Annotated in this window: 50 protein-coding genes, 1 tRNA gene and 1 riboswitch (2 of these 52 running past the window's edge); of the genes, 25 read left to right on the forward strand and 26 right to left on the reverse strand. The window is 62.7% G+C overall.

Annotation, left to right across the window (positions count from 1 at the left end; translation table 11 throughout):
- From purD to upp, 3 genes are all read right to left on the reverse strand, one after another.
- Positions 1-413 carry the 5' portion of a phosphoribosylamine--glycine ligase gene (purD, locus tag NCR40_RS04400; protein WP_244827537.1) on the reverse strand. The gene continues 865 nt to the left of window position 1, outside the view, so 413 of the gene's 1,278 nt are visible here — the first part of the coding sequence; the start codon lies at positions 411-413; its stop codon lies beyond the left edge, outside the window.
- Between the two features lie 209 nt (positions 414-622).
- Positions 623-1,351 carry a YebC/PmpR family DNA-binding transcriptional regulator gene (locus NCR40_RS04405; RefSeq protein WP_244827538.1) on the reverse strand — a complete coding sequence of 243 codons (729 nt, stop codon included), beginning with the start codon at positions 1,349-1,351 and terminating at the stop codon, positions 623-625.
- A gap of 345 nt (positions 1,352-1,696) precedes the next feature.
- Complete coding sequence (gene upp, locus NCR40_RS04410; protein ID WP_244827539.1) at positions 1,697-2,350, reverse strand: uracil phosphoribosyltransferase; 654 nt, start codon at positions 2,348-2,350, stop codon at positions 1,697-1,699.
- Between the two features lie 284 nt (positions 2,351-2,634).
- On the opposite strand from upp, the gene NCR40_RS04415 reads away from it, so the two are divergent.
- From NCR40_RS04415 to kdpE, 3 genes are all read left to right on the forward strand, one after another.
- The gene (locus NCR40_RS04415; protein ID WP_244827540.1) at positions 2,635-3,414 is read left to right on the forward strand and encodes an SDR family oxidoreductase; all 780 of its coding nucleotides are present in this window, start codon (positions 2,635-2,637) and stop codon (positions 3,412-3,414) included.
- 87 nt (positions 3,415-3,501) lie between these two features.
- Positions 3,502-4,476, forward strand: coding sequence for a quinone oxidoreductase family protein (locus tag NCR40_RS04420; RefSeq protein ID WP_250508822.1), 975 nt, complete (start codon positions 3,502-3,504; stop codon positions 4,474-4,476).
- Positions 4,477-4,530: 54 nt separating this feature from the next.
- Complete coding sequence (gene kdpE / locus NCR40_RS04425; protein ID WP_250508823.1) at positions 4,531-5,229, forward strand: two-component system response regulator KdpE; 699 nt, start codon at positions 4,531-4,533, stop codon at positions 5,227-5,229.
- A gap of 15 nt (positions 5,230-5,244) precedes the next feature.
- Here the strand turns inward: kdpE and NCR40_RS04430 are convergent, their stop codons facing one another.
- The 6 genes from NCR40_RS04430 to NCR40_RS04455 form a co-directional block, all read right to left on the reverse strand.
- On the reverse strand, positions 5,245-5,904 hold the full coding sequence (locus tag NCR40_RS04430; RefSeq protein ID WP_250508824.1) for an NAD(P)H-binding protein: 660 nt from the start codon (positions 5,902-5,904) through the stop codon (positions 5,245-5,247).
- An 87-nt stretch (positions 5,905-5,991) separates the two neighbouring features.
- Positions 5,992-9,327: an efflux RND transporter permease subunit gene (locus NCR40_RS04435; protein ID WP_244827544.1), complete on the reverse strand. Its 3,336-nt coding sequence runs from the start codon at positions 9,325-9,327 to the stop codon at positions 5,992-5,994.
- Between the two features lie 3 nt (positions 9,328-9,330).
- Entirely contained in the window at positions 9,331-12,453 is a 3,123-nt protein-coding gene (locus tag NCR40_RS04440; protein WP_250508825.1) for an MdtB/MuxB family multidrug efflux RND transporter permease subunit, read from the reverse strand.
- A 28-nt stretch (positions 12,454-12,481) separates the two neighbouring features.
- Complete coding sequence (locus tag NCR40_RS04445) at positions 12,482-13,855, reverse strand: MdtA/MuxA family multidrug efflux RND transporter periplasmic adaptor subunit (RefSeq protein ID WP_250508826.1); 1,374 nt, start codon at positions 13,853-13,855, stop codon at positions 12,482-12,484.
- A 387-nt stretch (positions 13,856-14,242) separates the two neighbouring features.
- Complete coding sequence (locus NCR40_RS04450) at positions 14,243-15,112, reverse strand: IclR family transcriptional regulator (RefSeq protein ID WP_244827547.1); 870 nt, start codon at positions 15,110-15,112, stop codon at positions 14,243-14,245.
- Positions 15,113-15,642: 530 nt separating this feature from the next.
- Positions 15,643-16,008 carry a hypothetical protein gene (locus NCR40_RS04455; protein WP_250508827.1) on the reverse strand — a complete coding sequence of 122 codons (366 nt, stop codon included), beginning with the start codon at positions 16,006-16,008 and terminating at the stop codon, positions 15,643-15,645.
- A gap of 327 nt (positions 16,009-16,335) precedes the next feature.
- Here NCR40_RS04455 and NCR40_RS04460 point away from each other — a divergent pair, with 327 nt between their 5' ends.
- Positions 16,336-16,815: a BCAL1086 family glycoprotein gene (locus tag NCR40_RS04460; RefSeq protein ID WP_250508828.1), complete on the forward strand. Its 480-nt coding sequence runs from the start codon at positions 16,336-16,338 to the stop codon at positions 16,813-16,815.
- Positions 16,816-16,911: 96 nt separating this feature from the next.
- A complete protein-coding gene (locus NCR40_RS04465; protein ID WP_250508829.1) occupies positions 16,912-19,449 on the forward strand; it encodes a mechanosensitive ion channel family protein in 2,538 nt (845 codons plus the stop codon).
- Positions 19,450-19,462: 13 nt separating this feature from the next.
- Here NCR40_RS04465 and NCR40_RS04470 read toward each other — a convergent pair whose 3' ends face one another.
- The gene (locus NCR40_RS04470; protein ID WP_250508830.1) at positions 19,463-20,041 is read right to left on the reverse strand and encodes a cysteine dioxygenase family protein; all 579 of its coding nucleotides are present in this window, start codon (positions 20,039-20,041) and stop codon (positions 19,463-19,465) included.
- Between the two features lie 132 nt (positions 20,042-20,173).
- Here NCR40_RS04470 and NCR40_RS04475 point away from each other — a divergent pair, with 132 nt between their 5' ends.
- The gene (locus tag NCR40_RS04475) at positions 20,174-20,641 is read left to right on the forward strand and encodes an Lrp/AsnC family transcriptional regulator (RefSeq protein ID WP_244827553.1); all 468 of its coding nucleotides are present in this window, start codon (positions 20,174-20,176) and stop codon (positions 20,639-20,641) included.
- Positions 20,642-21,043: 402 nt separating this feature from the next.
- Entirely contained in the window at positions 21,044-21,277 is a 234-nt protein-coding gene (locus NCR40_RS04480; protein WP_244827554.1) for a hypothetical protein, read from the forward strand.
- 9 nt (positions 21,278-21,286) lie between these two features.
- Here NCR40_RS04480 and NCR40_RS04485 read toward each other — a convergent pair whose 3' ends face one another.
- On the reverse strand, positions 21,287-23,953 hold the full coding sequence (locus NCR40_RS04485) for an FUSC family protein (protein ID WP_250508831.1): 2,667 nt from the start codon (positions 23,951-23,953) through the stop codon (positions 21,287-21,289).
- 212 nt (positions 23,954-24,165) lie between these two features.
- Here NCR40_RS04485 and arfB point away from each other — a divergent pair, with 212 nt between their 5' ends.
- Positions 24,166-24,573: an alternative ribosome rescue aminoacyl-tRNA hydrolase ArfB gene (gene arfB, locus NCR40_RS04490; protein WP_250464280.1), complete on the forward strand. Its 408-nt coding sequence runs from the start codon at positions 24,166-24,168 to the stop codon at positions 24,571-24,573.
- A gap of 44 nt (positions 24,574-24,617) precedes the next feature.
- Here the strand turns inward: arfB and NCR40_RS04495 are convergent, their stop codons facing one another.
- The 6 genes from NCR40_RS04495 to thiC all read right to left on the reverse strand — a co-directional run bounded on the left by NCR40_RS04495 (position 24,618) and on the right by thiC (position 31,643).
- Positions 24,618-25,142 carry a hypothetical protein gene (locus NCR40_RS04495; RefSeq protein ID WP_250508832.1) on the reverse strand — a complete coding sequence of 175 codons (525 nt, stop codon included), beginning with the start codon at positions 25,140-25,142 and terminating at the stop codon, positions 24,618-24,620.
- Between the two features lie 119 nt (positions 25,143-25,261).
- Positions 25,262-26,179: a DMT family transporter gene (locus tag NCR40_RS04500; protein WP_250508833.1), complete on the reverse strand. Its 918-nt coding sequence runs from the start codon at positions 26,177-26,179 to the stop codon at positions 25,262-25,264.
- 97 nt (positions 26,180-26,276) lie between these two features.
- Entirely contained in the window at positions 26,277-27,878 is a 1,602-nt protein-coding gene (locus tag NCR40_RS04505) for an L-lactate permease (RefSeq protein ID WP_250508834.1), read from the reverse strand.
- Between the two features lie 644 nt (positions 27,879-28,522).
- Complete coding sequence (locus tag NCR40_RS04510) at positions 28,523-29,071, reverse strand: hypothetical protein (RefSeq protein WP_250508835.1); 549 nt, start codon at positions 29,069-29,071, stop codon at positions 28,523-28,525.
- Positions 29,072-29,278: 207 nt separating this feature from the next.
- On the reverse strand, positions 29,279-29,491 hold the full coding sequence (locus NCR40_RS04515; RefSeq protein ID WP_244827561.1) for a YMGG-like glycine zipper-containing protein: 213 nt from the start codon (positions 29,489-29,491) through the stop codon (positions 29,279-29,281).
- A 220-nt stretch (positions 29,492-29,711) separates the two neighbouring features.
- Complete coding sequence (thiC, locus tag NCR40_RS04520) at positions 29,712-31,643, reverse strand: phosphomethylpyrimidine synthase ThiC (protein WP_250508836.1); 1,932 nt, start codon at positions 31,641-31,643, stop codon at positions 29,712-29,714.
- 177 nt (positions 31,644-31,820) lie between these two features.
- A riboswitch (TPP riboswitch) is annotated at positions 31,821-31,960 on the reverse strand.
- 301 nt (positions 31,961-32,261) lie between these two features.
- Here thiC and NCR40_RS04525 point away from each other — a divergent pair.
- Positions 32,262-33,200 (forward strand): EamA family transporter, encoded by a 939-nt coding sequence (locus tag NCR40_RS04525; protein ID WP_250508837.1) that lies wholly within the window; start codon positions 32,262-32,264, stop codon positions 33,198-33,200.
- Between the two features lie 377 nt (positions 33,201-33,577).
- Entirely contained in the window at positions 33,578-34,357 is a 780-nt protein-coding gene (locus NCR40_RS04530; protein ID WP_250464294.1) for a DUF4397 domain-containing protein, read from the forward strand.
- A gap of 295 nt (positions 34,358-34,652) precedes the next feature.
- Here the strand turns inward: NCR40_RS04530 and NCR40_RS04535 are convergent, their stop codons facing one another.
- Positions 34,653-34,787 (reverse strand): entericidin A/B family lipoprotein, encoded by a 135-nt coding sequence (locus NCR40_RS04535; RefSeq protein ID WP_244827565.1) that lies wholly within the window; start codon positions 34,785-34,787, stop codon positions 34,653-34,655.
- Between the two features lie 150 nt (positions 34,788-34,937).
- Complete coding sequence (locus NCR40_RS04540; RefSeq protein ID WP_250508838.1) at positions 34,938-36,425, reverse strand: sensor histidine kinase; 1,488 nt, start codon at positions 36,423-36,425, stop codon at positions 34,938-34,940.
- A gap of 173 nt (positions 36,426-36,598) precedes the next feature.
- Between NCR40_RS04540 and NCR40_RS04545 the strand changes: the two genes are divergently transcribed.
- The 5 genes from NCR40_RS04545 to NCR40_RS04565 all read left to right on the forward strand — a co-directional run bounded on the left by NCR40_RS04545 (position 36,599) and on the right by NCR40_RS04565 (position 39,009).
- Entirely contained in the window at positions 36,599-36,775 is a 177-nt protein-coding gene (locus NCR40_RS04545) for a DUF1328 domain-containing protein (protein WP_132450940.1), read from the forward strand.
- A gap of 61 nt (positions 36,776-36,836) precedes the next feature.
- Positions 36,837-36,998 carry a DUF1328 domain-containing protein gene (locus NCR40_RS04550; protein WP_040048814.1) on the forward strand — a complete coding sequence of 54 codons (162 nt, stop codon included), beginning with the start codon at positions 36,837-36,839 and terminating at the stop codon, positions 36,996-36,998.
- Between the two features lie 187 nt (positions 36,999-37,185).
- Positions 37,186-37,761 (forward strand): ferritin-like domain-containing protein, encoded by a 576-nt coding sequence (locus NCR40_RS04555; RefSeq protein ID WP_244827567.1) that lies wholly within the window; start codon positions 37,186-37,188, stop codon positions 37,759-37,761.
- Positions 37,762-37,875: 114 nt separating this feature from the next.
- Entirely contained in the window at positions 37,876-38,508 is a 633-nt protein-coding gene (locus NCR40_RS04560) for a response regulator (RefSeq protein WP_244827568.1), read from the forward strand.
- A 45-nt stretch (positions 38,509-38,553) separates the two neighbouring features.
- On the forward strand, positions 38,554-39,009 hold the full coding sequence (locus tag NCR40_RS04565) for a response regulator (protein ID WP_250508839.1): 456 nt from the start codon (positions 38,554-38,556) through the stop codon (positions 39,007-39,009).
- Here the strand turns inward: NCR40_RS04565 and NCR40_RS04570 are convergent.
- Positions 39,006-40,229, reverse strand: coding sequence for an MFS transporter (locus NCR40_RS04570; protein ID WP_244827570.1), 1,224 nt, complete (start codon positions 40,227-40,229; stop codon positions 39,006-39,008). The genes NCR40_RS04565 and NCR40_RS04570 overlap by 4 nt on opposite strands.
- A gap of 69 nt (positions 40,230-40,298) precedes the next feature.
- On the reverse strand, positions 40,299-40,652 hold the full coding sequence (locus NCR40_RS04575; RefSeq protein ID WP_244827571.1) for a hypothetical protein: 354 nt from the start codon (positions 40,650-40,652) through the stop codon (positions 40,299-40,301).
- 197 nt (positions 40,653-40,849) lie between these two features.
- Here NCR40_RS04575 and NCR40_RS04580 point away from each other — a divergent pair, with 197 nt between their 5' ends.
- Both NCR40_RS04580 and NCR40_RS04585 read left to right on the forward strand, forming a co-directional pair.
- On the forward strand, positions 40,850-41,110 hold the full coding sequence (locus NCR40_RS04580; RefSeq protein WP_250492129.1) for a hypothetical protein: 261 nt from the start codon (positions 40,850-40,852) through the stop codon (positions 41,108-41,110).
- Between the two features lie 132 nt (positions 41,111-41,242).
- Positions 41,243-41,455, forward strand: a complete 213-nt coding sequence (locus NCR40_RS04585; protein WP_250464302.1) for a hypothetical protein — start codon at positions 41,243-41,245, stop codon at positions 41,453-41,455.
- A gap of 206 nt (positions 41,456-41,661) precedes the next feature.
- Here the strand turns inward: NCR40_RS04585 and NCR40_RS04590 are convergent.
- Positions 41,662-41,746: transfer RNA gene (locus tag NCR40_RS04590), tRNA-Leu, on the reverse strand.
- Between the two features lie 102 nt (positions 41,747-41,848).
- On the opposite strand from NCR40_RS04590, the gene NCR40_RS04595 reads away from it, so the two are divergent.
- A complete protein-coding gene (locus tag NCR40_RS04595; protein WP_250508840.1) occupies positions 41,849-42,322 on the forward strand; it encodes a metallophosphoesterase family protein in 474 nt (157 codons plus the stop codon).
- A gap of 56 nt (positions 42,323-42,378) precedes the next feature.
- On the opposite strand, the gene proP is transcribed toward NCR40_RS04595, so the two are convergent.
- The 3 genes from proP to argA form a co-directional block, all read right to left on the reverse strand.
- Positions 42,379-43,854, reverse strand: coding sequence for a glycine betaine/L-proline transporter ProP (proP, locus tag NCR40_RS04600; RefSeq protein ID WP_250508841.1), 1,476 nt, complete (start codon positions 43,852-43,854; stop codon positions 42,379-42,381).
- Positions 43,855-44,523: 669 nt separating this feature from the next.
- The gene (locus tag NCR40_RS04605; protein WP_244827576.1) at positions 44,524-44,796 is read right to left on the reverse strand and encodes an oxidative damage protection protein; all 273 of its coding nucleotides are present in this window, start codon (positions 44,794-44,796) and stop codon (positions 44,524-44,526) included.
- A 65-nt stretch (positions 44,797-44,861) separates the two neighbouring features.
- A complete protein-coding gene (argA, locus tag NCR40_RS04610; protein WP_244827577.1) occupies positions 44,862-46,232 on the reverse strand; it encodes an amino-acid N-acetyltransferase in 1,371 nt (456 codons plus the stop codon).
- Between the two features lie 22 nt (positions 46,233-46,254).
- Between argA and hrpA the strand changes: the two genes are divergently transcribed.
- The 6 genes from hrpA to NCR40_RS04640 all read left to right on the forward strand — a co-directional run bounded on the left by hrpA (position 46,255) and on the right by NCR40_RS04640 (position 55,719).
- Positions 46,255-51,021, forward strand: coding sequence for an ATP-dependent RNA helicase HrpA (gene hrpA, locus NCR40_RS04615; RefSeq protein WP_250508842.1), 4,767 nt, complete (start codon positions 46,255-46,257; stop codon positions 51,019-51,021).
- Positions 51,022-51,172: 151 nt separating this feature from the next.
- On the forward strand, positions 51,173-52,186 hold the full coding sequence (locus tag NCR40_RS04620; protein ID WP_244827579.1) for a YVTN family beta-propeller repeat protein: 1,014 nt from the start codon (positions 51,173-51,175) through the stop codon (positions 52,184-52,186).
- Positions 52,187-52,274: 88 nt separating this feature from the next.
- On the forward strand, positions 52,275-53,294 hold the full coding sequence (locus NCR40_RS04625; RefSeq protein WP_244827580.1) for a sterol desaturase family protein: 1,020 nt from the start codon (positions 52,275-52,277) through the stop codon (positions 53,292-53,294).
- Positions 53,295-53,365: 71 nt separating this feature from the next.
- A complete protein-coding gene (locus NCR40_RS04630) occupies positions 53,366-54,205 on the forward strand; it encodes an EI24 domain-containing protein (protein WP_250508843.1) in 840 nt (279 codons plus the stop codon).
- 12 nt (positions 54,206-54,217) lie between these two features.
- Positions 54,218-55,030 (forward strand): competence/damage-inducible protein A, encoded by an 813-nt coding sequence (locus NCR40_RS04635; RefSeq protein WP_244827582.1) that lies wholly within the window; start codon positions 54,218-54,220, stop codon positions 55,028-55,030.
- Positions 55,027-55,719 (forward strand): copper homeostasis protein CutC, encoded by a 693-nt coding sequence (locus tag NCR40_RS04640; RefSeq protein ID WP_250508844.1) that lies wholly within the window; start codon positions 55,027-55,029, stop codon positions 55,717-55,719. The genes NCR40_RS04635 and NCR40_RS04640 overlap by 4 nt, the downstream gene beginning before the upstream one ends.
- Before the next feature lie 14 nt (positions 55,720-55,733).
- Here NCR40_RS04640 and NCR40_RS04645 read toward each other — a convergent pair whose 3' ends face one another.
- Positions 55,734-56,198, reverse strand: coding sequence for a rhodanese-like domain-containing protein (locus NCR40_RS04645; protein WP_250508845.1), 465 nt, complete (start codon positions 56,196-56,198; stop codon positions 55,734-55,736).
- A gap of 377 nt (positions 56,199-56,575) precedes the next feature.
- Between NCR40_RS04645 and glnA the strand changes: the two genes are divergently transcribed.
- Positions 56,576-56,961: the start of a type I glutamate--ammonia ligase gene (gene glnA / locus NCR40_RS04650; RefSeq protein WP_244827585.1), read on the forward strand. 1,030 nt of this gene lie beyond the right edge of the window; only the first 386 of its 1,416 coding nucleotides appear in the window; its start codon is at positions 56,576-56,578; its stop codon lies beyond the right edge, outside the window.

Below are 56,961 nucleotides of genomic sequence, written 5' to 3' on the forward strand. Positions count from 1 at the left end.
GCGCCTTTCGTGTCGATGTAGGCATGCGCGGCGGCGGCGTCGGTGAAGGTTTCGTAGTCGGCCGTCGGAATGTTGTGGCGCTTCATGAACGCCTTCGCGAAGTCCTTCGAGCTTTCGAGTTGCGCGGCTTCCTTTGTCGGCCCGAAAATCTTGAGCCCGCGCGAACGAAACAGATTGACGATGCCCGCGGCGAGCGGCGTTTCCGGTCCGACGACGGTCATCGCGACATGCTCGCGTTCGACGAAATCGGCGAGCGCCGAAGGCTCGGTGATGTCGATATTGCGCAGGCGCTCGTCCTGCGCGGTGCCGCCGTTGCCGGGCGCCACATAGACGATCTGCACGCGCGGCGACTGGGCGAGCTTCCAGGCCAGCGCATGTTCGCGACCGCCGGAACCAACGACGAGTAACTTCATTTGAATCCCCGAAAAGCTTGAGTGAAAGCAGTAGCCGCGCGCTGACGCCGGGCGGGCCAGGCCAATGCCGGAGCCCACGCCGTCACCGGCATGACAGGTCGAAGGCGGCTCGCGCGGACTTCAGGCTGCGTCACCTGCCTTCTCATCAAGCGAAAGCCGTTCCAGCATCGCGGCCCGCCGAGCGCGGCGGACGGGCGCAACGGCGGCGCTTATTCGTCGTTGATGGCGGCGTTTGTATAGACTTCCTGCACGTCGTCGAGATTTTCGAGAGCGTCCAGCAGTTTTTGCATTTTCAGGGCGTCGTCGCCGCTGAATTCCACTTCGCTTTGCGGCTTCATGGTTACTTCGGCGAGTTCCGCCTTGAAGCCGGCGGCTTCGAGCGCGTCCTTCACCTTCTGGAAGTCGTTGGCGGGGCTGATTACTTCGATGCTGCCGTCGTCGTTCGTCACCACGTCGTCCGCGCCTGCTTCGAGCGCGGCGTCCATCAGCTTGTCCTCGGGCGTGCCCGGCGCGAACAGGAACTGGCCGACATGGTCGAACATGAACGATACCGAGCCGTCCGTGCCCATGTTGCCGCCGAACTTCGAGAACGCGTGGCGCACTTCCGCGACCGTGCGGGTGCGGTTGTCGGTCATGGTGTCGACGATGATCGCCGCGCCGCCGATGCCGTAGCCTTCGTAGCGGATTTCCTCGTAGCTCGCGCCATCGACGCCGCCGACACCGCGCTGGATCGCGCGGTTGATGTTGTCCTTCGGCATGTTGGCGTCGTAGGCCTTGTCGACCGCGAGCCGCAGCCGCGGGTTCGAGTCGACTTCGCCGCCGCCCATGCGGGCCGCGACCTGGATTTCCTTGATGAGGCGCGTCCAGACCTTGCCGCGCTTTGCATCGGCTGCGGCCTTTTTATGCTTGATGTTGGCCCATTTCGAGTGACCCGCCATTACCTTTCTCCATCGCGCGCGGACGTCGTGCCGCGCCTTGGTTTGCTGTGATGCTGTAGATGTCTGTTCGATGCGCTGCTGCATTTTTTAAACGGCAGCCGGGTTCGTGCGTCGGGCGCGGCCCGAAGGCAAGCTAGTCAGGCTCGCGGCAAGATCCGATTAGGAACAGACCGAAATTTTATCATGCTGGGATGGCTTGGCAGGCGGCTTGCGTCGATTGGGAAAAACGAGCGGGCGAAGGCGGATTCGGGGAAAGTGCGCCGCGCAAAAGCCATCGCACAATAAAAAACCGCCGCGTATGTCGCGCGGCGGTCTCGAGACTTGATCTGCGAAAACGGGTTGCGATCAGTTCTTCGTGCCGAACAGCCGGTCGCCTGCATCGCCGAGACCGGGAACGATATACGCATGATCGTTCAGATGCGAATCCAGCGAGGCGACGTAGAGCTTCACGTCCGGATGCGCGTCCTGGAACACCTTCACGCCTTCGGGCGCCGCCACCAGCGCCACGAACACGATATTCTCGGACAGCACGTTGCGGCGCTTCATTACGTCGACGGCGTGGACGGCCGAGTAGCCGGTCGCGACCATCGGATCGCACAGAATGAAGACGCGCTCTTCCAGGTCGGGCGGCAGGCGCACGAGATACTCGACCGGCCGGTGATCTTCCGCGCGATAGACGCCGATATGACCGACGCGCGCCGAGGGGATCAGGTCGAGCAGCCCGTCCGACATGCCGATGCCCGCGCGCAGCACCGGCACGATGGCGAGCTTTTTGCCCGCGATCACGGGCGCGTCGATCTCGACGAGCGGCGTTTCCACGCGCTTGGTCGTGAGCGGCAAATTGCGGGTGATCTCGTAGCCCATCAGCAAGGTGATTTCCCGCAGCAGTTCGCGAAACGTGCGCGTGGACGTGTCCTTGTCGCGCATGTGGGTGAGCTTGTGCTGGATCAGCGGGTGATCGGTGATGAAGAGATTGGGAAAACGGCTGTCCTGTTTCATGGGTCTCGCGCGTTCGCGCGTCCTGCTGGTGTGCTGCTCGTGTGATGGGGTGCCGTCATGGGCGATGCGTGAGCGCCGGCGCTCATGCCGCGCGCCGGGCGGACAGTGGCGACAGTTTACCGAAAACCCCGCCGTTGCCTAAGAACATTTGCCGCGTTTATCGGCAAGCCGCATGGCCCGCCCGGCGTTGCCGCCCCGATTCTCTTAGAATTGCGCGGAAGGCGTGACGGTCATCTCACGCGCTCCGAACCGAAACAGTCGAGACAACCTCTGGAGGATGGACGATGGACATGGGAATCGCAGGGCGCACCGCGCTCGTCTGCGCGGCAAGCAAGGGACTCGGGCGCGGTTGCGCCGAGGCGCTCGCAGCCGAGGGCGTCAATCTCGTCATCACCGCGCGCACGGCGGAAACGCTCGAAGCGACGGCCGCCGCCATCCGCGCGGCTTATGGCGTGGACGTGAAGACCGTGGCCGGCGACATCGCCACGCCCGAGGGCCAGGCCGCCGCGCTCGCCGCGTGTCCGCAGCCGGACATCCTAGTCAACAACGCGGGCGGGCCGCCGCCGGGCGACTTCCGCAATTTCACGCACGACATGTGGATCAAGGCGCTCGAAGCCAACATGCTCACGCCGATCGAACTCATCAGGCAGACCATCGACGGGATGATCGGGCGCGGTTTCGGACGCATCGTCAATATCACGAGCTCGTCGGTGAAGGCGCCGATCGATGTGCTCGGGCTCTCCAACGGCGCGCGCTCCGGGCTCACGGGCTTCGTCGCGGGCGTGGCGCGCAAGGTGGCGTCCACGGGCGTGACCATCAACAATCTGCTGCCCGGCACCTTCGACACCGACCGCGTCGCCGTGACGTTCGAAGCGCAGGCAAAGGCGCAGAACATCAGCATCGACGAGGCGCGCAAGCGTCGCGCGGACGCGCTGCCCGCTGGACGCTTCGGCGAGCCGGACGAGTTCGGCCGGGCCTGCGCGTTCCTGTGCAGCGCGCATGCGGGCTACATCACCGGGCAGAATCTGCTGATCGATGGCGGCGCTTATCCGGGCACGTACTGAACGCAGCCGCGCCGCGCGCGCATCAGCGCGAAAGGCGCACTTGATTCTCGACACATGGCGAACTGAACCGACGGAGACATTCAAGCGATGACCAAGGCAATCCGATTCGACAAGACAGGCGGCCCCGAAGTCATGAAGTGGGTCGACGTGAACGTGGGCGAGCCGGGCAAGGGTGAAATCCGCGTGAAGCATCACGCGGTCGGGCTCAATTTCATCGATGTGTATTTCCGCACCGGGCTTTATCCGATGCCGCTGCCCAACGGGCTCGGCATGGAAGGCGCGGGCGAAGTCACGGCGGTGGGCGAGGGCATCACGCAATTCAAACCGGGCGATCGCGTGGCGTATGCGTCGCGTCCGCCGGGCGCTTATGCCGAGGAACGCGTGATGGCGGCGGATTTCGTCGTCAAGCTGCCGGATGCGATCAGCTACGAAGATGCCGCGTCGATCATGCTGCAAGGACTGACCACGCAATATCTGCTGCGCCGGACCTATCGCGTGAAGGCGGGCGAAACGGTGTTGATCCACGCGGCGGCGGGCGGCGTCGGCCTGCTCGCGGTGCAGTGGGCGAAGGCGCTCGGCGCGACGGTGATCGGCACGGTCGGTTCGGACGAGAAAGCGGAGATCGCGAAGGCGCATGGCTGCGATCACGCGATCGTCTACACGCGCGACAACTTCACGCAGCGTGTGCGCGAGATCACCAACGGCGCGGGCGTGCCGGTGGTCTACGATTCCATCGGCAAGGACACGTATATCGCGTCGCTCGACAGCCTCTCGCCGCTTGGATACTTCGTGAGCTTCGGCAATTCGTCGGGTCCGGTGCCGCCTGTCGATTCATCCGAACTCGCCGGGCGCGGTTCGCTTTACTTCACGCGTCCGACGCTTTTCAGCTATATCGCCAAGCGCGCCGATCTGGATGCCATGGCGGCGGAACTGTTCGAAGTCGTGTCGTCGGGGAAGGTCAGGACGAACGTGCGGCAACGTTATTCGCTGGCCGACGCGCCCCGCGCGCATGAAGACCTCGAAGCGCGCAAGACGACGGGCTCGACCATTCTTTTGCCTTGAGCCTTTCCCGCGTGACGGATTCTCACTGAAACTAAGAAATAGAACAGCATCGATATGAGCGAGCCGTCCGTCACCGTCGTCCTGATCGAGGACGAAAAGCAGATTCGCCGCTTCGTGCGCGTGTCCCTGGAAGCCGAGGGCATGACCGTGCACGAAGCGGAAACCGGCCAGCAAGGTCTGATCGAAGCGGCGACGCGCAAGCCCGATCTCGTGATCGTCGATCTGGGTCTGCCGGATACCGATGGCCTCGACGTCATTCGCGAACTGCGCGGCTGGACCGAATTGCCGGTGATCGTGCTCTCGGCCCGCACGCAGGAAGCGGAAAAGGTCGCCGCGCTCGATGCCGGCGCCGACGACTATCTCACCAAGCCGTTCGGCGTTTCCGAGTTGATGGCGCGTATTCGCGCGCATTTGCGGCGGCGCAATCAGGCGGCGGGCAACGAGACGCCGGCCGTGCGTTTCGGCGATGTCACCGTCGATCTCGCGTTGCGGCGCGTCACGAAAAACGGCGAGAGCGTGCATCTGACGCCGATCGAATATCGCCTGCTTGCCACGCTCGTGCGGCATGCGGGGCGCGTCTTGACGCATCGGCAATTGCTGAAGGAAGTGTGGGGACCGTCGCATGTGGAGAGTCCGCATTATCTGCGCATCTACATGGCGCATCTGCGGCAGAAGCTCGAGCGCGATACGGCGCAGCCCGAGCATATCGTCACGGAAACGGGCGTGGGATATCGGCTCGTGGGAGTCGTGTGACGTGCGTCGTTCGAATTACGCGGTGACCGCGGCGTAGGTATCGAGCACGGCGTCGAGCGGTTCGTTTCCGCCGACGAAGCCGATGACCCGATCCCGCACGCCAAGCGCCACGCAACGCAGCGCAATGCGCGCGACATCCTCGCGCGACACGTCGGGCATATCGACCGTGGTCTCGTCCGCGAGCGCAATCGTGCCGCGCGCGGGTTCGTCGGATAGCGGGCCAGGACGCAGGATCGCGTAAGGCACGCCGCGCCGCATGACGTAGGCATCGGCTTCGCGTTTCATGCGCGAGTAATGACGCAGGGAAAGCGGATTGCGCTCCGGATGAAACGCGGTCAGCGCGCTTACGACGACGAGTTGCCGCACGCGCCGGCGCTTCGCGTAATCGGCGGTGCGCATGACGGCGTCGCGATCGATCGCACGTTCCTCGTGCACGCCTTCGCTCTCGGACGACCCCGCCGCGTAGATCACGTGCGTGATGTCGTCGAAGACATGCGAGAAGTCCTGGTCGAGATCGCCGAGCACGATTTCCGCGCCCAGCGCCGCGAACTCGCTCTTGTGCGCGGATTTGCGAAGCAGCGCCCGAAAAGGCGCGGCGTGGTCATGAAGACCTTGCGCGATAAGCCGGCCCGTGCGGCCGTGCGCGCCGATCAGCAGAACTTTCATCGTCTTCATTGAGTTCGCTCCCTTGCGGTGGCCGGCTCGACAATCAAAGTAGGCGATTTCGGCGCCTTGTGCTATCCGTGCTTGCGCGGCCTCGCGTCACTCCACCGCGCTTGCCGGCCGCGCATTGCCACGCCGCCGCGCGCGCCGTTCCTCTGCGCGCACGCGGAAGCGGTCCATATACAGATAAACCACCGGCGTCGTATAGAGCGTCAGCATTTGACTCACGATCAGCCCGCCGACGATTGCAATGCCAAGCGGCGCGCGCATCTCCGATCCTTCGCCAGTTCCGAACGCGAGTGGCAGCGCGCCGAGCAGCGCGGCGGCGGTCGTCATCATGATCGGGCGAAAGCGCAAGAGACACGCTTCCTCGATGGCATCGCGCGAAGTCTTGGCGCCGTGCCGCGTGGCCTCGATAGCGAAGTCCACCATCATGATCGCGTTCTTCTTCACGATGCCGATCAGCAAGATGACCGCGATCAACGCGATGATGCTGAACTCCGTCTTGAACAGCAGCAGCGCAAGCAGCGCGCCGACGCCCGCCGACGGCAGCGTGGAGAGAATCGTGATCGGATGGATATAACTTTCATACAGAATGCCGAGCACGATATACACAGCCGCGAGCGCCGCGAGAATCAGGATAGGCTGGTCGTTCATCGACTGCTGGAACGCCTGCGCCGTGCCCTGAAAACTGCCGTGGATGGTCTGCGGCACGCCGATTTCGGCCATCGTTTCGTAGATCGCGGCGGTGGCCTCCGAGAGCGACTTGCCCGGCGGCAGATTGAACGAGATGGTGGAAGCCACGAACTGGCTCTGGTGATTGACGGAAAGCGGCGTATTGCCCGGCCCGAATTTCGCGATGGCCGAAAGCGGCACCATCGTTTCCTGCGATGTGGAAACCGCCGCGCCTGACGACGAACTCGACTTGCCGCTCGCCGCGATGGCGTTGGTCGCCGAATTCTTGACCGAAGCGAGCGCCAGCGCGGCGGCTGTGTCGGAACTGCTGGTGGACGAGCCGCCCGCGCCGGTCGAACCGGTCGCCGAGGTGGACGCCGTCGAGTTGGCGCCGGAAGTGGTGGTCGAATTAGTCGATGACGTGCCGCTCGCCGTGCCGCCCGACGTGCTGATGTAGATCTGCTTAAGCATCTCCGGGTCCTGCCAGTATTTCGGCGCGACTTCCATCACCACGTGGTATTGCGACAGCGGGTTGTAGATGGTCGAGACCTGGCGCTGGCCGAAGGCGTCGTAGAGCGTGTTGTCGATCTGCGCGGGCTTGATGTTCAGACGCGCGGCCGTGGCGCGGTCGAAGGTCACCATCGCTTCGAGACCGCCTTGTTGCTGGTCGGAATTCACGTCGGTGAGTTCGGGGCGCTTGAGCAGCGCTTCTGTGAGCTTGGGCGCCCACGTGTAAAGGTCGCTCGTGGTGTCGGACAGCAGCGTGAATTGATACTGCGCATTCGACTGCCGCCCGCCCACGCGAATATCCTGAACGGCCTGCAGGAAGGTGCGCGCGCCCGCGACATCGGCAAGCGGCTTGCGCAGACGGTTGATGACCTGATCCGCCGACACCTTGCGTTCGCTCTTCGGCTTGAGCGAGATGAACATGAAGCCGGAATTGGTCGTGCGCCCGCCCGTGAAACCGGCGACGCTGTCCACGGCCGGGTCCGATTCGACGATTCGCATCATCTCCGAGAACTTGCCTTTCATCGCCTGAAACGAGGTGCTCTGGTCCGCCTGAATGCCGCCGACGATACGCCCCGTGTCCTGCTGCGGGAAAAAGCCCTTCGGCACGATGATGTACAAATAGACGTTCAGCCCGATGGTCGCGAGCAAAATGAGCAGGATGAGCCGCGGGTGCCCGAGCGCCCAGCCAAGCGTTCGCGCATAGCCGCGCTGCATGCGCTCGAATTGGCGCTCCAGCCAGAGCGCGAGCCGGCCTTCTTTCTTCTTCTGATGCGGCTCTTGAAGCAGACGCGAGCACATCATGGGCGTGACGGTGAGCGACACCACGAGCGATACGGCGATCGCCAGCGACAAGGTCAGCGCGAACTCGCGGAACAGGCGCCCAACGATACCGCCCATCAGCAGGATGGGCAGGAACACGGCAACGAGCGAAATGCTGATGGACAGCACCGTGAAGCCGACCTCGCGCGCGCCGAGTATCGCGGCCTGCATGCGCGGCACGCCGTTCTCGACATGCCGCGAGATGTTCTCCAGCACGACGATGGCGTCGTCCACCACGAAGCCCGTCGCGATGGTCAGCGCCATCAGCGAGAGATTGTCGAGCGAGAAGCCGAGCAAATACATCGCCGCGAAGGTGCCGATGATCGATATCGGCACGGCGACGCTTGGAATCAGCGTTGCGCGCCAGTTGCGCAGGAACAGGAACACGACCATCACGACGAGCGCCACCGCGATCACGAGCGTAAGTTCGGTGTCGTGCAGCGAGGCGCGGATGGTGGTCGAGCGGTCCGCTGTCGGGGTGATCAGGACATCGGCGGGAAGGGCGGCTTGCAGTTGCGGCAGCATGCCCTTCACGCGGTCGATCGTCTCGATGATATTCGCGCCCGGCTGACGGTACAGAATGACGAGCACCGCGTGCTTGTTGTTGATGAGGCCGAGATTGCGCAGGTCTTCCACGGAATCGACCACTTCGCCGACGTCCGAAAGATGCACCGCCGAGCCGTTGCGATAGGCGACGACCAGATCCTTGTATTGCGACGCCTTGCTCGCCTGATCGTTGGTGTAGAGCTGGACGTGGTTGTCCTTGAATTCGATTGCACCCTTCGGACTATTCGCATTCGCCGATGCCAGCGCCGCGCGCACGTCTTCCAGCCCGATGCCGTAGTGAAACAGCGCGCCCGGTTCGAGTTCCACGCGCACGGCCGGGTTTGCCGAGCCGCTCACGTCCACTTCGCCGACGCCCGGCACGGTAGAAAGCGTCTGCTGCAGCACGGTCGCCGCGGAGTCGTAAAGCGCGCCCGCGGTTCGGGTAGGCGAGGAGAGCGCGAGCACCAGAATGGGCGCGTCGGCCGGGTTCACCTTGTGGTAGGTCGGATTGCTGCGCAGCGCGGTTGGCAAGTCGGCGCGCGCGGCGTTGATGGCGGCCTGCACGTCGCGCGCGGCGCCGTCGATGTCGCGGTTCAGGCCGAACTGCAGCGTGATGCGCGTGGTGCCGACCGCGCTTTGCGAAGTCATTTCGCTGACATCGGCGATGGAGCCGAGATGCCGTTCGAGCGGACTCGCCACGCTCGTCGCCACGGTTTCGGGACTTGCGCCCGGCAACTGCGCCTGCACGGAGATGGTCGGAAAATCCACTTGAGGCAGCGGCGCGACCGGCAGCTTCACGAACGCGAACATGCCGGCGAGCGCGATGCCCACCGCGAGCAGCGTCGTCGCAACGGGCCGGTCGATGAAAATGCGCGACATGTTCATGGCTTACTCCGCGTCGGCGGCGGGCCGCGGCTCGTGCATGCCGCCGCCGAAGCGCGCGCGCAACCGGCGGCCGAGCGAATCGAAGGCCAGATAGATCACGGGCGTGGTGAAGAGCGTGAGCAACTGCGAGACGATCAGACCGCCGACAATCGCGATACCGAGCGGATGCCGCAGCTCCGAACCCGCGCCCCAGCCGATCATGAGCGGCAGCGCGCCGAGAAGCGCGGCCATCGTCGTCATGAGAATCGGGCGAAAGCGCAGCAGACACGCCTGGAAGATCGCGTCGCGCGGCGACTTGCCTTGATCGCGCTCGGCTTCGAGCGCGAAGTCGATCATCATGATGGCGTTCTTCTTCACGATACCGATCAAGAGCACGATGCCGATGATGCCGATGATGTCCAGATCGTGCCCGGTGACCATCAGCGAAAGCAGCGCGCCGACGCCTGCGGACGGCAGCGTCGAGAGAATGGTGATCGGGTGGATGAAGCTCTCGTACAGCACGCCGAGCACGATATACATCGTGACGATGGCCGCGAGGATCAGGAACAGTTCGTTCGAAAGCGAAGCCTGGAACGCGAGCGCCGCGCCCTGAAAGCGAATCTGGAACGACGCGGGCAGACCGATGTCGTTCTTCGCCTGCTCGATGGCCTTGATCGCCGCCCCAAGCGATTCGCCCTTGGCCAGGTTGAAGGAAACGGTCGTCGCCGGGAATTGGCCCAGATGCGTGACGAGCAACGGCGCCGCGCGCTCGTGGAACTTGGCGATGGTGTTGAGCGGCACCTGCCCCGTCGTCGAAGTGGACGACGGCAGATAGATGCCGTTCAGGATCTCGCTGTAGTGCGCGTCCGAAGGCTCCGATTCGAGGATCACGCGATACTGGTTCGACTGCGTGAAGATGGTCGAAATGATGCGCTGGCCGAAGGCGTCGTAAAGCGCGTTGTCCACCGTCGCGGGCGTGATGCCGAAGCGCGCCGCCGTCGGCCGGTCGATTTCGATATACACCGACTGGCCGTTTTGCTGCAGGTCGGTCGCCACATCCGTGAGAATGGACGTATGTTGCAGCCGCTCGACGAGCTTCGGCACCCATTCCGCGAACTCGGACGGGTTCGGGTCGGTCAGCATGAACTGATATTGCGTCGGACTGACGGTGGAATCGATCGTCAAGTCCTGCACCGGCTGCATATACAGCTTGATGCCGGGAATGTCCGCGACGTCGCTCTGAATGGAACGGATCACGTCGCTCGACGTGTTGCTGCGGTCGTCGCGCGGCTTCAGGTTGATGAGCATGCGCCCGCTGTTCAGCGTGATGTTGGTGCCGTCCACGCCGATGAACGAAGTCAGGCTTTCGACATCCGGGTTCTGCAGAATCTTTTGCGCGAGCGCCTGCTGCTGCTCGGCCACGGCCTGATACGACGCGGCCTGCGGCGCTTGCGTGATCGCCTGGATCACGCCGGTGTCCTGCGTGGGAAAGAAGCCCTTCGGAATGAAGATGTACAGCACGGCGGTCAAAACGAGCGTCAGCAGGGCGACGACGAGCGTCGCGGCTTGCCGCTCCAGCACCCATTCGAGCGCGACGGCGTAGCGGCCGATCACGTAGTCGATGAACTTGTGGGCGCGCGCCTCGAAGCGCTTGCTGTCTTTGGGCGGCGTGTGGCGCAGGAGTTTTGCGCACATCATCGGCACGAGCGTGAGCGAGACGATAGCCGAGATAACGATGGTCACGGCAAGCGTGATCGCGAACTCGTGGAACAGACGGCCAACCACATCGCCCATGAAGAGCAGCGGGATAAGCACCGCGATTAGTGAAACCGTCAGCGAAATGATGGTAAAGCCGATCTGCTTCGAGCCTTTCAACGCTGCCTGGAGCGGCGGGTCGCCTTCCTCGACATAGCGCGCGATGTTTTCGATCATGACGATGGCGTCGTCGACGACGAAGCCTGTCGCGATGGTCAGCGCCATCAGCGAAAGATTGTCGAGTGAAAAGCCGCACAGGTACATGATCGCGAGCGTGCCGACCAACGACAGCGGCACGGAAAGACTCGGGATGATGGTGGCGTAGACGTTGGCGAGAAACAGATAAATTACCAGCACGACCAGCACGACGGAGAGCGCGAGTTCGAACTGCACGTCGCGCACCGACGCGCGGATGGTCGTGGTGCGGTCCGTGACGATGCGCACGTCCAGCGCCGCCGGCAGCGATTGCTGCAAGCCTGGCAGCAGCTTCTTGATGCCGTCCACCACTTGAATGACGTTCGCGCCCGGCTGACGCTGCACGTTGAGGATGATGGCGGGCGTCGCGTCGACCCACGCGCCGAGCTTGGTATTCTCCGGACCTTCGACGACCGTGGCGACATCGGTGAGCATGACCGGCCGGCCGTTCTTGTATGCGACCACCGCGCTTTGGTACGCACTTGCATCGGTCAACTGGTCGTTCGCATTGATGGTGTAGTTGCGCGACGGGCCGTCGAAATTGCCCTTCGGCGTATTGACGTTGAGGTTGGCGATAGTCGTGCGCAAGTCGTCGATATTCAGCCCGTACGAGGCCAGCGCTCGTGTGTTCGCCTGAATGCGCACGGCGGGGCGGTTGCCGCCGCTGATCGACACGAGACCCACGCCCGCGACTTGCGAAATCTTCTGCGCGAGGCGCGTGTCGGCGAGATCCTGGACCTTGGTGAGCGGCAGTGTCTTGGAACTGATCGCGAGCGTGATGATCGGCGCGTCGGCGGGGTTCACTTTCGCGTAGATCGGCGGGGCGGGCAGGTCGGACGGCAGCAGATTACCCGCCGCGTTGATGGCGGCCTGAACTTCCTGCTCGGCGATATCGAGCGGCAAATCCAGACTGAACTGCAAGGTAATGACCGACGCGCCCGCCGAACTCTGCGACGACATCTGGTTCAGGCTCGCCATCTGCCCGAACTGCTTTTCGAGCGGCGCGGTGACGCTGGAGGTCATCACATCCGGCGACGCGCCGGGGTAAAACGTCTGCACCTGGATGGTCGGATAGTCGACCGCGGGCAGCGCCGACAGCGGCAGAAAACGTAGCGCGACGAGGCCGACCAGCATGATCGCCGCCATCAGAAGCGCCGTGCCGACCGGACGCAGGATAAAAAGGCGAGATGGATTCATGCGGCTCTGGTTGCTCTTGGCTTAACTGTCACTGCTGCGGTTGCTGACGACGATGCCCGCCATGCCGCGCACCCGAAGCTGCCGACGCGGCAGCCGCCGCCGATGCACCTGAAGCGCCGGATGCGCCCGAAGCACCCTTGGCCTTGTCCGCCGGAATCGTGATCTTCGCGCCTTCCTTGAGCCGGTCGGAGCCGTCGATCACCACGCGCTCGCCGGCCTGCAGACCGGTTTTGATGCTGGTGCGCTCGCCATCGACGGGACCGGTTTTCACGTTGCGCACCGTCACCGTATTGTCCGGCTTGACGACATACACGAACGATCCCGATGAGCCGTTCAGCACCGCCGAAGTCGGAACGATAAGCGCGTCCTTGATGACATCGACGAGCAGCTTCGTGTTCACGAACTGGTTCGGAAAGAGCCCGAGTCCTTTGTTGTCGAAGGTCGCGCGCAGCTTGACGGTGCCGGTGGTGGTGTCGATCTGGTTGTCGAGGGTTTCCAGATAGCCCGATTCGAGCGCAACCGTATTGGCGCGGTCATATGCCGTCACCGACATCTTCGTGCCCGCGTGCAGCGGCTTCAGGATGGCGGCAAGGTTGTCTTCCGAGGTGGTGAAGATCACGCTGATCGGCTGCAATTGCGTGATGACCACGACGCCGTTGGTGTCGCCCGTCGTCACGTAATTGCCGGGATCGACCTGACGCAGGCCGACGCGTCCCGACACGGGCGCCGTGATGCGCGCGTAGGTGAGATCGAGCTTGTAGGTATCGACGTTGGCCATGTCCGACTTGACCGCGCCTTCATACTGCTTGACGAGCGAGCCTTGAGTGTCGACCTGTTGCTTGGCGATGGAGTCTTGCGAGAGCAGCGTCTGATAACGCTGCAAGTCGAGCCTCGCGGTCTGCAACAGCGCCTGATCCCGCGCCAGCGTGCCTTCGGCGTTACGCAGCGAAATCTCATAAGGACGCGGGTCGATCTGCGCGAGCACGTCGCCCTTTTTGACCATCTGGCCTTCCTTGAAGGCCACGTCCATCAGCGTGCCATTGAGCTGCGTCTTGACCGTGACGTTGGCAAGCGGCGTGACCGTGCCGAGCGAATTGATGACCACCGGCATCTCGCCTTGCACGACGGTCGCGACGTGCACGGGCTGCGGCTGATTCATCGCGTTCGCGCTGCCGCCACGACGGCCGCCGCCCTGACGTGCATCCTGTGGTTGACCCGAGGCACTGTTGCGGCTCCAAGGATGCCACCAGGCGACGGCTCCCGCGACAATCAGCAAAGCGATCACGAGCGGGACGAGCTTGCGCCGCCTTGGCGGGCGTTCCCCGAGCGTGGTCGTGGCAGGTCGATCAGGCGAGTTGGACGGTTTCTGCGGTTGTCCGGGAGAATTCTTTTGGTCGTCCATCGGTTCTGTGGCTGGTATTTCAAGTGATTCGTTGGAGCGCCCAAGGCGGCGCGCGAACGCCAGGCAGGACAGCGCAATCTGCAAGTCGCATCGAGGCGAGGACCTGAAAGCGGGCGATGAGCACATGAAGCTTTTTCGCGACGCGTTCGAAGCGCTGCCGCGCATGACGAAACCGCAACGAAGAGACACGACGCATACAAGCCGCACCAACGCCGCGCGGTCGTGCGAAGCATGATGCTACGTCCCGCATCGAGGCCCGTCCACCTACCTTTCTTTCGGCTGATTACGAGTGTTACACGCGGCCTGACATGGCTTTCGCACGATGCGAGCGCAGGCCGGCCGAACCCGTCGATGGGTCGGCCGGCCAATACGTCAGGGGTGTCAAGTCTACTCGGTGGCGCGCAAGTCCGTAGAGGCAGCCATCGCGATGGCCGCCGATGCGGCGCCGGACGTGCCGCCGATCTCGTGCGCGATCTGGCTCACGCAGCGCAACAGCGCGGGCGCGACTGTTTCGATGAGCGTCTCTTCGGGACACTGATGTGCCGCGCCGCCGCAGTTCACGGAGTAACGCTCTTCCGACGGACCGATGAAGCCCGCCGCGACCGCGTTGAGCCCCAGATGCCATTCGCCGATCGAAACCGCGAAGCCATTGCGATGCGTGTCTTCGATACCGTGCCGAAGTCCCATCGCGATGAGCGGCCAGTCGTCGCCGGATGCGATCTGCAGACTACCGATGAGCGTTTCGCGATCCGCCTGCGACAGCACGGACAAGTACGCGCGCCCCACGGCGGTACGGGTCAGGTCCATCCTTCCGCCCACTTCGAGACGTGAGACGAGCACGGCCGAACGCGGACGGATGGCATCGATAACGACCATTTCCAACCGGTCCCGCACCGCCAGATGCACCGACAGGCTGGTTTCCTCGGCGAGCGCGATGAGGTAGGGGCGCGCACGAGCACGAATATCGAAATTGCGTAAGAATCCGTTGCTGAATTCCAGAACAGAGGCGGTCAGCACGAAACGCTCGCTGTCGGGCAGCCGCAGCAGCAGGCCTGCGCCGACGAGCGTTGCTGTGATACGCGACACGGTAGGTTTGGGAATGCCGGTCCATTCGGTCAGCTCTCGGTTGCTGACAGGGGCATCGGCGGCAGCGATACGGCGTAGAACGTCCAGACCGCGCGCAAGCGCCGTGACTTCTTCGCCCTCTCTTTCTCTCGGTTTTTCCCGGTCTGGTAGCCGGCTTTTTAATGTGTGCATTCTTATTTTCTGAAACGTAGTTTCGGATGCGGACTGACGCTAAATAACCCGGATGCCACTTAAACTTGCAAGCGGTGCAAGCCTCTCATCGATAAGCAGCAGACGGAATGAAACATTTCTCTTGATAGGGGTTTGCAAAGATTACCTTGGGCAGAAGTTCTGCGCCGGAGATTTTGCTTGACTTGGGCAGCAATCCCATAAAAAATGGAACCGAATTTCGAAACTGGTGGGGCGACGTGCACAGTTGCTTTCCGCTCCCCGCTTGAATGACCGGCTCTCAGGTTCTAGCACGGCCCTCGGAATGGCTAGAACTTTTAAGGCGCTATGGAAACATAGCGCCTTTTTTTTCGCCCTATGTTTGCGGTAACAAACGCACTGAATATACGCTGAAAGCAGAAATGGCGTCGGACTGGAAGCAAGTTTGCTTCGGCGCGAAGGGTTGCGGAGACGCTGGAAGAGGGCGAGGCGCGCTCTCGAAGGCCGGGCGCGTGGACCGATAGCGGCGCGCGATGCGCCGCCGGTGAGTCGATTCAATCGAATTCGTTGAACACACGGCGCTGCCGAAGCAGGCGCTTGCCGCGCATGATCCAGTACACGCTCGCAAGTAACAAAAGCAACGCGACGCTCAAAACGAATACCGGCGAAATGCGTTCGGGCGCTGGCTGACTGGTGGCGATCAAAAGCGCCGCGAAAAATGCCGCCGCCGCTTGATAGTAGGCGCGCTTGGCCAGACTGCGGCGCATCTGGTGCGTGGTGAAGCGGGAAACAGGAGGACGGGTGAAAGGCTCGAAAATCAGGACCCCGGCGAAGAGGGCCACGACGAAATTCATATAAAGCATGGGGGCAACGTTGGCGCGAAGAGATGTGGACTGGCGGTGAATATATGCGAGTCCCATGCCTCTCAAAACCAGAAGTGTCCTAAATGTAGAGGGAAAACTCTATTACATTCGCAGGGAGTTAGAGGGTGTTCAAAAGTTAGGCAAAGCCGAGAAGAGCTGGTAAGGGTTTCCCAAGGTTCCCTCGTGATGCAAGCTTTACAAAACGCTTCTTTTCCAAGTGCCAATTCGAGCTTTCGCGCTTAGGCAAAATGCGCTCAAAACGTTGCCATCCAGGGTCAGCGTATGATGAGCGCCATTTCCAAGAGGAACAAATCGCGCTCAGGCGTGCGGACTTCGCATCGAGATTCATGCAGCACTCAGGCACCACATCTGGAAGGAACGACCATGCAGACTTCGCCCATGACCCGAATCGGGATCGCGCTCGCCGCGCTCGGTGTACTTGCCGCGTGCGAAAAGCACGATGCATCGGCAGGACAGGCGGCGGGCGCGCTCAACAACCTCGCGAGCCAGACCCAGCAAAAGTTCGATCAGGCGGCGAGTTACGTCGGCCAGAAGGTCGATTCCGCCAAACAGACAGCTCAGCAGAACATCGACAACGCCGGCTCGATGCCCGACATCTCCGCGAGCAGCGTCGCGGCGACGGCGCGTGCGAATCTGCAGAACGCGGCGAGCGCGACCAACGCCGCCATCACCGACGCGGCCAGCGCGACGGGCGCCGGTTTGCAGAACGCGGGCCGCAAGTTGCAGGACTGGTCGAAGGACGGAAGCGCATCGGGCACGGCGGGTAACGCGGGTACGTCGGACACTTCGGGCGCGAGCCCGACCACCGACACGAGCGGCGCCCGCACGGAAATGGACAAGTAAGCAGCCGGCGTCGACTTAACATTCCGTTACGTCCGATTCGGCCGATGCCTTCACCGCAGCCGCTAAACTGGCGGTCTTTCGGAAATCGAGACAGTTATGAAGTCACGCAAGCTCGCGCATGACGGCGCGCTGGCGATCGTCGCGATATTTTGGATGGCCGCGCTTGCGCTTTTTACGCCCGCCGCGTTCGCGGCTCCGGCGCTCACGCTGCCTTCGTTCGAGGAACTGATCAAGCCCGCCGCACCCGCATCCGCTCCCGATGCGGCTTCCGGCGTGACGGACCCGGCCGTATCGGATGCCGACATGGTGCGCTCGCTCGATACGGTCATCTCGACGCTCGACAGCGATCGACAGCGCGGCGCGCTCGTCGCGCAACTGAAGAAACTGCGCGAAGCCAAGCGCGCGGCCGAGACGGCTGGCGCGGCATCGGGCGCGGTCGATTCAGCCGCTGCGTCAGGCGCAAGCGCGCCCGCGGCCACGCCGTCGACGGCATCGTCGGTCGTGGCGAGCATGGCGCAGAACGCGGGCTTGCTGGGCGCGATAGCATCGGCGCTCACGAACATCGAAGCCGACGTGAAGCGCGGCAAAACGCCGATCGCGTACTGGGGCGGGCGCTTCAACGCGGCCGGCAACGAACTCTTCACCATCGTCACGAGCCAGAGCCGCGAGCCGTTCGGCCGCACGCTCTTCAATTACTTCGCGATGCTCGTCGGCTGGGGCGCGTGCGCGTTCGTCCTCGTCTATGTGCAGCGGCAGGTCCACGCGCGTTACGGCATCCAGGCCGGACTGCATTCCAACCCGACCACGCGCGAATTGCTGCTCTTCGCGCTGCGTCGCGTCGCGCCTTATTTGTTCGCGTTCCTCGTCGCGCTGGCCTTCGTGCGCATGATGCCGCTTTCGCTCGGCCGCACGCTCGCGATGGTCACGGCCTACGCCATCGTGGCGGGCGCGGTGTTCTCGGCGATCTGCCTCATCATGTTTTCGCTGTTCGGCTCGGCGCACCGGCGCGTGGCGGTGAACGTGCTGATCATCCGCGCGCGGCGGCTCCTGTTCCTGATCGGCACGTTCGGTGCGCTCGGCGACGCGGCCGCCAACTACGACGTCGCGCAGCAACTCGGCACCAATCTGTCCGCCCTGATCTCGACCTTCGCGAACATGGGCGCGGCGGCGCTTACCGCGTATTTCGCGCTGGCGTTCCAGCGGCCGGTCGCGCATCTGATCCGCAGCCGCACCTACGAGCAGCGCAACACGCGCAAGGCCGCGACCGAGACCTTCGAAGTGGTCGCTTCGTTGTGGCAGGTGCCGTTGCTGCTGCTGGCGTCGGCGTCGGTGGTCGCGACGCTCGCGGGCATCGGTACATCAGAGAACGTGTTGCAGATGGCGATTGCGACCGCCGGACTGCTCGTCGTCGCGTTCTTCCTGTCGGCGATCGTGATCCGCATCACGCGGCCGAAGTCGCAGAAGCCACGCCGCCAGTCGGCTTACGTGCGGCGGCTCGTAAAGTTCGTCGGCACGATGATCGTGACCGGCGTGTGGCTCGTATTCCTCGAACTGTCGTCGCGCTTCTGGGGTTTTTCGCTCGCACACATGGCCGAGGAGAGCGTCGCGGCGCGCGGCATCACGCGCGCGTTCGCCATGATCGTGCTGACGTTTTTCATAGTCTGGCTGGTGTGGATCCTGATCGATACCGCCATCCAGGAGACGTTGCGGCCCGATTCCACGCGGCGCGGCACGCGCGGCCCGAGCATGCGCGCGCGCACCATGCTGCCGCTCGTGCGCAACGTCGTGTTCGTCGTGCTGCTGATGATCGCGGGCATCGTCACCGCGGCCAATCTCGGCCTGAACGTCACGCCCTTGCTGGCGGGCGCGGGCGTGATCGGGCTCGCGGTCGGCTTCGGCGCGCAATCGCTGGTCGCGGATCTGATCACGGGGCTTTTCATCATCATCGAGGACACCATTTCCGTCGGCGATTCGATCGAGGTGGAAGGCGGCCACGCGGGTATCGTCGAAAGTCTGACGATCCGCACCGTGCGCCTGCGCGACGGCCAGGGCGCAATCCACGCGATTCCCTTCTCGCAGATCAAGACGGTGAAGAACCTGTCGCGCGACTTCGCCTACGCCGTGTTCGAAGTGCGCATGCCGTTTTCGGCGGATGTCGACGAAATCACGCAAATGATTCGCGAAGTCGGAGTCGAGCTGATGGACGATCTGCGCTATCGGCGCGAGATGCTGGGTCCGGTGGAGGTCTGGGGACTGGACCGTTTCGATCCGAACTGGATGGTCGTAAAAGGGCAGATCAAGACGCGGCCGCTGCAGCAATGGAGTGTGGCGCGGGCGTTCAATCTGCGCATCAAGCGGCGGATGGACGAGGCGGGCATCGAGATTCCCGTGCCGCGGATGCATGTGCAGATGAGCCGCACCGACCTGCATGCCGCGTTCGAGCCGCACGCCGATGGCCGCGCGCAGCGCATCTGGACGGGCGAGGAGCGGCTGCTCGAAGACGAGGAATTGGTGGATGCCGATCCCTCGAAGGCCCGCGATGTCTCGCACGAACCGCGTCCCGCGCCGCCGCCGACGGACCAGTCGGTGCAAATTCCGCCGCAGATTCCCACGGCGGAGCCAGGCAAGGGTTGAGACGAACTCGTCGTCAGGCCGCAAGCAAGTCGTTCACGTGCGTGGCAATCTCGTCGCCCGCGACGCCGTAGATATGCAGCGAGATCGCGCGCGCGGTGGCATCGGCGGGATTTCCCAGGCGGTGAATCGCGCCTCGGCCCGCCTGCACGAAGGAGACGTCGCCGGCCTCGCGCGCATGATGCCGCGTTTCGATGGCTGATGCCGAAGGCGCGTCCCAGCGATAAAGCGTCTCTTCAAGCGTCCCGTCGATCACCGCATAGCCGCACCACGTTCGATGACCGTGCACCGGACTCGCCTGTCCCGGCTCCCAGACGAGCGCGGCGATGGCGTAGCGGGCAAGCGGATCGGCCGCCAGCAGATGACGGCGATAGCCGCGCGCGCCGCTCTCACGCTGATCGAGACGCAGCAGGCTCGTATCGGACGAAGCGCGCCGCAGAGCCGCACGCACGCGCCATCCGAACGACAAGGCATCGGCGGAATGGAAGGCGGCATCGATTTCATCGCAGAGCCGGTTTAGCGCCGAACCGCCGCGTAGCGACGCCGGCGCTTGATCCCGAGGCCGCGAAAGGCGGCTGAACGCTTCGAATTTCATGATGACGGCACCGGTTTTCGTTGTGTTTCGCGAACAACATTTATACCGGCTTGCGCCCAGAATTAGTTTCCATATAATTCTGCTCGAAGAACCAAAAATAGAATAATTTCCTATCGGGGGTGCGCTGTGGGAATGGACCTTATCGATCGCAAGCTGCTGGAATTGCTGCAGACCGACGTGACGATGCCTATCGCCGAGCTTGCGCAGCGCGTGAATCTTTCGCAAACACCGTGCTGGAAGCGCGTGCAGCGCTTGAAGGAAACCGGCGTGATCCGCGCACAGGTGGCGCTATGCGATCCGAAGAAGCTGGGTGTCGGCACCACGGTGTTTGTCGCGGTACGCACGAATCAGCATACGCAGATCTGGGCCGAGGACTTCACGCGCGCCGTGCGCGACATTCCGGAAGTCGTGGAGGTGTATCGGATGAGTGGCGAGACGGACTATCTGCTGCGCGTGGTGGTATCCGATATCGACGATTACGACCGCGTCTATAAGCAGCTCATTCGCGCCGTGCCGCTCTACGATGTCAGTTCGAGCTTCGCGATGGAGCAGATCAAGTATTCGACCGCATTGCCGGTGCGTCCCACGCTCGAATCCTGAGGCGTGACTCGTTTTCAGATGGCGGTTGGCGCTTGCCCGCGCCATGCCACTTCAGTCCGCACCAAGCGCCTGCCTGTAGAAGGCGCGGCATGATCGATTCGCCAAAAAAAAGCCGCCCGTGGAGGGCGGCGTAACGCGTCCAGTCACTAGGTATTCCGGTCTAGCCCTTACTGCCCCGGCCGGAATCAGACGCGCATGGAATCGAAGGAAGTATGGCCGGTGACGCGGTGCCCCTCAAGCGGGACCGTGCAGCAAAGAATTTCGCGGTGCTTGGCCGTCTTCCGAAACGGCGCGCGCGGACATGCGGCAGATCGAGGAACGGTCGGCGCAACGCAACTGAAAACCAGTGCGGGTACTATCACGGGTTGATGACGAAACGCGCCAGGAGACGCAACATCCGCCATGACCGATGACCGCAACGACCGCCGCCCGGACAGTACCCGCAACGGCGCGCCCAAGAAGAAGAATCCGACATTCGGCGTCGGCGCGTTCATCGTCGTCGTGGTGTTGCTCGTGATCGGCACGCTCGCGTATAACGCGATTCGCGAGAAGCGCGACTTCGATCAACAGAACGCGACGCCTTCGCCAGCGAGCGATGCGCGGCCGGCCGTGCCGGCGATCGGAGCGTCGCAGTAGCCGAGCCCCTCAAACCGGCAAGCGAATCTGCGCCGCATCCTTGCTGATCAGCGCGGACGCCGTAAGCATCTGCTTGCATTGATGCGCAAGCAGTTTGAGATCGTGAAGCGCATCGGCGGGCAACGCCTGCGTGCGTTCGGCGTTCGTGACCATGGCGTCGAGTTCACGGCGCAGTTCCTTGATGTCGTCCGCATTCGCCGATGTCGCTTCTTCGCGCGCGGGCTCCGGCAGCGCGCCCTGTGCATCGGACAGATTGTCGCGCACGATTCCGAAAGTCCGTTGCAACGGCTCGAACGCCTGACCTTCGGCTTCGTTGATCGTTTGCAGAAGCGGCGCCGCTGCCGTGATCTGCGACGCGAGCACGTGACTTTGCACGAGCAGATCGTTGAGTTCGGCGACGTATTTTTGCTGCGCCTTGGGCTCCAGCATCATTCGCTGGAACGCTTGCGCGAGATTGGCGAACGCAATGTGCACGTTCTTGCGCGCGAGCCGGTAGCGGAAGTCGCGGTCCAGCGCGGTGGCGGCGACGGTCGCGGCAGCCGATGCGCCCTTGCTGGTGGTCGCCGCCGTGCTCTCGCCGATGCTCACCGACGACAGCTTTTCCGCCGTTGCGCTCGCGGCACGTACCGCCGATGCCGTCACGAGATTCGGATCGAGCGCGGGAGTGTCGACGGTGGATTCGTTGGCGGCTTCTTTCGCGATCACGATGCTCGATACGGCGGCGTCGTCTAGCGTCTGTGTCGCGGTGGCCGTGGCGACGGCGGCCGGTGCAATCGAATCTTGCGTGCGCGTGTTTGCACCCGCACCCGCACCCGCACCCGCACCCGCACCCGCACCCGCACCCGCACCCGCACCCGCACCCGCACCCGCACCCGCACCCGCACCCGCACCCGCACCCGCACCCGCACCCGCACCCGCACCGCCACGCGCTTTACTCTCCGCTTGCCCCGCGCTCGCGCTCTTGGCCTTCCACCACCAACTCGCCTCGAGATAATTGCGCGTCGCGCCAAGCAGATCCTTCACGAGCTTGCCCATCAGCCGATATTCCCAATACGGGAACAGATGGCTCGCCGCGATTGCAATCGCGCAACCAACCACCGTATCGATAGCCCGTTCGCCGATCAGCCGCATGCTTCCCGGCGCGAGCAGATGAAACATCAAGAGCACATACGACGACGTGAACACCACGCTCGCCGCATAGTTGAAGAGCAGCAGGCTGTAGCTCATCACCATCGACGCGAACATCACGATGAGCAGAATGTGCGGCTCCTTCACGAGCAGAATCAGCGCGATGGTCAGCGCGCAGCCTATCGCCGTGCCGATGATCCGCTGCGTGTTGCGCTGCTTCGTGAGCGAATAGCCAGGCTTCAGAATGATGACCGTGGTCATCACGATCCAGTACGCGTTCGTGAGCGGCAAGAGCCGTCCCAGCCAAAAGCCGATGCCCACCGCGATCGTGACCCGAAGCGCGTGCCGGAAGCTCGGCGAGGCCATCGTGAGATTCGAGAAAATCTGCATGAACGGCACGCGCCGGCTCGATATGAAACGCGACAACGCATGGTCGATCTGCACTTCGGTTTCGATCAGGCTCGCGTCATCGCGCGTGCGGCGGCGCATCTTGTCGATCAGGCGCGTGGCGCTCCACAAACGGCGGAACACCGCCGCCGCGGCCGCGTAGGCTTCGGCGTTCTTCTCGGGCATGCCGTGCTTGCGCATGAGTTCGAGTTCGTACTCGATAGCGCGCAGCTCCGCCTTCATGCTGATCTGCCTGGGCGCGGAACTGTTCTGCAATACGGCCAAGCCGATTTCCTCGAGATCCGCGCTCGCCTTGCGCATCAGGTCGCGATAAAAGATCAGCACGTCCGAGCCCGCGAACGTCTTGCGCACGAGCGGATAGTCCGTATGCGCGCCGACGAAGAACTCGTGCAAATCCACCACGTTGATGAACAGATTGAAAAGCCGCGCGCGCCGCGCGTCGAGCTTGCGGCTTTTTACTTTCGGCAGATTGCGCAGCACGATGTCGCGCGCGGCTTCCTGTTGCTCCACCGCCGCAATCTGCTTTTCGATGAGCTTTCGGTAGCATTCGTCGAGATCGGCGTCGTTGTCGTAAAACTCGGCGCGCGCCTGCAAATACTCCGCGCAACTGAAGATGCTCTGCGCCAGCGCCTGCTGTTCGATGCGATACACGAGCAGCCGGCTCACGAGCGTGGCCCAGTACGTGTACCAGAGGCCGCCCAGCAAGATCCACGACGCGTTGACGAGCGCCTGCATCGGCGTGAAGTGCTCTTCGAGCGTGACGACCATCATGAAGAGCGTGGCGAAGCTGATCTGCGGCCAGCGGTTGCCATAGACGACGATCAGCGAGAGCACGAAGGTGAGCGGCACGACCGTGAGCCATAGCGTCAACGGATGCGCCGTCGCAATGCCCGTGGCGAGCGCCGAGAAGAAGCCGATCACCGTGCACGCGAGCATCTCGTTGTGCTTGTATTTGAGCGGACCCGGCATGTCGACGACACACGCGCCAAGCGCGCCCGTCGCGATGGTGAAGCCCAGCTCGCGATTGTGAAACACAATGAGCATGAGCACGGCGGGCAGGGACACGCCCAGAGCGATCCGCAAGCCGCCGAAGAAATACTGGCTGTAAATGAACTTCCTGATTTCGAACGAATAGCGCATCGACTTCCTGGTTTGACGCTCGTTATGACCACGGGCGAAGCACGCTCCGGACCCAGGCGGTCAGGCGGGTTGAGTCTATCGCACTTGTCATGCACTTATAACTCACTTGCGCTACGTTCGGAACTCGTCCGAATGGCCAGCTTTTCGGCGCCTCGCGGCCTTTGTTATGCTCACGTGAAAAGCGCCGAACACATCTTCAAGGGAGCCCACCGATGAGCGACAGCATCGCCGTGCCGCCGCACGAGATCGAGCTGACGGCCGTGCGCGCGCAGGGTGCGGGCGGGCAGAACGTCAATAAGGTATCGAGCGCCATTCATCTGCGCTTCGACATCCGCGCATCGTCGTTGCCGGAGCACATCAAGGCGCGGCTGCTCGCGCTGTCGGATAGCCGCGTGACGCGCGATGGCGTGGTCGTCATCAAGGCGCAGGAATATCGGACGCAGGACATGAATCGCGCGGCGGCGCTCGCGCGGCTCGACGAGCTGATTCGCAGCGTGAGCATCGTGCGCCGCAAGCGCATCGCGACCAAGCCAACGCGCGGTTCGCAAGTGCGGCGCGTCGAAGGCAAGGTCAGGCGCGGGGCGATCAAGGCCGGGCGCGGGCCGGTGCACGGCGACTGAAGCGGGAGTTCAAGCGGGATTCGAGCGAGAGTTGAAGCGGCGCGTCAGCCGTGCTGCTCCGCGGTAGATACATCGAGCGGCCCGAGCATGATCGTCTTAAGCCTGCCGCGTCCGAGCACGCGCGCGAGTTCCGCGAAGACGCAATAGTTGAAGACGAGCGTGACGAGCAGAATCTGCACGGCCCAGAATTGCGGCCAGTTCAGATGGTCCAGCAAGTCCTGGTGCGCGGCCGCAAGACTATGCGTCTCTTTCCAGAACTCGAACAAGCGCTCCAGGTAATGGAGCACCAGCGCGACGAGCGTGTAAATGACGGTTTTCCATCCCGCATTCCAGATGAGCGGGCGCTCGGGATAGCGATTGATGAACGGCAGCATGTCGGCGAGTAGAACCGCCTTGCCGAGAATGAGCGAGGCGACGAGCACGGATGCCGACGCGGGAATCGACAGGCCGGCGCCTTTCACCATGAGCGCGTGCACGACCATCACCACGTGCAGCACGACGAAGAAGAACAAGGTGGGCGGCAGCATCTTCATCAATTCGTGCCTGGCCTTCGCGAAAAAGTCGTGCATGGTCTGCTCCAGGAAACGCATGGATGCGCATGCCGGCGCGTTGCACGAAATGCAACGCGCATCCGAACAATTCGATGAATCTCGCACTGCGGCAGCGGCTGCGCTGTTTGCAGTCTAGTTCAGCCTACGAGCTTGCGGCGTCCTGAAAACGGCAGGCGCTTGATCGCGCCGGTGGCGAGCGCGGTGCCCGCAAGGACGACGGCACAGCCTTCGAGCATGACGAGCGACACCCGCTCATGCAGAAACAACGCGCCCCACAGAATGCCGAAGAGCGGAATGACGAAAGTGACGGTCATCGCGCGCGCGGGACCGACGACCGCGACCAGATGGTAGTAGATGAAGTACGCGATACCCGTGCAACCCACGCCCAGCGCGAGCACCGCCGCCCATGCAGGCGCGGAGACCGGCGCGGCGGGCCACGTGACGAAGGCGATAGGCGCGAGCACGAGCGTCGCGCCGATCATGCTGCCCGCGGCGTTGGTCATGGCATCGACGTCCATCAGATACTTTTTCGCGAAGTTGCCCGCAACACCATATAGCGCCGATGCCGCGAGCGCCGCGGCCGCCGCCAACACGCCCGCCGCGCCCGATCCCGCCGAGCCCTCTATCTGATTCCACACGAGCAGCAGCACCCCCGCGAAACCGATCGCCGTACCGATAGTGCGCAAGGTCGTGAGCCGGTCCTTCAGCCAGAGATAGGCGACGAGCGCGCCCCACAGCGGCGTCGTCGCATTGATGACGGATGTGGCGCCAGCCGAAAGCGTCAGCTCCGCATAAGCGAAGAGGCAGAACGGCGCGGCCGAATTGAGAATGCCGACGATGAGTAGCGGTAGCGCACGCTTGCGCATGATCGCGAGACTGCTCGAAAACTGGCGGCGGCCGAGCAGCATGGCGACGAGAAACACGGCGCCGATGCCGACGCGCAAGGCCATGAGCGGCGCGACGCCGAACTCGGCGACGCCCACGCGGATAAAGAGAAACGACGCGCCCCAGAGCGCGGCGAGACAGACGAGTTGCAACAAATTGACGGGTGACATGACGATGCGGACTTCAGTGTTCCAAGGAAAAGTCCGCGCATGTTAGCACCGCGCCGCGCGCCGCTGGTCATCGCGCCGATGAGACCGCAAGGAACAATCAATGTGGCGGAATCATCCACGTCAACACGTTCTGCTGCAGCCACACGAGAATGCCGAGAATGATGGTGAGCAGAATCGAATGCTTGAAGGTGCGCGCGAAGACGAGTCCTTCCTTGCCCTTGAGTTCGGTCGTGGCGACGCCCGTCGAAATGTTTTGCGGCGAGATCATCTTGCCCATCACGCCGCCGGACGAATTGGTCGCGGCCATCAGCACAGGATTGAGATTGAGTTGATGAGCGGCGACCACCTGAAGGTTGCCGAAGAGCGCGTTGCCAGAGGTATCGCTGCCTGAGAGAAACACCGCCACCCAGCCGAGAAAGGCCGACACGAGCGGGAAGAACGGCCCGACCGAGGCCACCCCGAGTCCGAGCGTGTAGTTCATGCCCGAGTAGTTCATGAGATACGCGAGCCCGACGATGGTCGCCACCGTGAAGATGGCAATGCGCGTTTGCACCCAGGTATCGACGATAGCGTGGCCGAACTCGCTTGCCGGCAGCTTTACCAGGAGCGCGGTGATGATGGCCGCCACGAGAATCGCCGTGCCGGTGGCGAGCGGCTGGAAGTCCCAGATCGCGCCGTAGGGCTGATTGTAGAGCGTGATGTAGACCGCCTTGTCGAGCCCCGGCCACGGGACCTTCACGTCGCCGATGAGGAAGATCTTGGCTACCGTCCAGACGATCACCACGACCGAGACGACGATCCACGGCATCCATCCCTGAGCGGCCGAGACGTTGCCGCGCGCGTTGGCAAGGCGATCGACGTTCACCGCGAAGCGTTCGTCGGGCGCGGGCTTCCAGACGCGCAGGAACGCTATGGTGAGGATCAGCGAGACGAGCGAGGAGAGGACATCGGTGAGCGAATAGCTGATGTAGTTCGACGTGACATACTGCGTCAACGCGAACGCGCCGCCCGAGACGAGCAGCACGGGCCACACGCGCAGCATGTTGCGAAAGCCCGCGTAGATACCGATAACATAGAACGGCAGGAAGAACGCGAAGAACGGCAACTGGCGGCCGACCATCTTGGCGAGCGCATCGGTGGGCAAGTGCGTGACCGCGCCGAGCACGGTGATCGGTACGCCGAGCGCGCCGAACGCGACTGGCGCCGTGTTGAAGATCAGCGTGAACGTGAGCGCTTCGAGCGTCGGAAAGCCGAGCAGGATCAAGAGCGAACTCGTGATGGCGATCGGCGTGCCGAAGCCCGAGATGCCTTCGAGCAATGCGCCGAACGAAAAGCCGATGACCACGAGCACGATGCGCCGGTCGTTCGGCAGGTTGTCGATCATCCACACGCGAAACGCTTCGAAGCGTCCCGAGCGTTGCGCGACGTTGTAGAGCAGGATCGCGGAGAACACGATCCACATCACCGGCCAGAGCGCGAACACGGCGCCGGCCGCGATGGAGTCGAGCGCGAGTCCAACCGGGAAGTGCCAGCCTACCATCGCGATGATCAACGCGACGATCAGTCCCGCAAGCGAAGCCTGCCACGCGGGACGGCGCGCCCAGCCGAGCATGACGAGTACGACGATGATAGGCAACGCGGCAACGATGAAGGAGAGCGCGAGCGAACCCGCGATAGGCGTGAGGATCTGATGGAACATCGGGTCTCCTGTGTCTCTATTCTTGGATGGATGCCGCGGTCTTCGCTGCTGGTTCGAGTGGTATCGAAGACTTTAAGCAACCGCATAACGCGCTCACTAAGAATAGGGCGAGGATGGCCCCCGTCAAGGCTTGAATATTGGCGTAAGGATGCCGGATGGAAGCGGAAAGGGACGTGACGCATCTGCTCCGTTCGGACGCTTGGTCACGCGTTTCGCGGGATGCGGCGATCAGCTCTCGACGGTCGCCGGAGTAGCCGTTGTTCGTTGTGCCGCGCTGGAATCAAGACGCGATGCCGGCACTTGGCGAAACACCCAGAGCGCGAGCAGCCCAAGGGATGCGACCATCCACAGCAGGAAAAAAGCGAAGGCCATCATGTCCAATCCCCGAGAACGATAGGTAACGCTTGGGCTCACACCCGCGCGGTCCGATAAGTAGGGATACGATTTAGCGATAATCGTGCCAAAGCACCGGCGTAATCCGCCAGGGCCTTGTCGGATAAGGAAAGTGATCGATCGTACAGAGTGGCAAGGCAAGCGAATTGCGTCTGCATTGCCGGAAAATGTTTCAGAGTTGTTACTTTTGTCGGTAATAGCGGCGCAGAGTGCGACGTCGACGCCGCATTCGAGCGTGGGGTTTCATTTATTCAATGGCCGTGGCCGCCACCGCCATGTCCACCGCCGCCTTGCCAACTGCCACCGCCGCCGTGCCATCCGCCGCCACCGCCGTGCCATCCACCACCGCCGCCATGCCATCCGCCGCCGCCATAGCCGCGTCCCCAGCAACATCCGCCGCCGCCCCAGTAGCCGAAGCCGATCGACACCGACGGATAACCGTAGCCGTAATAACCGGGGTAAGCAGCATATGCGGGATAAGCGGCGTAAGCGGGATAAGGTGCGTACGCGTAAGGATAGGGATAGGCCGGCGCATACGGCGTGCTCGTATAGATCGTCGAGTAGTCGACTGTCGGCGCGGCCACTGCGTACTGAGCTTGCGACGGCGCGTTCGCGGCACTGACGCCCGAAGCACCTTGCGCCGGTAACGCGAACTCACGTTGCGTATAGGCAGCGGGAACCGGCGGATAGTAATAAGCGGGGTAGTCGGGATACGGCAGGTAGCATCCGCCGAGAAGCAATCCGGCAGCAAGCGAAACGGCCGCTGCCCTGTAACCAAAGATGATGCGCGGGGAAATCATGATGCTGCTCCTTGCTTGCGACTTGCCGGACTCTACCTATGCGATTGCGAGGAAGGGTCCGTTAAGAAGGAGCTTACTCGATCGTTGCGGCGTGCGCGTCACGCGTCCGCTAACAAGCCTCGGCGTGTATCAATCCTGAAACAGCCCTCGATCGAAGCGGCGGCAAGCATCGCTGCTTGCCGCATGAGATGACTGTGGATCGCCCGCTTACTTCCCGACTTGATTGCCGATAACCCCGCCTACTGCCGCGCCCCCCAACGTCGATAACGCGCTTCCGCCGATCACGGCCCCACCCGCGGCGCCAACACCAGCGCCAACGGCCGTATCGCGTTGACGCGTCGTCATGTTGTCGCAGGCCGTGAGTCCGGCGAGAAGGGAAACGACCACTGCTGCGGCGCCGATTTGTTTGATGATTTTCATGTCGACTCTCCAGAACGATTGATCAATGAAACGGCCGCGGCTTTGCCCACGCGTCCTGCCGTTCGATCACGATCTGGCTTTCATCGACGGACGCCGCAACGTTTTTTTCGCCGGTTCGTTCGTTTATCAGCAGGAAAGATGCCCGAAACGGTGCACGCGCGCGCCATGCAAAAACGGCCTGCAAGGAAGCACAGGCCGTTGCGTACAGTCAGCGTTTGCTTCAGGTCGGCTGATAAATCTCCGCGCCCTTCTTCACGAACTCGATGGCCTTGGTCTGCATGCCCTTGGCGAGCGCATCGCTTTCGGAGACGCCTTGCTTGGCCGCGAAGTCGCGCACGTCCTGCGTGATCTTCATCGAGCAGAAGTGCGGGCCGCACATCGAGCAGAAATGCGCGACCTTGGCGGAATCCTTCGGCAAGGTTTCGTCGTGAAACTCGCGCGCCTTGTCGGGATCGAGGCCGAGATTGAACTGGTCTTCCCAGCGAAACTCGAAGCGTGCCTTGGATAGCGCGTTGTCGCGCACCTGCGCGCCCGGATGACCCTTCGCCAGATCGGCCGCGTGCGCCGCGAGCTTGTACGTGATGATGCCGGTCTTGACGTCGTCCTTGTTCGGAAGTCCGAGATGCTCCTTCGGCGTGACGTAGCAAAGCATGGCGGTGCCAAACCAGCCGATCATCGCCGCGCCGATGCCCGAGGTGATGTGATCGTATCCCGGCGCGATGTCGGTGGTGAGCGGCCCGAGCGTGTAGAAGGGCGCCTCGTCGCACCATTCCAGCTGCAGGTCCATGTTCTCCTTGATGAGCTGCATCGGCACATGGCCGGGGCCTTCGATCATCACTTGCACGTCGTGCTTCCACGCGATCTGCGTGAGTTCGCCGAGCGTCTTCAGTTCACCGAGCTGGGCTTCGTCGTTCGCGTCGTAGATGGAGCCGGGACGTAGGCCGTCGCCGAGCGAGAACGAGACGTCGTACTGCTTCATGATCTCGCAGATGTCTTCGAAGTGCTCGTAGATGAAGCTTTCCCGATGATGCGCGAGACACCATTTCGCCATGATCGAGCCGCCGCGCGAGACGATACCCGTCATGCGGTTGGCCGTCAGCGGCACGTATTGCAGGCGCACGCCCGCGTGAATGGTGAAGTAATCGACGCCTTGCTCGGCTTGCTCGACGAGCGTGTCGCGAAAGATTTCCCAGGTCAGGTCTTCCGCCTTGCCGTTGACCTTTTCGAGCGCCTGATAGATCGGCACCGTGCCGATCGGCACCGGCGAATTGCGGATGATCCACTCGCGCGTCTCGTGAATATGCTTGCCCGTGGACAAGTCCATCACCGTGTCGCCGCCCCAGCGGATCGCCCAGGTCATCTTGTCGACTTCCTCGCCGATCGACGAACTCACCGCCGAATTGCCGATGTTCGCGTTGATCTTCACGAGGAAGTTGCGCCCGATGATCATCGGCTCGCTTTCCGGGTGATTGATGTTCGCGGGGATGATCGCGCGGCCGCGCGCCACTTCATCGCGTACGAACTCGGGCGTGATGGCCTTCAGGGCGTCCTTGTCGAACGGCACCGCGCCGAACGACTGGCCGGGATGCTGACGGCCCATCATCGCGGCGAGCTTTTCGCCGTTCGGACCGCTCGTCTTGAGGCTTTCGAGGTATTCGGCGCGGCGCTGATTCTCGCGAATGGCGATGTATTCCATCTCCGGCGTGACGATGCCCTGCCGCGCGTAATGCATCTGCGACACGTTCTTGCCGGGCGTCGCGCGTCGCGGATGACGATGCAGATCCGGGAAGCGCAGCTCGGCCGTTTTCGGATCGGCGGCGCGCTCGCGGCCGAATTCGCTCGAAAGACCCGCGAGTTCCTCGGTGTCGCCGCGCGCTTCGATCCAGCCGGCGCGCAACGCGGGCAAACCGGAGCGGATGTCGATCTTCGCGTCCGGATCGGAGTAGGGGCCGGACGTGTCGTACACGTACACCGGCGGATTCTTTTCGCCGCCGAAACTGTCGGGCGTGTCGGACTGCGTGATCTCGCGCATCGGCACGCGGATGTCGGGCGTCGAACCCGTCACGTAGACCTTGCGCGAGTTGGGCAGCGGCGCGATGGCGGCTGCATCGACGACGGCGTTTTCGGACAGGAACTTGGGATTCGCATTCATGTGCTGTTTCTCCTTTTCAGTCGCAGGGACGGTAATTGACAGCGAGCACGCGGGCGATCGAATGAACGACGAACAAACGAACGCCGGCGAGCTCGGCTGATTCAGGAGCTAGACAGGGAGGAACGAGATGGAAAGGTGCGGGCCCGAGAAGACGTGGCGCGTGAGAGAGATACCGTGCGCCGAGGCCCGAACGCTTCCCTGCGCTGGCATTATCCAGATCAGGTTCAAAGGGTATTTCTCACCCACATTGCACGGGCCATTCAGTCGACGCAGCCGGACGAATCGCGATGTGCAACGCAGGACCCCCGCGTTAGCAGGCGTCACCATACATCGTGGCGTGGCATCTTGGCAACCGTTCGCGAAGTTTGCGCTGAAGCGCAGGCGCTTACTGCATAATGGCGAGCGCGCGATTTTCGGTACTTACCCGGATGTCGTCAGCAGTCGCCCCGCCTGTCGCTTCCGCACTTCTTTCGCTCCGTCATGCCGTCCATCGTCAGTCCCGCCTCGTTCGTCACCTGGCGCGCGCGTTCTTCAAGCTCATGCCACGTTCGGTCGATTGGCGGCAGTCCCCATTGCAAGTCTCTTGCCCCGATCCGGGCGCGCTTCGCGGAGTAATGCATGTCTGCCGTACCTCCGCGTCTGCCGCTCGGTTTTCCCGACCGCTTTCCGTTTCGCGCTCCTCGCAGCCTCAAGGGACGCGTCGCGCTCGCGTTGGCCGTCGTTTATATCGTGTGGGGATCGACGTATCTCGGCATTCACCTGGCGCTCGAATCGTTTCCGCCGCTCATGCTCGGCGGCCTGCGTAACCTGTGCGCTGGCGTCGGTCTCTTCGTGATCGCCGTGCATCGCAAGGCGGTGTGGCCGACGGCGCGTGAAGTACGTAATGCAGCGATCGTCGGGACTTTGCTCGAAGGTTTGTCGAGCGGGATGATGGCTTACGGCATGCGCACGGTGGGAACCGGCACGGCTGCCGTGATGGTGGCTACCGTGCCGCTCTTCGCGACGATCTTCACCGCGCTTGCCGGGCGCAGTGTGGCGAAGGGCGAATGGTTTGCGGTGGCGCTGGGTCTCATGGGTATCGTGTTGCTCAATCATGGCGATCCCTCGCCGAGCTCGACCGTCGGCACGCTTGCCATCTTGTGCGCGGCAATTTTTTGGGCGGGCGGGGCGCATTTGGCAAGCCGTCTCTCGCAGCCTTCCGATCTGCTGATGTCGACTGCGTTGCAGATCGGGCTTGGCGGGCTTATCGCGACTGTCATCGCGTTTGTGTCAGGCGAGCGCCTTGGCCAAGTGAGCATGGGCGCGGGGTTTTCATTCTTGTATCTCGTCGTGATTGGTTCGATGGCCGCGTATGTCGCTTATAACTTTCTCATTCGGAACACGAGCACGATTGTCGCGACGAGTTGTCTTTACGTGAATCCGGTCGTCGCGGTTTTATTGGGCGCTTTGTTGCTTGGGGAAATCATCACGCAGTGGACGGTTGTTGCCACGGTCGTGATTTTGATGAGCGTTGCGTTGTCATTTTGGTTTGATTATCGGCGGCGGGGGTTGGTTTGAGCAGCGCGCCTTCCGCCTTTCCTTTTGTAAAAACCTCCTCCGCGCGCTGCATTCGCTCCTATCCGGCGCTGCTTTAGTCGGCCTTCCAGCTCGGCCCGAGCAATTCCTCTAACGAATATCAAAGCCTTGCGGCGCAAGGCTCGCCGTCATATCGGCCGCCTCTGCGCACCGATGCAGGGCATGCGCATTGCTCAATGCCGTCACCCTCGAACGACAGTTTCATCGGCATGACACGAAAGCCTGTCGTTCAAGGGAATAGAAGCAAAAGAAAAAAGGGGTCTTCCGAGGCGCGCCGGGCAATACGCATGATCACTTAAGCGTGGTGCTCGCAGCGCGGACCGGACAACAAAATCAATGATTAAAGCTAAGGTGGAAACATGAAGCTCATCCGCACAGTCACCGCGCTTGCCGCTGTCGCCTCGCTCCTGTCCGCTTGTGGCGGCTCCGACGACGTAGGCAAGGAACTCGGACTCACGAATCCAGAAGTCCACTTCATCCACGCGATCCCGAGTGCCCCCAACGTCGACTTCTACGACAACGGCAAGGTGCTGCAAGCGAATCTCGGCTACCAGACAGTGACGAACTTCGCAAACATCGATACGGGCCAGCAGAACTTCTCCTACGCCGCCGTCAACACGACGACGCAACTCGCGACCGACACGAGCATCTCGAATGCCGCCAAGGGTCACGAGTACACGGTGATCGCGCTGCCTGACGCGGGTTTCCTGCCGTCCATCGCCGTGATCGACGATCCGTTCGACAAGGGCCTGCTCTCGAACAGCGCGCGGGTGCGCGGCTTCAATGCGTCGGCGAATGCGCAGACTCTCGATCTGTATCTGGTCGCACCGGGGACGAACATCGCGACCGTCAATCCGACGATGGCGGGCGTCGGCTTCAAGAACGCCGTGCCGGCAACGACGCAAGACTCGCTCTACGTCAACGGCGGGACGTATCAGCTGGTCGCGACGCTGCCGGGTTCGAAGACGCCGGTGTATGCGTCGGCATCGTTCAATCTGAGCAACAACGCCGATTGGCTCGTGACGACGCTGCCTTCAGGCAACGCGTTGTCGCAAGTGATCCCGAACAAGATTCGCGTGCTCGTTGCGCAGGGCGGCAATACCACGACGCCTGCAATCGAGTTGCCGGACACGCTGTAAGTTGAAGCGCCCGGGTAACAGGGCGCAGTTGTTGACGAGCCCCACGCTGCCGCACGCGTGGGGTTTTTTCATTCGAAGAGGAGCGGGTTTATGACCCTCGCAGACATCCGGCCGCCTATCTACGTGCGAACGTCGCCGATCACGCGAGGCAAGCAAGCCTCAGGCGCCACGCATCCACGCTCTCACGTACTAAAGACAAACGAAAAAAATCCCGCCAAAAAACATGACGGGACGACAGAAAATCAGCACGAAACATCAACGCGATGAGCGCCTGGCTCACCGCGCCGCGGCCAATTTACTTATGCTCTTCGGCCGAATTCGAAATAGCCTGACCGCCCTTCGAGATATCCTGGCCCGCGCCCGACATGGTATTGCAGCCCGCGAGCGCGGCGGTGCCGGCGATCAGCAGCAAAGCGATGATTCGAGTCATGTGTGTTCCCCTTGAATTAGAAATTCGGGTAGCCCTTCGAGGCTTCCGTTGTGATCAATCATAAAAAAGCGGCGTAGTCGCCGCTGTAGGCGCACACGGGTTTTTGGTGTCGGCCGTCTCTGCTATTGGCGTAAGTATCGTCCTACGTAATCAGGCAAGCGGAACGGCCGCCGGCGCGCTTGCATCGATGAACGTGCCCGCGCTGCGCTCGCGTGGCATCGACACGCTGATGCGCGTGCCATGCGGCGCCACGCGTTCGATCTCGAAGCGCCCGCCGCGCGCCGACACGCGCTGACGCATGCCGACCAGGCCGTGCGTCTGCGTGCGCTTCAAATCCTGCGGACGTATGCCGATGCCGTCATCCGCGATAGCGAGCGCAACGTCGTCACCATCGAGCGCGAGCGCGATTTCGATGCGGTTCGCGCGCGCGTATTTCGCCGCGTTCGTGAGCGTCTCCTGCGCCACCCGAAAGAGCGCGATCTCGATAGCCTCGCCGAGCTTTACATCGTCGCCGGGAAGATCGAATTCGACGCTCCAGCCGTTGCGTTGCGCGGCTTCATCGGCGAGCGAGCGCAGCGCGGTCACGAGACCGAAGTTGGCAAGCACGGTCGGCCGCATGTCTTCGATAATTCGCCGCTTGAGCGCAATTCCCTGGTCCAGATTGCCGATGGCGCGCGCGAGCTTGTCGGACATGGCGGGTTCGCTCGTCCTGAGCTTGCCGCGCACCCACGCGACATCCATCTTGCTCGCGGTAAGAATGGAGCCGAGTTCGTCGTGCAGTTCGCGCGCAAGTTCGGTTTTTTCGTTTTCGCTCACGGATTGCAAATGCCACGCGAGCGCTTCGAGCTGACGCGTGCGTTCGAACACGAGCCGGTCGAGTTCCTCCTGCTGCGTAATGAGCTTCTTCTGCACGCGGTCCTGCTTGTCCAACTGGATACCGAGATTGCGGAACAGCAGCAGGAACAGGACGATGTTGAGCGCGCACAACGCGCCGACGCACAGCGTGGAAATGCGCTGATCGGCGCGGCTTGCATCGAGCGCGTGCTGCGCGCGTTGCTCTTCGTTCAGCCGCAAGAGGGCGAGCGCGGCATCGAGCGTGGCGCTGCTATCGGGCGACGGCGTCGCTACGACGCGTGCGCGCATTTCCGCATCCGCGGGCGTCTTCGACAGATCGGCGAGATGCGCCTCGCCTTGCGCGATGTTCTCGTCGGCGGCCCCGCGAATCTGCGCGAAGCTCGCAAGCGCGGCGTCATCGCCGATGCGGCGGTAATAGCTATCGAGCGATGTCAACGCGCGGCGCACGCGCCCGGCCGTTTGCGCGAAGTGGCTCTTGTAGGTGTCGTCGGCGGCGAGCGCGAAACCGCGTTCCTCGGCGCTGAGCGTGGCGATATCGGCCGCCAGCGACGATAACTGCGCGGTGGCGCTTTTTGCATCGAGCGCGGTTTCATACTCGGCCGCGATGCGCATGCGCCCCGATTCCAGAATCACGAGCCCGCCGACGGTAATGACGATAGCCACCGTCATCGCGACCGCCCAGCTATAGCGATGCATCCATTCGTTGATACGCGTTGCGCGCCGGGCAAGTCCCTTTGGAGTTTCAGATGCTGCCGGCGCGGCGTCTTTTAGAACGTGGCTCATGGTGTGTTTCTGCGGTTCCGGCGGGCGTCGTGAGCCACGCCGGCAAAGCCGTTTGAAAGCGGATGTCGGTGGATTCCCACAGCAAAAAAGGAGCCAGCCCGGATGCGCGCGCCCGAAGGCCCGGCTAGCATGGGTTCGTCATCATTTTTCAATCATTCCAACGGGGAACGATCATGCTGAAGTGGGCATTGTTTTTCGCGATCGTGGCCGTGATCGCCGGTCTTCTCGGGTTCACGGGTGTGGCGGCGGGCGCTGCGACCATCGCCAAATTCTTGTTCGTGCTGTTCCTGATTTTGTGCGTCGTGTTCCTGGTGCTCGGCTTCGTCGTCACCAAGAAAATAGTCGATTAGCGACCAACTCACTCGCGCCCGAACCTGAATCAGACCATCAAAAGCAAGTCAGGGGGATTCCATGCTTCATTACGCTGCCGTTTTCTTCGTCATCGCGATAATCGCGGCCGTGTTCGGCTTTACCGGCATTGCCGCGGGCGCCGCGGAAATCGCCAAGATCCTTTTCTACATTTTCCTGGTGGTGTTCGTCGTCACGTTGCTGCTGGGCGTGTTCCGAACCTGACGTACGCCTGAAAGCCTTGCTGCACCGGGCCGCTCGCGCGGCCCGCGCCTTTTGCGAGGCATTGGTGGGAGCAGGCATGGCGCGTGCATCGGAGCTTTTGATTGGATAGCAGGGCCCTATGAACGAAGCGGCACGCGTAGGCCTGCTCCAGCGAACGTCTTTCATCAAATTTCAAGGAGCGAACCAAATGTCCAAATCGTCTGCTGTACAAGCCGCGCCGACTCAATCGCGGGACGCATTTGTCCTCGACGTGGAAAAGATCCGCGCCGATGCGCGCACGCACATGGACGAGGGCCCGGTCACGCCGAGCTACGGCGCGGACCGCGAAGTCGTGCTCAAGCTACTGAACGACTCGCTCGCGACGGAAATCGTCTGCACGCTGCGCTACAAGCGTCACTATTTCATGGCCAAGGGCATCCATTCGGAAGCCGTCGCAGCCGAATTTCTCGAACACGCCAACGAGGAACAGGAACACGCCGATACGCTCGCGGAGCGCATCGTCCAACTGGGCGGCGCGCCGAACTTTGCACCCGACAGCCTGAAGTCGCGCTCGCATTCCGAGTACAAGGAAGGCTCGGACCTGATCGACATGATCCGCGAGAATCTGATCGCCGAGCGGATTGCTATCGATACGTATCGGGAGATCATTCGCTATCTCGGCGACAAGGATGTCACCACGCGCCGTATCTTCGAAGACATCCTGGCGGTGGAAGAAGAGCACGCCGACGACATGGCCGATCTGCTGGAAGGCCGTAACGGCTAAATAGCAGGGCATGCCGGCATGACGTCACGCGATGCGCGGAACTCGTCCGAGACCGCGCATCTTTTGCGTGTGCGCATGCGTACAATGGCGGCTCATCCCTGATTTCAAGCGCGAATGATCCGAGTCCTGATAGCCGACGACCATGCGATCGTACGCAGCGGTTTCAAGCAGTTTGTCGCGGACGAACCCGATATGGAAGTGGCGGCGGAAGCCTCCACTGGCGACGAAACCATCGCGCACGTGCGCGTTCAGGCGTTCGACGTGGTGTTGCTCGACATCGCGATGCCAGACAAGAACGGCGTCGATACCTTGCGTGTCATCAAGCAGATTCGTCCGGAGCAGGGCGTGCTGATGCTGTCGGGCTATCCCGAGAGTCAGTACGCGATCAACTTGTTGAAGGCGGGCGCGAACGGTTATCTGAACAAGGACGCGGCGCCGGAAGAAATCGTCCGGGCGATTCGCACGGTGGCGCGCGGGCATCGGTATCTGTCGGAATTCATCGCCGACGCGCTCGCCGACAAGCTCGACAAGCCGGCCGCCGAACGCCCGCACGAGGCGTTGTCCGAGCGCGAGTTTCAGGTCTTCTGCAAGCTCGCGGCGGGGCGTATTCCGACTGAGATCGCGGAAGAACTGCATCTGTCGGTGAAGACGGTGAGCACGTACCGCGCGCGCGTGCTCGAAAAAATGAGACTGGCGAACAACGCGGATCTCACGTATTACGCAATCAAGAACGGCCTGATCGAATAGCGCGACGCGCAGTCGGACGGCAAGCTGAACCGGAGGGCGCCCGAAGTGGGCAAGCACATCATCACCGACGACCGTGCGCAGCAACGCGAAGCGCGCGACACGCCGCTCGCGGTGCTGCTTATCGAGGATTCCCCGCTGATCCGGCGCAGCCTGACCGAAGCCATCGACGCGCTCGGTCCGTGGCGCGTGACCGCGTTCGCCGAGGCTCCGGACGAAGCCATCGCGCTCTTGTCGTCGCAGCGGTTCCATGCGGTGATCATCGACTTGCAACTCAGGCACGGCTCGGGCATCGAGGTGCTGGCGTGGTTGCAGGAGGGCGGCAAGGCATCGATACACGACGAGGCCTTTGTCGCGGTGCTCACCAATCACGCGTTGCCGACTTATCGCGAGCGCTGCCAGCAATATGGCGTGCGCCATTTCTTCGATAAATCGCTGGAGTTCGATCGGGTGCTGGATGCGCTTTGCCGGCACGCGCGGGAAAGACAAGGTGAGCGCGGTTAGCGATCCCCGCCGCCGGAACCCGCCAACGAATCCGCCGCTTCCCGCCCGCGCCAGTGACTGAAGGCCGCCAGCGCCGTCGCAGCCAGCCCGACGACGCAAACGCCTGTCCATCCCATTGCGTGCCAGGCGAGCGAAGCCAGCGCCGATCCCAACGCCCCGCCAATAAAGTAAGCCACCATATAAACCGTATTCACGCGGCTGCGCGCCTCCGGCTTCAATGCGTAGATGCGCGACTGGTTGGATATCTGCGCGGCCTGCACGCCGATATCGAGCACGATCACGCCGATGACCAGCCCCGCGATGCTGCGCGCCGAGAATGCGAACACCACGAACGACAGCGCAACGAGCCCGATGGACAGCGTGATCACCGCGCGCGGCCCACGCCGGTCCGCCGACTTGCCCGCAAGCGGCGCCGCGAGCGCGCCCGCCGCGCCGACGATACCGAATAGTCCCGCGGCCTGCGGTCCCATGTGAAACGGCTCGCCCGCGAGCAGGAGTGTGAGCAGCGACCAGAACGCGCTGAATGCTGCAAAGAGCGCGCCGCCCGTGAGCGACGCTTCGCGAAGCCCGGGATTCTCGACAGCGAGATGCCACATCGACACGAGCAGCTTGCCGTAGGGCAGAGTAGACGTCGGACGGCTCTTTGGCAGCCGCGCAACGACGACGACCGCCAGCACGATCGTCGCGATCACGGAAGCGCCGAATACCGCGCGCCAGCCGAAGTATTCGGCGACGAAACCCGACACCGTCCGCGCGAGCAGGATGCCGAGCAATAGACCGCTCATCACCGTGCCGACGGCATGACCGCGCTCGGCGGCTGGCGCAAGTTCAGCGGCGAACGGCACGGCTTGTTGCGCGATGGTCGCGACGACGCCAATTGCAAGACTCGCGGCGATCAGCACGGCGAGCGTCGGCGCGACGCACGCCACCACGAGCGCCACGCCGAGCGCGGCCAGTTGGAGCAGGATCAGAAGCCGCCGGTCGAAGCGATCGCCGAGCGGCGCTAGCACGAGCATGCCGAGCGCGTAGCCGAGTTGCGTCGCGGCGGGCACCGCGCCGATCAGATACGCGCTGCCGGGAAACGAACCACGGAAATCGCCCAGCAGCGGCTGATTGAAGTAGATGTTGGCGACCGATACGCCCGCGATGGTCGCAAGCAGCCAGAGCGTGGCGCGCGAATAGTGCTGATGATGACTCGAGGAATCGGACGAAGCGGTCATGGTTGCCTTGAGTTGAGCGCGAGAACGGCGGCGAGCCGCCGTGGAGATGCGCGCTTCCGGTCGCCCGCCTTACTGCGCGGCATCGTCCGTGGGCTGCGGCTTCTTCACGAGCCTAGCGGGCGCGAGCCATTGAAAGCCGGTCAGCGTGTTCTCGGCGAACGTGCATTCGGCGGCGGCGGGCGTCTGGACGATTTTTGTTGCGGGCGGCTTGGGCTGCGTCGGGAATTCGCCGCGCACGACGACACGCGAACCGTGGTAGCTCGCGCCCGATCCGGTGAGCTTCAGTGGCGCGCTTGCGGCGTCGGGATACTCGGCGCGCACGCGGTCCTTGCACGTTTCGACGTTGCGGTAATACGAAGTGCAGCCGGACAAAAGCACGAGCGGAAGGCAGACCAGCAAGAAGAGGCGGGAACGGGTAATCATTGGTGAACAGGGTGAATGCTCGGCCGCGCGAGGGCGCATCGGAGCGAAATCAGGGGATGGCGAGCTTTATAACATGCGGGCGCGGCTTGCGTGACCGCATCGGCGTCGTGCTCGTTGGCGTGCTCGCCTGTCGTGCATGCGGCGTGCGGCGGTAGCACAATCGGCGAATAGCGTTTCGTTTTGTGGAGGCCATCGTCATGCGCAAAGATATCGAAGCCGGCGAATATCTGCTGGCGCTCAACGCGGAAGAAAGCGAGAACGAGTCCGGCGCGGGCTATGCGGTTCGTGTGCGGGTGGCGCGCATCGACGGAAAAGCGGTGCACGGCTCGCGGTTGGTCGATGATTCCGGCGAGATGATCGGCCCGCACGGTCCGTTCGAGACGATCGCGGGAGCCCTCGCGCATGGCGAGGCGTGGGGGCGCCACTACATCGCGCGCGTATTGGCGCACGGGTTATAACGGCGGGTGGCGGCGCAGGGAGGGATGTCATCCCCGCGAGGCGAGGGTGCGCGCGCGAATTGTCGGCCGCTAGACTTGGCCTTACCGCTCGGTCCTGCGCCGATCGGCTCAAGCCAGTTTGCGGAGATTGCCATGACGCCCGTTGCGCTTTACGTCACGCCGAACTATATCGCCTCGGTTCGCCGGGGAAGAGGACGTGAATGTTTTGGAGGCACCGTGAGGTTTATCGGTGTGGATGCATTGCCGTTCGATATCGAGCATCTCTGCCTGCTCGACCGCGAAACGCCGATCGAAGCCTTGTTCGATGCAGTGAGGGATGCAGAACGCTTGTTGAATGCGGTGTGATCCGCGATATCGATGCAGCAGGCAGGCGAAGGAAAGCGCAACGGGGTAGATCCCGCAGCGGGGCGCGGTCTCGGCCCGCAGCGCTATCACCCGCGTGATGGTTTCAATTGTGTTCGTGGTCGTTCAAGTCTGAACGGAAACAGCGCGCGCCGCGATAAAAGACGACTGGCTTTATGCTGTCGATTCAGCGTGAAACCATGGGCGAGTGGTACCGGGGACCGGACTTGAACCGGCAAGCCGTTAGGCGGCGGATTTTAAGTCCGCTATGTTTACCAATTTCATCACCCCGGCAGAGGGCGGACGCGAATTCTACCACTGCCATGCAGCGCGCCAAAACAGCGCGACGACAGCAAGTGAATGGCCCGCGCTCCGAGCGCATATCGACGAGAAAACATGACCCTCATCGGCCTCATCTCCGACACGCACAATCTCGTTCGCCCCGAAGCGCTCGAGGCCCTGCGCGGCTCTGCACACATCATCCACGCCGGCGACATCTGCAAGCGCGAAGTGCTCGATACGCTGGCGCAACTGGCTGCGCTGACCGTCGTGCGCGGCAATAACGATATCGGCGACGATGTCGCGATGTTGCCCGAGCACGCGCGCATCGACTTGGCGGGCGCGACGATTCACGTCGTGCACGATATCGCCGATGTGCCGAAAGCACTCGATGGCGTCCATGTCGTCGTGACCGGGCATTCGCACAAGCCGCTCGTCGAGAAGCGCAATGGCGTGCTGTTCGTGAATCCGGGTAGCGCGGGGCCGCGCAGGTTCAAGTTGCCGATCACGGTCGGTCTGCTCGAAATCGGCGAGACGGGTGACTCTGAGGACACGGACATAAAGGCGCGCATCGTTACGCTCATCGAATAAAAAAACCGGCGCTTCTGCACGCGCCGGCTTTTGTTCTAACGACTCAACCTCGATGCTCAAGCCCGAACGGTATTCTCGGGAAACGAGCCATCCATCTCTGCTGCCTCGCGATGACCGCGCAGAATCGCATGCGCTTCCGAATGCGATGCCACCGCGGGCGGCGAGCCCTTCAGCGGCTTTTTGGCCGTCTCGCGCAGCGCGAGCACCGAAACGATGCCGATGATCGACGCGCCCATCAAATAGTACGCGGGCATCATCAGATTGCCGGTCTTGTCGACGAGCCACGCCGTCACGAGCGGCGTCGTGCCGCCGAACAGCGACACCGACACGTTGAAGCCGATGGCGAGCGCGCCATAACGAATCTTCGTCGGGAACAGCGCCGGCAGCGACGACGGCATCACGCCCGTGAAACACGACAGAAGCGCACCGAGAATCATCATGCCCGCGAAGATCGAAGGCACGGTGCCGAGGCGGATCAGCGAGAGCGCCGGGATCGACAGCAGCAACAAGCCGACGCAACCCGCGAGCATCACCGGTTTGCGGCCGATCGTATCCGACAGACGGCCCGCGAACAGCGTGAGCGGCATCATCAGCACCATCACGACGAGCACGATGAAAAGGCCATGCGTCTCGTTGAACTTGAGCGTCGCCGAGAGATAGCTCGGCAAATACGACAGCGCCATGTAGTCGGTCACGTTGAAAATGAGCACGAGGCCCACGCACTGCAAGAGCGGCTTCCATTGCTGCACGAGCGTTTCGCGAAACTGCTGCTTGGTCGTTTCGTGCGACACGGCTTCGGCCTTTTCCGCCTCGCGCTGGAACGCGGGCGTCTCTTCGAGCTTCATCCGGATATACAAGCCGATCAGCCCGAGCGGACCCGCGATCATGAACGGAATGCGCCAGCCCCAGCTGAGGAGCGCCTGTTCGGACAGCGCGGCAGTCAACACCGCGACCACGCCTGCGCCGAGCACATAGCCCACGAGCGTGCCGAGTTCCAGGAAGCTCGACATGAAGCCGCGCTTCTTGTCCGGCGAGAATTCGGCGATGAACGTCGCCGCGCCGCCGTATTCCCCGCCCGTCGAAAAGCCTTGCAACAAACGCGCGGCGAGCAGCAGCACCGGCGCCATCACGCCGATGGTCGCGTAGCTCGGAATGAGACCGATACAAAAGGTGCCGACGGCCATCATGATCATGGTCATCGCGAGCACGCGCTTGCGGCCGATGCGGTCGCCGAGCGGACCGAACACCATGCCGCCGATCGGGCGCACGAGAAACGCGGCCGCGAACGTGCCGAAGGTGGCCAGCAACTGCGCGGCCGGGCTGCTCGACGGAAAGAAGACCTTGCCGAGCGTCACGGCGATGTAGCTGTACACGCCGAAGTCGAACCATTCCATCGCGTTACCGATAGCCATGGCGCCGACCGCGCGCTTGAGAAGCGATTGATCGACGATGGTGATGTCGTCGAGCGTCATATCGGACGCCTGGTCCGATGCGCCTCGTTTGCGCCAGAGGCCGTCATGTGAAGCATTCATAGTGCGAGAGACTCCGTGTTCAACCCCGCGCGCGCGATGCCAGCGCCGGGTGCGCCGCTCCGAGGGCGGCGACTACTGCCGATATCGGCCGGAATAGTGCAGTTTCGCGACGGCGCCGCATGCGTACTTTCAGCCAATGGCCGAAAGCGATAGCTCCGCGCAGCCCTGAATGAAGTCAGCGCTGAAAAATGCGTAGCAAATGCGGTGCCGGTGCCTCGCGGAAGAAGTCGCGAAATTGCACTCGGGAAATAGCAAACGAATTTGACGTGCGGACGACGAACTCAGTGAGTTGCCGCGGGTGGGCCGCGACGTCGGCGAAAACCAAGGCTTGAAACGAAAAAGGCCGGCGCGACGTTTTGATGTCGCTCGAAAACCGACAAGCCTCTTTGTATGAAACTGTCACTGCCGCGTTCGGATTCAGGCTTTAAGCTCGAACTGACCGCGCGAATGATGGTGAATTGCTGTTGATAACGAGCAAGATGATAACACGATGACAGACGAAGCGCAAACCAGCCTGTCCAGGCGCTCTCTCGAAAACGCGCAATCCCTTGCTGGGCTTAGGATTACGCTTAGTCGAATTTGTCCTTAAGCGCTTGTTGAAAAGGACGAGCGCGCAACAAAAAACCGGCCACTCGGACCGGTTTTTTTGAGAGCCAATTAGGCTTAAGTTCAGCTTTGCGGCGGCACATATCCCGTCGCGGTGTCGGCGCCTTCGCCGAAGAAGTACTTCTCCGTTTGCTTGAGCAAGTACTGGCGCGCGCGCGGGTCGGCCATATTGAGCCGGTTTTCGTTGATCAGCATGGTTTGCTGCTTGAGCCAGCCCTGCCACGCTTCCTTCGACACGGTTTCATAGATGCGCTTGCCGAGTTCGCCCGGCAGCGGCGGAAAGTCGAGTCCTTCGGCTTCCTTGCCGAGCTTCGCACATTGGATCATTCGGGCCATCGTCTGTTTCTCCTATTGAGTAGCGGAGCGCGTGCGTTCGTGCGCACGGCGCGTGCAATGTCGGTTCAAAGCTGTTTCATCAGGACGAGCGATTTGCGCTGCCAGTTGTAGAGTCGCCGGCGGTCTTCCGGCAGGTCGTCCACCGTGACCTTCACGAAACCGCGCTTGAGGAACCAGTGTTCGGTGCGCGTCGTCAGCACGAAAATGCGCGTGAGACCGCGAGCGCGCGCGCGTTGTTCGATGCGCTTGAGCAGGCGCTCGCCATCGCCGGAACCTTGCGCCTCGGGCGCGACGGTCAGACACGCCATCTCGCCGATGCGCTCCTGCGTGTACGGATAAAGCGCCGCGCAGCCGAAGAGCACGCCATCGTGCTCGATGACCGAGAAGTGGTCGATGTCGCGTTCGATCTGATGCCGTCCGCGCCGCACGAGCGTGCCGTCGGATTCGAGCGGCTCGATCAGCGTGAGAATGCCGCCGACGTCGTCCGGCGTCGCTTCGCGCAGACTTTCGAGATTCTCGTAGGAGATCATCGTGCCGACGCCGTCGTGCAGGAAGAGTTCGAGCAGCACGCTGCCGTCGAGCTTGTACGGAATGATGTGCGCGCGCGCCACGCCGCCGCGGCAGGCGCGAATGGCGTGCTTGAGATAAAACGCGGTATCGCCCTGAAGCTCGCCGCTTTCGTGGAGCCGGTAAGCGTCGTCGAGCGACATTTCCCGCACCAGTTCGTTTTCCTGATCTTCGAGGCCGGGAATCTCGGTCACGAAGATAATCTTGTCGGCGCGCAAGGCGATGGCCGCGGCGGACGCGACGTCTTCCATCGACAGATTGAACGCTTCGCCAGTTGGCGAAAAACCGAGCGACGACAACAGCACGAGCTTGTTGCTCGCAAGCGACTGGCGGATGGAATCGCCGTCGATCTTGCGCACGACGCCCGTGTGCTGGAAGTCGACGCCATCCAGAATGCCGACCGGCCGCGCCGTCACGAAGTTGCCCGACACCACGCTGATGTGCGCGTGAGCCATCGGCGTGTTCGGCAAGCCCTGGCTGATGGCGGCTTCGATGTCGAGGCGCACTTCGCCAGCGGCTTCCTTCGCGGATTCGAGCGCGCGCGCGTCGGTAATGCGCAGCCCGTGCGAGAACGACGATTCGACGCCGTGCAGACTCAGTTGCTCGTCGAGTTGCGGACGCGAGCCGTGCACCAATACGACGTGGATGCCCATGGCGTGCAACAGTCCGACGTCCTGGACGAGTGCATTCAGGCGGCCTTCCTGCACCAGTTCCCCGCCAAACGCGACCACGAAGGTTTTGTTTCGGAACGCGTGAATATAGGGCGCAACGGAACGCATCCAGTCGACGAACTGGGCGTGGGGATTCGGCGCTTCGGCTTCGACTGCGGCCGGCTGCGACGGGATGGCGAGGTCGGTAGGGGAATTCATGCCGGGATTATAATGCGATGCTATGCCGAATGTTTCCAGACGCCCCACCCAAGGCGGCAAGCCGCCATCCGCCGACAAGTCGCTCGATACCCAGGAGCAGTTGAAGAAACTGCGCGAAAGCTTGCTGCGCGACGCGCAGACAGGCGAGGACGAGGCTGCCGGTCTCAGCAAGAAGGAACTGGCCGCGCGGCGATTTGCGGGCGGCGGTGCGGTTGAGGGCGCGGTTAAGAATTCGGGTTCGCAGGGGCAGAATGCGAAGTCGCCGACGCCGGTGGCTTCGCAGCCTCGGCGCGGCGCGCAGCAAGCGGCCGGAGGGGCTGCCGCCAAGTCGCAAAAGCCGAAGCCGCAGTCTCCGGTCACGCAAGAGTCGCGAGGAGTCGCACCGCAAAGTCGCGTGGAGCGCAAAGCGCTGCAGGAACCGTCGTCGCGAAAGCTGGATGCACCGGCTGATCGGAACACGTCGCTCGCGCGCCCGGCAAGCGCACGCGATATCGCCAAACCTTCCTCTTCGCGCGATGCAAGTAGTTCGCACGATGCTCGCGGCGAACAGCGCAGCACGCAGGCGCGCCAAACGACTTCTGCGTCAACCGCGCGGCCGGTCGAGGCACAAGGCACCCGACCTTCAAAAAACGATTCTCGCGCGGAGACTACGCGTGCCGAACACAGCGCGCGCGACGAACGGCACAAGGCCGAGGCGCGGCAAGTCGATCGAAGCGCACCACCGGACGACCGATCCCATCGAGAGCAGGCCGCAGCGCAAACGCACTCGAGCGCGCGCAACGCGCAAGCCGGGCAGGTTCGCCACGTAAGCGACGAGCGTTCACCACGTGAAGCGCGCGCGGCGCGAGCCAGCGAACCACGCGCCAAGCAACAAGGAGAAGTCTCCGCAGTTCAGCCCGCGAGGCAACACAACGTACGCCCACCGCGCCGCGAGGGGCGCGCCGTCACCCCCAACCCCATCCCGCCGATCACCTTTCCCGAGGCGCTTCCCGTCTCCGCCCGTCGCGAGGAGATCGCGCGCGCGATCGAAGGGAATCAGGTCGTGATCGTGAGCGGCGAAACCGGCTCCGGCAAAACCACGCAGCTCCCCAAGATCTGCCTCGCGCTCGGACGCGGTCTCGGCGCGGGAGGCAGCGGTCTCATCGGTCATACGCAACCGCGCCGGATCGCGGCATCGGCGACGGGGCGGCGTATCGCCGAGGAACTCGCAACGCCTTTCGGCGAAGTGGTCGGCTACAAGGTGCGCTTCACCGACAACCTCGCGCCGGGCGCATCGGTCAAGCTCATGACCGACGGCATCCTGCTCGCGGAAACGCAAACCGACCCGCTGCTGAGCGCGTACGACACGATCATCATCGACGAGGCGCACGAACGCAGCCTGAACATCGACTTCCTGCTCGGCTATCTCAAGGAAATCCTGCCGAAGCGCCCGGACCTCAAGCTGATTGTCACGTCCGCGACCATCGACGCGCAACGCTTCGCGCGCCACTTCGGCAGCGACGAAAAGCCCGCGCCCGTGATCGAGGTCAGCGGGCGGCTGTATCCGGTCGAGGTGCGCTACCGGCCGGTGGAGGAAGACAGCGCCGCCGTTAAATCGGCGCAAGGCACGCTGCAAAAGCGCAACGACCGCAAGGCGGACCGCGATTTGATGGAAGCCATCGTCGATGCCGTCGATGAACTCTGCCGCGTCGGTCCTGGCGACGTGCTCGTGTTCCTGCCCGGCGAGCGCGAAATTCGCGACGCCGCCGAGGCGCTGCGTAAGCACCATCCGCCGCATACGGAAATCCTGCCGCTGTTCGCGCGCCTTTCCGCTGCCGAACAGGAGCGCGTGTTCAAGGCGTCGAACGCGCGGCGTATCGTGCTCGCGACCAACGTCGCGGAAACGTCGCTGACGGTGCCGGGCATTCGCTATGTCGTCGATACCGGCATGGCGCGCGTGAAGCGCTATTCGTATCGCAACAAGGTCGAGCAGTTGCAGATCGAGTCGATCTCGCAGGCCGCCGCCAATCAGCGCGCGGGCCGGTGCGGGCGCGTTGCGGACGGCGTCTGCATTCGTCTCTACGACGAAGCCGACTTTCAGTCGCGCGTGCGCTTCACCGATCCCGAGATCCTGCGCTCGTCGCTCGCGGCGGTGATCCTGCGCATGAAGTCGCTGCATCTGACGGCGATCGAAACCTTTCCGTTCATCGAGCCGCCGCCGGGCCGCGCGATCGCCGACGGTTACCAGTTGCTGAACGAACTCGGCGCCGTCGACGACGACAACGCGCTCACGCCGCTCGGCCGCGAACTCGCGCGGCTGCCGCTCGATCCGCGCGTGGGCCGCATGATTCTCGCCGCCCGCGATCATCACGCGTTGACGGAAGTGCTGATCATCGCGTCGGCGTTGTCGGTGCAGGACCCGCGCGATCGTCCGATCGAAGCGCAGGAGCAGGCGGATCAGGCGCATCGGCAGTTCGTCGACGAGCGCTCCGAGTTCCTGCAATGGACGCGCATCTGGAAGTGGTTCGACGAAGCCATTGCGCACAAGAAGTCGAATCGACAGTTGACCGATGCGTGCCGCGCCAACTTTCTCTCGCATCTGAGATTGCGCGAATGGCGCGACGTGCATTCGCAACTTCTCACGGTCGTGCGCGAACATGGCTGGCGTCTGAACGAATCCGACGCGACGTTCGAGCAAGTGCATCTTTCGCTTCTCACGGGGCTGCTCGGCAACATCGGCATGAAGGCCGACGACGAGCCGCATTATCTCGGCGCACGCGGCATCAAGTTCCATTTGTGGCCGGGTTCCGCGCTGCTGAAGAAAGCGGGCCGCTGGGTGATGGCGGGCGAACTCGTCGAGACGAGCCGGCTGTACGCGCGGACCATCGCGAAGATCGAGCCGGAATGGCTGGAAACGGTCGGGCCGCATCTGTTGCGCAAGTCGCTTTCCGAGGCGCATTGGGAGAAGAAGGCCGCGCAAGTGGTCGCGTATGAACGCGCGACGCTCTACGGTCTCACGGTCTACGGGCGGCGGCGCGTGAGTTACGGCCAGCAGGACCCGAAGTACGCGCGCGAGTTGTTCATTCGCGGCGCGCTGGTGGAAGGCGAGTTCGACACGCGTCTGCCGTTCTTCGCGCACAACCGCAAGCTGGTCGCGGACATCGAGCAACTCGAACACAAGTCGCGCCGTCAGGACGTGCTCGTGGACGACGAACTCATCCACGGCTTCTACGATTCGCTCGTGCCCGAAGGCATCTGGACCGGCGCGGCGTTCGAACGCTGGTATCGCGACGAGCAGCGCAAGGAGGGCGGCAAACAACTGCTGTTCCTTTCGCGCGACGACCTGATGCGTCACGAGGCCGCCGGCGTCACCACCGACCTGTTCCCGAAGCGCATGACGATGTCGGGCATCGAAATGACGCTCGCGTATCACTTCGAGCCGGGCGCGCCGCGCGACGGCGTGACGCTCACGGTGCCGCTTTATGGCCTGAATCAGATCGATGCGCGCCGCGTCGAATGGCTCGTGCCCGGCATGCTCAAGGAAAAGACGCAACTGCTCCTGAAGTCGCTGCCGCAAAAGCTGCGCCGGCATGTCGTGCCCCTGCCGGATTACGCGGCGGGCTTTGCCGAGCGCAACGCGGGGCTGGGGTTCGGCGCGGGCGCCTTGGTCGATGCGCTCATCGCCGATATTCGGGAGCAGACGCAAGTCGCCGTGAAGAGCGCGGATTTCAAGCTCGAAACGCTGCCTGCGCATCTCTTCATGAACTTCAAGGTGATCGACGAGCACGGCCGCCAGCTCGCGATGGGCCGCAATCTCGCGCAATTGCGAGCGGAACTCGGCGGTCAGGCGCAGCAGCATTTCCAGAAGCTGACGGCAAGCGCGGCTTTCGATGCACTTTCCGCCGATTCGCCAAACGCGCCGCAGACGCAGGCCGCGAGCGCGTCCACCGGCACCGCGCTCTATGAAAACCTCACGACGTGGAATTTCGGCAAGCTACCAGAGCTGCTGGAAATTCGACGTCGCGGGCAGACGCTGTTCGGCTATCCGGCGCTCGTCGATCGCGGTGCGCATTGCGACGTCGAAGTGTTCGATTCGCCGGAGGAGGCGGCGCGGATTCATCGCGCGGGCTTGCGGCGGCTCTTCTGGCTGCAATTGCGCGAGCCGATCCGCTATCTGGAAAAGAATCTGCCGGGGCTGCGCGAAATGTCGATGCAGTTCATGGCGCTCGGCACCGCCGACGAGTTGCGCGATCAGATCGTCGATACGGCGCTGGATCGCGCATGTTTGCAAGACCCGCTACCCGACGACGACGTGAGCTTCCACGCTCGCCGCGATGCCGCGAAAGGCCGGCTCACGCTGCTCGCGCAGGAGATCGCGCGGCTGGTCGGCGCGATCCTCGGCGAATACACGGCGCTTCTAAGGAAGCTCGCGCAGGCGAAGCCGTTCGCCCAGGCTTACGCCGATATCCAGTCGCAGTTGAACGCGCTCATCGGCAAGCGCTTCGTGATCGACACGCCTTACGCGCAACTCGCGCATTTCCCGCGTTATCTGAAGGGCATCGGGCTGCGAATCGACAAGCTGAAGGCCGATCCGGCTCGCGATGCGCGTATTTCCACGGATCTGCATCCGCTCGTGCAGCAATATCAGCGCGCGCTCGCGCAACGCGGCGGCGTGGCGGACGCGCGGCTCTCGGAATATCGCTGGCTGCTGGAGGAACTGCGCGTGTCCCTGTTCGCGCAGGAACTGCGCACACCCATGCCCATTTCCGTGAAGCGCCTGCATAAAGTCTGGGAATCGATGCAGCGCTAAAAGACGAAGCAGCGCAATGCCGATTTTTTCGCCAAAAAAACGGCATTTCTTGCGCCGTTAAACGAAATTGCGCAAAAACAGGCGTTCCGTCAACGCGACGACAAGCGCAAACGTTCTACAATGACGCCTGCCTTCGGACGTCTACTTTTTCATGCGCTCATCTTTTCTGTCTGGCCGCTTTCGGGCGGTTGCCTCACGCGCCGCGCTCGCTATCGGCGCGGCCTTCATCGCCACCGCGGCATTTGCCAATAACGTCATCGTCCTGAACTCGGCTGAAGCCACGCTGAGTCTTATCGACGAAAACACGCGCCAGGTCGTCGGCACCGTGCCCACGGGCAAGGAACCGCATCACTTGATGCCCACGCCGGACGCGTCATCGCTGATCGTTGCGAACTCGGTATCGAACAATCTCATGTTCGTCGATCCGAAAACCGGCGCCGTGCAGCGCTGGGTGCAGGATATCGAAGACCCGTATCAGATCGGCTTTTCGCCGGATCGCAAGTGGTTCGTGTCGACGGGTCTGCGGCTCGACCGCCTCGATATCTATCATTTCGACGGCAAGAATCTGACCGTGGCCAAGCGCTTGCCGCTCGCCACCATGCCGAGCCATATCGCGTTTTCGAACGACAGCACGACCGCGTTCATCTCGCTGCAGGTGTCGAACGAAATCGCCGCGATCGACCTGGCGACGCAGACGGTCAAGTGGAAGATGAAAGTCGGCCCGACGCCCGCGGGCGTATGGTTCACGCCGGGCGACAAGTATTTGCTCGTTGGTATGACGGGCGCGGATTACGTCGCCGTGGTGGACTGGCGCAATCAGAAGATCGTCAAGACCATCACGACCGGCAAGGGTGCGCATAACTTCCGCTCGCTCGTGGACGGCAAGCATGTGGCCGTGTCGAACCGGGTGGCGAACACCATCAGCATCATCGACGAAGACACGCTCACGAACGTCGGCGACATCACGGGCCTCTTGCCGGGGCCGGATGACATGGAACTTTCCGCCGACAAGAAGTATCTCTGGGTAACGTTCCGTTTCGCGAAGCATGTCGGCGTGATCGACCTTGCGGATCGTAAGCTGATCCAAACCATCAAGGTTGGCCGTTCGCCGCACGGAATCTACTTCTTCAATCGCGCGCCGGTGACCTCGCCTAACGGCGCCTGAGGCTGCCCGCGAAAGCAGAGGGAAAAGGGCGCTTGCGGGCGCCCTGTATTACGATTGAGTCAGGCCGTATTGAGTCACACGGAGCATCATGTTTCATTCCATTCTTTCGTCGCTCGACAGCTTCGTCTCCGCCCTGCAGACCATGCTCTACGTGGACGTGGTCCAGCCGTTCCTGTTCAAGGTCGGCCTCATGGACTATGACGAAGACACCTACGACGCTCTTTACTGGGTGATCGTCGGCGTGCTGGAAGTGCTCGCGATGTACGCCGTGCTGCGCCCGCTCGAAGCGCTGCGACCGGCCGAGGAATGGCAGGATCGCAAGGGCGTGCGTATCGACGTGCTTTATACGTGGATTGTCAAGCTCGGCATTCTGAACCTCTTTTTCTTCTTCACGTTCCAGCCGGTTTTCGATTCGCTGCAAAGCTGGCTGCGCCTGCATGACATCCCGAATCTGGAAATCGACAATCTCTGGCCGGGCGTGACCACGCAACCCATGGTCACGTTCGTGATCTATCTGGTGCTGCTGGATTTCGCCGGTTATTGGTATCACCGGCTGGAGCATCGCATCGGCATCTGGTGGGAACTGCACGCGGTGCATCACAGCCAGCAGCAAATGTCGCTTTGGTCGGACGACCGTAACCATCTGCTCGACGACATCCTGCAGGCGGGGTTCTTCGCCACTGTCGCGCTCGTGATCGGCGTGGAGCCGTCGCAGTTCGTCGTGCTGGTCGCCATTACGAACCTCATGCAAAGCGTGCAGCACGCCAACATTCGCTTGCATTACGGCTGGCTGGGCGACCGGCTCTTCGTGAGCCCGGCGTTTCATCGTCGTCATCATGCAATCGGCTTCGGCCACGAAGGCACGGCGTACGGCTGCAACTTCGGCGTGCTGTTCGCGTTCTGGGACATTCTCTTTCGCTCGGCTTCGTTCGACCGCACCGTGGAGCCGACCGGTATTCGCGATCAACTCGGCGCGCCGGGCGTCGCGCCCGTGCGTTACGGCGACGGCTTCGTCGAACAGCACTGGCTCGCGTTCAAGCGGATCGGCGCGCGTTTGTCTTCGCGTCGCGCGAATTCGGCTTCCGACAAGAGCTCGGCGGCTGTCTGAGTCTCCATCACCAGCGCCCGTTCGGTGCGCTGGTTTATGCTGTCGTTTCCACTCTCTTCGTCGAATCACGCATGAATGACTTGCTGCGTTCGTTCGTGCGCGCCATTGCGCATGCCTTTCACCCACGCATGCTCTGGCTGACTTTCATGCCATTTGCGGTCGCCACGCTGAGCTGGGGCGCGGTGCTCTGGTTCTTCTGGCAGACGCTGACAGGCGCGGCAACCGGTTGGCTCGACGGCTGGGCGCTCACCGCCGCGATGTACCGCCTGTTCGATGCCGTCGGCTTCTCCTCGCTGCATGCGGTGATCGCGCCGTTTTTCGTCGTCATCATGGCGATTCCGCTGATCTTCGTGACCGTGCTGCTGCTGATCGCCACGCTCTCCATGCCAGGCGTCATCAAGCTGCTCACGCGCCGGCCGGGCGGTCATTACGCGCTGCTCGAAGAGCGTCACGGCGGCTCGTGGTACGGCAGTCTCGGGCACTCGGTCATTACCACGCTCGTTTGCCTGATCGCGCTCGTCGTCACGTTGCCGCTGTGGCTCATTCCACCGTTTTTCGCGCTGATTCCACCGCTCTTGTGGGGCTGGCTCACCTATCGCGTGATGACTTACGATGCGCTCGCCGTGCACGCGAGCGCCGAGGAACGCCGTGTGATCGTGCGTGATGCGCGCTGGCCGCTGCTTGTCATTGGCATCGTGAGCGGTCTGCTCGGTTCGGTGCCGACCATGTTGTGGGCCTGGTCGGTATGGCTCTTGCCACTCTTTCCCGTGGTCGCGGCGGCGACCATCTGGGCATACGCATTCATTCTGGTGTTTTCGGCGCTCTGGTTCGCGCATTACTGCCTGCACGCGCTCGAACGACTACGGGCGAATGCGGCGCCTCAAGTGTCGGCCATCACCGTTCCATTCTGAGAAGGAGCATTCATGGGCATTGGCGTCATCATCATCGGCGACGAGATTCTTTCAGGCCGGCGCACGGACAAGCATCTGCCGAAAATCATCGAATTGCTGAGCGCGCGCGGGCTCTCGCTCGATTGGGCCGAATACGTCGGCGACGATCCCGCGCGCATCACCGCGACGCTCGCGCGCACCTTTGCTTCGAGCGATATCGTGTTTTCGACCGGCGGCATCGGCGCGACACCCGACGATCACACGCGTCAATGCGCGGCCAAGGCGCTCGGCCGGCCGCTCGAACTGCAACCGGAAGCGGCGGAACTGATCCGCGAGCGCATCCGCGAGACGGCCGGCGACAAACCGTATGACCTCGATTCGCCGGAGAATCTGCATCGGCTGAACATGGGGACGTTTCCGCAGGGCGCGGCGATCATTCCGAACAGCTACAACAAGATTCCGGGCTTTTCCGTCGGCGATCATCATTTCGTGCCGGGCTTTCCCGTCATGGCGTGGCCAATGATCGAATGGGTGCTCGATACCAAGTACGCGCATCTGCATCACGCGACGCCTTATATCGAGCGCTCGTTGCTCGTGTTCGGGTTGCCGGAGTCGCGCATCACGCCGCTCATGGTGACCATCGAACGCGATTTCGACGGCGTGCGCGCCTTCAGCCTGCCAAGCGTGGGCGATGCCGCGCGCGGCGCGCTCTATGCGCGTTCGCATATCGACCTCGGCGTGAAGGGCGAGCCGGATCAGGCCAACGCCGCGTTCGAAGTGTTGCGCGAGGGCGTGCTCGCCCTGGGCGGCGAAGTGGTCGAAGCGCCGCCGGAGGACGCGGCATGATTCTGCTCGAAGTCATCGCAACGACCGTTTCCGACGCGCGCGCCGCCGAGCGTGGCGGCGCCAATCGGCTTGAACTGATCACGGCGATCGGCGAGGGCGGGTTGACGCCGAGCATCGGCCTGATCGAGTCGGTGGTGGAGGCGGTGCGCATTCCGGTGAACGTCATCGTGCGGCCGCACAGCCGTTCCTTCGTCTACGATGCCGACGATTTCGCGGTCATCGAACGCGACGTCCGCGCAATCGCGAAGACGGGCGCCAACGCGATCGTCGTCGGCATGTTGAACGCACATGGCGATGTCGACACCGAAGCGCTAGAGCGCGTGATCGATGCCGCCGACGGTTTGCCGCTCACCTTCCATCGCGCGATCGACGAAGCCCGCGATTTACCCGCTGCGTTCGAGACGCTTTTGCGCTTCGACGCCGTCACGAACGTGCTGACATCGGGCGGCAAGCCTTCCGTGCTGGAAGCCGGACCGGTTATCAAGGCGCTCGTCGCGCAAGCGGCGGGAACGCATTGCACGGTGCTCGCGGGCGCTGGTTTCACCGTGGATGCGGTTGCACCGTTCGCCGCCGCGACAGGCGTGAAGGCCGTGCATTTCGGCTCTGGCGTGCGCGTGCATGGAAAAGGCTCGGAGCCGGTCGACGAATTACGCGTGGCGCGCGTGCGGGCGTTGCTCGACGGCGAGTGAACGAACGGCGACGCTTATGCGCCCATCCAAGGCAAGCCGCGAAAGCACCATCCCGACACCGTCTTCCGATGCCCTTGTCCGTCTTTTTCTCCCTCGAAACCTTCGAGCAGGTCATACGTTTTCATGAACCCTTCTTTCTGCGCGGCGACCGCGGCGAGCTTGGAGCGCGCGGCGCTGCGGCACAGAAAGAGCACCGGCGTATCCGGAGTGGCGACCTGCCGCAATTGTTCGATAAACTCGCCGTTCGGCACCGAGCCGGGATAGCGAATCCATTCGATATGCGCGTACTGCGCGCCATCGACAGCGGGACGTCCGACCCAGTCGAGTTCGGCGCGTGTGCGGACATCGACGAGACGCGTACGCGGGTCGAGCTGCAGCAGTTCGAAGGCTTCGGCGGGAAGGAAGGCGCCCGCGTAGGTCAGCTTGTTTTCCGTGGCCCGGCTCGCGGCCTGGCCATAAAGTTGTTCGAGCGTGCTCATGGCGCGTAGTCTCCGGTAAAGCGCAAAAAATTCATTTTAGCGTGCCAGACTCTCAGCGGTGCCGAGGGCTGGAATCGCGGCAACCTTACTGCGTCAAATTGGTGCAAGATAAAACGAATGCACGAAAATCGGGCGCGCCTCGGTAGATCCGAATTGTCGCGCACCGAATTAGTGCGAACGGTCGGCTTACGACTAAGCGGCCGGCTCGATAAAGCATCATCGTTTCACAAAAAACGCGCGCCGCTTCAAATGCTTAGCGCAAGATTGGTGCGCTTGGCATGGAAGCTGCTTTTCAAACCACGATTGTTTCAGCGGTACAGGATTCGGTCGGGGCGGCGAAAGGTTTTCGCCGACTTTTGTTAATCAGGAGATAGGTAATGAGTAAATCCGTGGCCGACGTCATTCAGCTCGTCAAGGACGAAGACGTCAAGTTTGTCGATTTCCGCTTCACCGACACGCGCGGCAAAGAACAACACGTTTCCGTGCCGGTCTCGGCATTCGACGAAGACAAATTTGAAAGCGGCCACGCTTTCGACGGTTCGTCCATCGCCGGCTGGAAGGGCATCGAAGCATCGGACATGTTGCTCATCCCCGATGCGGATACCGCGTTCATCGACCCGTTCTACGAAGAGTCCACGCTGGTTCTGACCTGCGACGTGGTCGAGCCGGCCGACGGCAAGGGCTACGAGCGCGACCCGCGTTCGCTGTCGAAGCGCGCTGAGGCATATCTGAAGAGCTCGGGTCTCGGCGACACCGCGTTCTT

It is taken from the genome of Caballeronia sp. GACF4 (genome assembly GCF_023631025.1).
GTDB lineage: Bacteria > Pseudomonadota > Gammaproteobacteria > Burkholderiales > Burkholderiaceae > Caballeronia.

What these genes read in the sequence shown, in the direction of transcription:
- NCR40_RS04455 (WP_250508827.1), bottom strand. Translation starts at nt 16,008, where the DNA reads ATGGGACTCGCATATATTCACCGCCAGTCCACATCTCTTCGCGCCAAC.
- NCR40_RS04645 (WP_250508845.1), bottom strand. Translation starts at nt 56,198, where the DNA reads ATGAGCACGCTCGAACAACTTTATGGCCAGGCCGCGAGCCGGGCCACG.
- NCR40_RS04445 (WP_250508826.1), bottom strand. Translation starts at nt 13,855, where the DNA reads ATGGACGACCAAAAGAATTCTCCCGGACAACCGCAGAAACCGTCCAAC.
- NCR40_RS04435 (WP_244827544.1), bottom strand. Translation starts at nt 9,327, where the DNA reads ATGAACATGTCGCGCATTTTCATCGACCGGCCCGTTGCGACGACGCTG.
- argA (WP_244827577.1), bottom strand. Translation starts at nt 46,232, where the DNA reads ATGAATTCCCCTACCGACCTCGCCATCCCGTCGCAGCCGGCCGCAGTC.
- NCR40_RS04515 (WP_244827561.1), bottom strand. Translation starts at nt 29,491, where the DNA reads ATGAAAATCATCAAACAAATCGGCGCCGCAGCAGTGGTCGTTTCCCTT.
- NCR40_RS04430 (WP_250508824.1), bottom strand. Translation starts at nt 5,904, where the DNA reads ATGAAGACGATGAAAGTTCTGCTGATCGGCGCGCACGGCCGCACGGGC.
- kdpE (WP_250508823.1), top strand. Translation starts at nt 4,531, where the DNA reads ATGAGCGAGCCGTCCGTCACCGTCGTCCTGATCGAGGACGAAAAGCAG.
- NCR40_RS04555 (WP_244827567.1), top strand. Translation starts at nt 37,186, where the DNA reads ATGTCCAAATCGTCTGCTGTACAAGCCGCGCCGACTCAATCGCGGGAC.
- NCR40_RS04605 (WP_244827576.1), bottom strand. Translation starts at nt 44,796, where the DNA reads ATGGCCCGAATGATCCAATGTGCGAAGCTCGGCAAGGAAGCCGAAGGA.
- NCR40_RS04620 (WP_244827579.1), top strand. Translation starts at nt 51,173, where the DNA reads ATGCGCTCATCTTTTCTGTCTGGCCGCTTTCGGGCGGTTGCCTCACGC.
- NCR40_RS04465 (WP_250508829.1), top strand. Translation starts at nt 16,912, where the DNA reads ATGAAGTCACGCAAGCTCGCGCATGACGGCGCGCTGGCGATCGTCGCG.
- NCR40_RS04415 (WP_244827540.1), top strand. Translation starts at nt 2,635, where the DNA reads ATGGACATGGGAATCGCAGGGCGCACCGCGCTCGTCTGCGCGGCAAGC.
- NCR40_RS04560 (WP_244827568.1), top strand. Translation starts at nt 37,876, where the DNA reads ATGATCCGAGTCCTGATAGCCGACGACCATGCGATCGTACGCAGCGGT.
- upp (WP_244827539.1), bottom strand. Translation starts at nt 2,350, where the DNA reads ATGAAACAGGACAGCCGTTTTCCCAATCTCTTCATCACCGATCACCCG.
- NCR40_RS04545 (WP_132450940.1), top strand. Translation starts at nt 36,599, where the DNA reads ATGCTGAAGTGGGCATTGTTTTTCGCGATCGTGGCCGTGATCGCCGGT.
- hrpA (WP_250508842.1), top strand. Translation starts at nt 46,255, where the DNA reads ATGCCGAATGTTTCCAGACGCCCCACCCAAGGCGGCAAGCCGCCATCC.
- NCR40_RS04450 (WP_244827547.1), bottom strand. Translation starts at nt 15,112, where the DNA reads ATGCACACATTAAAAAGCCGGCTACCAGACCGGGAAAAACCGAGAGAA.
- NCR40_RS04585 (WP_250464302.1), top strand. Translation starts at nt 41,243, where the DNA reads ATGACGCCCGTTGCGCTTTACGTCACGCCGAACTATATCGCCTCGGTT.
- NCR40_RS04550 (WP_040048814.1), top strand. Translation starts at nt 36,837, where the DNA reads ATGCTTCATTACGCTGCCGTTTTCTTCGTCATCGCGATAATCGCGGCC.
- NCR40_RS04420 (WP_250508822.1), top strand. Translation starts at nt 3,502, where the DNA reads ATGACCAAGGCAATCCGATTCGACAAGACAGGCGGCCCCGAAGTCATG.
- NCR40_RS04480 (WP_244827554.1), top strand. Translation starts at nt 21,044, where the DNA reads ATGACCGATGACCGCAACGACCGCCGCCCGGACAGTACCCGCAACGGC.
- NCR40_RS04485 (WP_250508831.1), bottom strand. Translation starts at nt 23,953, where the DNA reads ATGCGCTATTCGTTCGAAATCAGGAAGTTCATTTACAGCCAGTATTTC.
- NCR40_RS04495 (WP_250508832.1), bottom strand. Translation starts at nt 25,142, where the DNA reads ATGCACGACTTTTTCGCGAAGGCCAGGCACGAATTGATGAAGATGCTG.
- NCR40_RS04510 (WP_250508835.1), bottom strand. Translation starts at nt 29,071, where the DNA reads ATGATTTCCCCGCGCATCATCTTTGGTTACAGGGCAGCGGCCGTTTCG.
- NCR40_RS04625 (WP_244827580.1), top strand. Translation starts at nt 52,275, where the DNA reads ATGTTTCATTCCATTCTTTCGTCGCTCGACAGCTTCGTCTCCGCCCTG.
- NCR40_RS04540 (WP_250508838.1), bottom strand. Translation starts at nt 36,425, where the DNA reads ATGAGCCACGTTCTAAAAGACGCCGCGCCGGCAGCATCTGAAACTCCA.
- arfB (WP_250464280.1), top strand. Translation starts at nt 24,166, where the DNA reads ATGAGCGACAGCATCGCCGTGCCGCCGCACGAGATCGAGCTGACGGCC.
- thiC (WP_250508836.1), bottom strand. Translation starts at nt 31,643, where the DNA reads ATGAATGCGAATCCCAAGTTCCTGTCCGAAAACGCCGTCGTCGATGCA.
- proP (WP_250508841.1), bottom strand. Translation starts at nt 43,854, where the DNA reads ATGAATGCTTCACATGACGGCCTCTGGCGCAAACGAGGCGCATCGGAC.
- NCR40_RS04630 (WP_250508843.1), top strand. Translation starts at nt 53,366, where the DNA reads ATGAATGACTTGCTGCGTTCGTTCGTGCGCGCCATTGCGCATGCCTTT.
- NCR40_RS04500 (WP_250508833.1), bottom strand. Translation starts at nt 26,179, where the DNA reads ATGTCACCCGTCAATTTGTTGCAACTCGTCTGTCTCGCCGCGCTCTGG.
- NCR40_RS04635 (WP_244827582.1), top strand. Translation starts at nt 54,218, where the DNA reads ATGGGCATTGGCGTCATCATCATCGGCGACGAGATTCTTTCAGGCCGG.
- NCR40_RS04535 (WP_244827565.1), bottom strand. Translation starts at nt 34,787, where the DNA reads ATGACTCGAATCATCGCTTTGCTGCTGATCGCCGGCACCGCCGCGCTC.
- NCR40_RS04595 (WP_250508840.1), top strand. Translation starts at nt 41,849, where the DNA reads ATGACCCTCATCGGCCTCATCTCCGACACGCACAATCTCGTTCGCCCC.
- NCR40_RS04580 (WP_250492129.1), top strand. Translation starts at nt 40,850, where the DNA reads ATGCGCAAAGATATCGAAGCCGGCGAATATCTGCTGGCGCTCAACGCG.
- NCR40_RS04405 (WP_244827538.1), bottom strand. Translation starts at nt 1,351, where the DNA reads ATGGCGGGTCACTCGAAATGGGCCAACATCAAGCATAAAAAGGCCGCA.
- NCR40_RS04575 (WP_244827571.1), bottom strand. Translation starts at nt 40,652, where the DNA reads ATGATTACCCGTTCCCGCCTCTTCTTGCTGGTCTGCCTTCCGCTCGTG.
- NCR40_RS04525 (WP_250508837.1), top strand. Translation starts at nt 32,262, where the DNA reads ATGTCTGCCGTACCTCCGCGTCTGCCGCTCGGTTTTCCCGACCGCTTT.
- NCR40_RS04570 (WP_244827570.1), bottom strand. Translation starts at nt 40,229, where the DNA reads ATGACCGCTTCGTCCGATTCCTCGAGTCATCATCAGCACTATTCGCGC.
- NCR40_RS04640 (WP_250508844.1), top strand. Translation starts at nt 55,027, where the DNA reads ATGATTCTGCTCGAAGTCATCGCAACGACCGTTTCCGACGCGCGCGCC.
- NCR40_RS04470 (WP_250508830.1), bottom strand. Translation starts at nt 20,041, where the DNA reads ATGAAATTCGAAGCGTTCAGCCGCCTTTCGCGGCCTCGGGATCAAGCG.
- NCR40_RS04505 (WP_250508834.1), bottom strand. Translation starts at nt 27,878, where the DNA reads ATGTTCCATCAGATCCTCACGCCTATCGCGGGTTCGCTCGCGCTCTCC.
- NCR40_RS04440 (WP_250508825.1), bottom strand. Translation starts at nt 12,453, where the DNA reads ATGAATCCATCTCGCCTTTTTATCCTGCGTCCGGTCGGCACGGCGCTT.
- NCR40_RS04460 (WP_250508828.1), top strand. Translation starts at nt 16,336, where the DNA reads ATGCAGACTTCGCCCATGACCCGAATCGGGATCGCGCTCGCCGCGCTC.
- NCR40_RS04475 (WP_244827553.1), top strand. Translation starts at nt 20,174, where the DNA reads ATGGACCTTATCGATCGCAAGCTGCTGGAATTGCTGCAGACCGACGTG.
- NCR40_RS04530 (WP_250464294.1), top strand. Translation starts at nt 33,578, where the DNA reads ATGAAGCTCATCCGCACAGTCACCGCGCTTGCCGCTGTCGCCTCGCTC.